We start from the raw sequence: 57,671 nt of genomic DNA, 5'->3' as shown, positions 1-57,671 counted from the left end.
CGGAGGAGACGACCTCGGTGTTGGCCGCCGCGAGGGCCGGGTAGTAGGTGTTGCTGAGCAGGATGCGCTTGCAGCCGATCCGGTAGTCCGGGGTGAGCCTGGCGCGCAGCTCCGGGTCGCGGACGCCTTGGGCGATGTGGCGCTCGGCGAGCCGCTGGACCAGGCGCAGCAGTCCGGGCCGGCGCACGAAGGCGTCGACCTGGATCTCCCGGAGGGCGAAGAGCGTGCCGCGGCGGATCTTCGTGGTGACCGGCAGGCGGCCGTGCAGCCACTTCTCCAGCTGGGTGATCTCGCGGTCGCGACGGGGCAGCACCCAGGCCGGGGTGCGCTGGAAGACCGTCAGCTTGCCGACTCCGGGCTGGATCGACGGGATGATCTGGGCGGCGGAGGCGCCGGTGCCGACCATCGCCACGCGCTTGCCGGTCAGGTCGAAGTCGTGGTCCCAGCGGGAGGAGTGGAAGACCTTGCCGGGGAAGCCGCTCAGTCCGGGCAGGTCGGGGATCTGCGGGTCGGCGAGCGGTCCGGCGGCGGAGACGACGGCGTCGGCGGTCCACTGGCCGACCGAGGTGGTGATCCGCCAGCGGGTCTGCTCGCTCTCCCAGCGGGCTTCCAGTACTTCGGTGTTGAAGCGCAGGTGGGGGCGGAGGCCGAAGACGGTCGCGACCTTTTCCAGGTAGGAGCGGATGTCCGGCTGGCCGGAGAAGCTGCGCGGCCAGTCGGGGTTGGGCGCGAAGGAGAAGGAGTAGAGGTGCGAGGGAACGTCGCAGGCGCAGCCGGGGTAGCTGTTGTCCCGCCAGGTGCCGCCGACGGAGTCCGCCCGTTCCAGCACCACGAAGTCGGTGATCCCGGCGCGACGCAGTCGGACCGCGGCGCCGAGGCCGCCGAAGCCGGAGCCGATCACCGCCACCCGGACGTGCGGGACGGGCTCCTGCGCAGCGGCGGTGTCGGTCGCTGCGGACGCGCCGGAGCGGGGGCGCTTGCTGCTGGGTGCCATGCGGCAAACCTCCTGAGGGTGGGACGGTGATCGTCGCGCTCTCCCGGGGTCGCGGCCCCGGAACCTCCCGGGGGCTCGCCTCCGGGACCCTGCCAATCGCGCCAGTAATCACTGGCATGGTTGGCAGGGTAGCCCTTGCTGACACCGGATGGAAGAAGCATGACGGCTCCGGTTCGGGGAACCTTCCGGGCCGGCGGTCCTATGCTGATCGCCGTGGACAAGGTCAGAGCTGCTGCGGGCGACAGAAAACGCGAGTACCGGGTGGAGGAACTGGCCGAGGCCGCCGGCATCACCACCCGCACCCTGCGCTTCTACCGCGAGCGCAAACTGCTTCAGCCACCCCGCAGGGAGGGCCGCATCGCCTGGTACAGCGAGGAGCACCTGGCCCGGCTGCGGATGATCGGTGAACTGCTCGAACGCGGCCACACCCTGGGCGGCATCGCCGAGCTGATCGGCGCCGGCGAGAGCGGGCGGGACGTCGCCGAGCTGATCGGACTGGAGGCGGCGATCGTCGCGCCGTGGTCCGACGAGACCCCGGTTCGCCTGGACTGGGACGAACTGAAGACCGCGTTCGGCGACCAGCTCACCGAGGAGAACACCGCCGAATCGATCGCCCAGGGCTACATCACCGTCGAGGAGGACGGCATCACCCACGTCAGCCGCCGGCTGATGGACGCCACCACCGAGCTGGTGGCGGAGGGGGTGCCGCTCTCGGCCGTACTGGAGGCCAGCCGACGCACCCAGGAGCACGTGGACGCCATCGCCGAGATCTTCATCGAGGTGGTCAGCGAGCACCTGCTCAGCGCGCTGGCCGCCGACACCCCGTTGCCGCCCGGCGCGGCGGCCCGGCTCACTGAGCGCATCCTGCGGGTCCGGCCGCTGGCGCGTACGGTCGCGGACGCCCAGTTCGCCCTCGCGATGGACCGACGGGTGCACGTCGAGTACACCGAACTCCTGCGCCAGCGACGGGAGAACGGCTCCGAGGCGTAACCGGGCCGCTGTCCGGGCAGGGATCCCCGCGTCCCGCCCGCACGTTGGAGGTACCGCCGATGCCCCGACCGCTCAGCCGCCGCGCCGCCCTCGGCCTCGCCGCCGGGCTCGCCCCCGGGGTCGTGCTCACCGCCTGCGGGTCCGGCTCCCCGGCGCCGGGTGCCGGCTCGGCAGGCTCGACCGGCGGCGGCTCGACCGGCTCGACCGGCGGCGGCTCGGCAGGCGGAACGCGGACGGTCCGGCACGCGCGCGGCGAGAGCACCGTGCCCGCGCGGGCGAGCCGGGTGGTGGTCCTGGACACCGACGCGCTGGACTCGGTGGTCACCCTCGGCCTCAGCCCGGTCGGCGCCACCACCGTCACCGCGGGCGCCCCCTTCCCCGCCTACCTGCCGGCGGAGCGACTGTCCGGGACGAAGCCCGTCGGGGCGATCGGCCAGCCCGGCCTGGAGACGATCGCGGCACTGCGGCCGGACCTCATCCTGAGCAACCAGGTCCGCGACGACAAGCGCTACGACGAGCTCTCGAAGATCGCGCCGACGGTGCTCTCCAGGACCACCGGCCCGACCTGGAAGGAGAACGTCCGGCTGCACGCCGAGGCACTGGGCCGCCAGCCCGAGGCCGAGGCCGCGGACGCGGCGTACCGGACCAGGCTGCGGGACCTCGTGACCGCACTCGGCGGGCCTGCCAGGGCGGCGGCCACCCGGGTCGAGATGGCCCGCTTCCTGGCGGGCGCGCCGACCAGGCTCTACCTCAACGACACCTTCGTCGGCTCGCTGTTCAAGGACCTCGGGCTCGGCCGGCCCGCCAATCAGGACAAGCCCGGCTTCTCGATGGAGATCAGCCCCGAGCAGGTGGACCAGGCGGCGGCCGACGTCATCTTCTACTCCGTGTACGGGGACGCGGCCAAGTCGGACCGGGGAAGGATCACCGAGGGCGCGCTCTGGAAGAACCTGGACGCCGTACGCAGCGGGCGGGTGTTCGGCGTGGACGACAGCCTGTGGATGCTCGGCATCGGCTACACCGGCGCCGGGCTGATCCTGGACGAGATCCGCAGGGACCTGGCGCCGGCGGGCGGGTGACGGACGACAGATATCTGAGGACGGATAACAGATAACAGATGATGAAATCTGTCATTCGTCATCCGTCGCCCGTCATTCGCCACCCGTCATCCACCCGCCGCCCGGGCGGTCACCACTGCCCGTACCGCTCCGGCCGCAGCCGCCCGGTGCAGGCGAGGAAGGCCACGAACCCGCCGAGGACGATCCAGCCGGGCCAGCCGGCCAGCGACATGGTGAGCGGATCCAGCTCGGCGCCCGGGGCGGCGAACTCCCGCACCATCGACACGCTCATGCTGCTCGCGAAGGCGTGCGCCAGCACCGCCGGGACCACCGACCCCGAGCGCAGCCGCAGCCAGGTGAAGACCGGCAGGACGAGCACACAGCTCACCGTCAGCGCGGGCACCGCCAGGTACCAGGGCCGCCCCGGGTACTGGCCGCCCATCAGCAGCGTCGGCAGGTGCCAGAGCGCGAAGGCCGTTCCGGTGAGCACGTACGCCCGGACCAACGCCGCTGTACCGCCACCGCCACCGCCTCCGCTTCCGCCCTCGCCCCGGCCGTCGCCCTGCCCCTCGCCCCGGCCGAGTCGCAGCAACCGGGGGAAGAGGAAGCCCTGCCAGCCGATCTCCTCACCGAAGAACAGCGGCAGCGACAGCACCATCCCGATCGAGCCCTGGAGCGCCCACGATCCGATCCGCCCCGCGTCCAGCGATCCGAAGCCGGCGAACGGGTAGCCGCCCGCCACCGCACCGAGCACCAGCGTCCCGGCCGTCAGTGCGCCGAGCACCCCGATCGGCAGCAGACAGGCCCGGACCGCGCGGGCCCGCGGCCGGGGCCACCGCAGCGCGAGCGCCTCCCGCACCCCGCCGCCGCGCTCGACGAAGCGGACCACGAGCAGGGCCGCCAGCGCCGGGGCCAGCATGGCGGCCCCGATGCAGAGTTGTTCCAGGACGCCGACCTCCTCGCGGGCGTCGGCGCGCCGGTAGCCGTCGGCGAGCAGTGGTGTCATGGCCGCCCACATCCCGGCGTAGGCGAGCACCAGGTAGACCAGCAGGCCGCGCCATCGGACGGCGCTCGACGGGTTTTGCTTCAGTAGCGTCATGCCGGGGACGCTACGGACCCGGGGGCTCGCCCCGGAACCAAGTGCACTGCCGCTCCCGAGGGTTGTCCACTACCACCGCGATGGTCGAGTTTTCTGGGTGTACGGAGGCCCGGTGGAGGTGCTACTTCGCGCCCCGCGCTCCGCCGCCCGCCACCGGCTGTTCCGCGAACCTCTTCCAAAGCTGCACGAGAAGGAAAATTGACGTATCGTCAGGCGCCATACAGCGGGAGCGACGGTGGTCCGCTCACCGTCGCTCCCGCCGTACTCCCCCGCCGGCCGGCACCCACGGCCCGGCGGGGCCTCGACTCCTTCCCGGGCCCGGGCCTGATCGGCCCTGGCCCGGGCCGGCCCGGTTCCGACCCGGTTCCGGGCTCGGCTCACGCCCGAGGTCTCACCGGAACCGGCACCGGACTCGGCTCAGCTCAGCTCAGCTCAGTTGACGTTGACGGCCGTCCAGGTGGCGGCGACGGCGTTGTACTCCGCGCTGCCCGATCCGTACAGGTCCGCCGCCGCGCTGAGGGTGCCCGCCCGGGCGCCCGAGTAGTCGGTGGTGGAGGTGAAGTAGGTGGTCAGCGCGCGGTACCAGATCTGCGCGGCCTTGTCCCGCCCGATGCCCGCGAGCGTGGAGTTGTCGTACGTCGGGCTGTTGTAGCTGAACCCGTTGATCGTCTTCGCGCCGCTGCCCTCGGACAGCAGGTAGAAGAAGTGGTTCGCCACCCCGGACGAGTAGTGCACGTCCAGGTTGCCGACGTTCGCGTCCCAGTAGTCCGCCGAGGCACCGTCCTTGCTCGGCTGGTCCATGTAGCGCAGCGGGCTGCCGTCGCCGCGCAGGTTGATCAGCTCGCCGATCCAGTAGTTCGGCGGGTTGGAGGGCAGGTTGGCGTACCACTCGACCATCGTGCCCATGATGTCCGAGGTGGCCTCGTTGAGGCCGCCGGACTCACCGGAGTAGTTGAGGTTGGCGGTCGCGGCGGTGACGCCGTGGCTCATCTCGTGCCCGGCCACGTCGATCTCGGTGAGCGGCGCGGTGTCGTTGTTTCCGTCGCCGTACGACATGCAGAAGCAGCTGTCGTCCCAGAAGGCGTTGACGTAGTTGGAGCCGTAGTGCACCCGGCTCAGGGCACCGACGCCGTCGTTGCGGATGCCGCTGCGGCCGAAGGTGTTCTTGTAGAAGTCCCAGGTGGTGGCGGCGCCGAACTGGGCGTCCACGGCCGCGGATTCGCGGCTGTTGACGGTTCCGTCGCCGAAGTTGTTGCTGGTGTTGGCGAACAGCGAGCCGGTTCCGTCGGTGCCGCCGTTGAGGTCGCTGGTGGACTGGTCGCCGCGGCTCGCGTCCTTGAGCGAGTAGCTCGAACCGCTCTGGGTGGTGGTCAGCGGGACCTGACCGACGAAGACGCCGTTGCCGGTGCCGGCCGCGGTCTCGATCGTCTCGTGCGTGGCGAGGACCCGGCCGTCGGCGGCGTCGGTGACGAGGATCTGGCGGCTCGGGGTGCCGTCGGCGCGCAGGCCCTCGACCGTGGTGCGGTACGCCAGGCGCGGGGTTCCGTCGGTGGCCCAGACCACCAGCTCGGCCCGACCGGCCCGGTGGACCTCGGTGAGCGGCGACTCGTCGGCGTCGGCGCTCACCCCGACGGTGGCCTTGACTCCCGCGGTGACCTGGGTGACGGCCTGGTCGGCGGCGATCTTCGGGGTCAGGCTCGGCAGCGCGATCCGTGCGGCGACCGCCTTGTCGACCGACTTCACCGAGCCGTCGGCCTTCTGGTGGACGACCAGGTCTCCACCGATCACCGGCAGGCCGGCGTAGATGCGCTCGAAGCGCAGGTGGCGGGTGCCGTCCTTGTCCACCACGGCGTCCTTGGCGACCAGTTGCTCCTTGTCGCCGAGCTTGAGCGCCTTGGCCAGCGGGCCGGCCTGACCGGCCGCCAACTTGAGCGCGGTCGCGTGCTGCTGGGCGGCCTGCGCCTGCAGCGAGGGGGCGGGAGCGGCCTGGGCGGCGGTGCTCACCTGGATCACACCGGTCAACAGGGCCGTGGCCGAGAGCACGGCGACGGCTGCGAGCTTACGCTTCACGAACGAGTCCTTCCGGGAAACCGCGTCAGGGCGCGGTCGCACCGCGTCCCGGGGGCCGGGTCGGCCCTGTGGGGCGGGACGGGTGCTGACGTGCGGGAACCCCGTGCAGTCGAGCGGCTCGCCACCAAGGGGTGGGGGTGGGGCTACCGCCAGGGGGTGACCAGAAGCATGACAATCCAGCAGATGAATTGACAGGTCTGCTTCACTGATTGGCCAGGTCCCGCCATTGGGTAAAGAGCGTCCAATCGGCAGACGAATCGGGGCAATTCACCGCATCCCGCCAAGGGTTTCGAGCAGAGCGACGGCCGATCGCCTGCACCTACGGGCACTCGCCCGCCGAACGCGGGCCCGGAGCACCGGACAGGCCGACCGTCGATCGACTTTTACATGTGTGTAGAAGATTCCATACGGTCCCTTGACACCCGGGTGGCGAGGTTCCGCCACCCGATCCCCCTTGCCCACCGGAAGGACGGCTGCTAGCAGCCGGGGGTTGTCACTGGAGCCGCCACTCCTGGGCGGCGTTGCCGGCGGTGCAGGCGACCATGGTGACCGCGTTGCCGGGGCCGTTGTTGGTCATGCAGCTCTGGTTCTGGTAGTCGCCGAGCGTGTACGAGCCGGCCGAACTTCCGCTGCGGACAGTCCAGTTGGTGAGGAAGCTGAACCCGTTGCTCAGCACGACCTTCCCGTCCATCGTCTGGACCAGCTGCGGGCCGCCGTTGTTGCAGGCGTTGAAGAGGATCCACGCGCCGGGATTGGTCGAGCGCACCCAGCCGTACTGCGAGTGACCGCCGACCAGGATCGGGTTGTCCCCGCTCAGGTTGTCGTCGCGCATCCCGATCGTGCGGCCGTCCTTCACGCTGACGATGGTGCTCCAGCTGTTGCCGCCGCAGGACGGCGGCCTGTTCGCACCTGACGAGGTGTTGCCGGTGCCGCTCGTGGTCTGGGCCGGGGGCTGCGGGTTCTGGTCGGCGGGCGGGTTGGGCGGGTTGCCACCGCCGGGCTTGTTCACCTGATCGGCCGGTGATCCGCCCGCAGCCGTACCCGTACCCGCGCCCGTACCACCGGTCCGGCCGCCGCTCGAACCGCCCGCACCACTCGAACCGCCCGCACCGCCGCTGCCGCCCTGTCCGGCGGCCGGCACCGGGGCCTGCGGCTGGCCCTGGCCGGCGGCGGGTGCCGACTGGTCGGGGCCCGGGGTGGCCGCCGGAGTGTCGGTCGGCGCCGGGGTGACCGGCGCGGTGGTGGTCGCGGGCGCCGCGGTGGCGGTGCCCGGGTTCGCCGGCACGGTGACCACCACGGTCGGCTGGGCGCCGGGCGGCAGGACCGCGTCGGAGCCGCCCGCCCCACGGTCGACCAGCAGCACGGTCGCCGTGCCCATCGAGATGACGACGGGGATGACGATGGGCACCAGCAGGGCGCGCCGCGACCGCTTGCGGCCGGGCTCGGTGGGAGCCTGCGGTTCCACCTTCGCGACCTCGTCCGCCGCCGGGGCACCGCCCGCAGCGGGGACCACCAAGGCCCCCGCCCCGGCCGGGTCCGCCCCGGCGCCGCCCTTGATCAGTTCGACAGCACCGCCCTTGGCCCCCGCACCGCCCTTGGCCGCCGCACCGCCCTTGGCCGCCGCACCGTTCGTGTCCGCCGCACCGTTCTTGTCCGCCGCACCGTTCTTGTCCGCCGCACCGTTCTTGTCCGCCGAGCCCGCGCCGACCCCGAGCGGAATGGTCCCGCTGCCCTCGGGGCCTGCCTTCCCGGGTGCCTGCGCGCCGCCCGCGCCGCCGTCCCTCGCGAGTGCCGCACGGGCCGCTCGGGCCGCCGCCGCCATCGCGGCGGCGTCCGCGTACCGTTCCTCGGGCTTCTTGGCGAGCGCCCTGGCCACCAGCGCCCGCACCGACACCGGAAAGGTGTCCGGCAGTTCCGGCACCGGCTGGTTGACGTGCTTGAGCGCGATCTGGAGCGGCCCGTCACCGGAGTACGGCGGCACGCCGACCAGCAGCTCGTAGCAGACCACGCCGATCGAGTAGAGGTCGGTGGCCGGTCCGAGGTTCACGCCCTCGGCCTGCTCCGGGGACATGTAGAGCGCGGTGCCGATGATCGCGAACGGGGCGGTCAGCTTGGTGCTGGCGAGCGCCCGGGCGATGCCGAAGTCGGTGATGGCCACCCGCCCGTCGACGCGCACCATCAGGTTGGACGGCTTGATGTCCCGGTGCACGATCTCCCGCCGGTGCGCGGCGTGCAGCGCGTCCAGGGCGCCGGCCACCAGGTCGAGGGTGCGCTCGACGCTCATCGGGCCGGTGTCCTTGAGCACCCTGTCCAGCGGACGGCCGTCGATCAGCTCCATGACGATGTAGGCGCAGCGTTCCTCGCCGTCCCCGCCGCTCTCGCCGTAGTCGTGGACGCCCACCACGCCGGGGTGGTCGACCGCGGCGACGAGCTGGGCCTCGCGGCGGAAGCGCTGGGCGGAGGTGTCGTCCTCCAGCAGCTCCGAGCGCAGGATCTTGACCGCGACCCGGCGTGCCAGCACGGTGTCCTCGGCCCTCCAGACCGAACCCATCGCGCCGCCGCCGATCTTCTCGACCAGCTCGTACCGCCCGCCGAGCACGGTGCCCGCCCCGCTCATACCCCTGCTCCCCCCGTGTTCCGTGCCCCGCCCCGACGGGTCATCGGCACACAGTGTGCCAGAGCGGGTTGCGGGCTCAGTTGATCAGGTCCGGACAGGAATTGAGCACGAATCATCAGTCCATGAGGAAGTATCGGGCGTGATCCGAAACCTCTCGGACGGCCGCGACGACCGCCCGGGGCCGGTCGGCCTGAATGGCGTGACCGGCACCGTGGACCGTGCTGTGGGTTCCCCGGACGGCGTTCCTCGCGATGCCCGCCTGCAGGGCGGTCCAGCGGACGCGCATCGCACCGGGCAGTCCCCGGGTCGCGCTCAGGACCGTCACCGGCATCTCGAACGGTCGCGCGGTGGAGCGGCGTCGCCGGATCTCCGGAACGGCGACGGAGGTCAGCCGCTGCTCGGCGAGGACGGCCCGCCGCTGGTGCCGGTGCGCGATCACGGCCGCCTCGGCCCGGTCGAGCGGCGTCACCGGATCGAGCGGCGTCGCCCGATCGAGCGGCACCTCCGCATCGAGGGACGCCGGTGCCGACGCCGTCGGCGCCGATCCAGCCCGGTACAGCCACAGCCGGTTCAGCACCGCCTCGGCGACCCGGATGGACCGTGGCTGGAACTCCTCGTGCGCCGGGTCCACCAGGACCAGCCCGGCCACCAGCTCCGGCCGCTGCCAGGCGAGGAGTTGGGCCAGCTGGCCGCCCCAGCTGTGCCCGATCAGGAGCGCCGGTCCAGCTTCCAGGTGCTGAACGAGGGCGGCCAGGTCGGCGATCTGGCCGCCCAGCGTCGGGGCGGCGGCCCGACCGGGCTCGCTGGCGCCCAACCCCGCCCGGTCGTACGCCACGACCCGCCCGTACCGGGCGAGTTCGGGCAGGACGGCCGACCAGCCGAGCGCCGTGGTGCCGCAACCCGCGATCAGGACCATCGGTGCGACACCGCCCCGCCCGGCCTCCACCCAGCGCAACGCCCTTCCGTCGCGGTCCAGTTCACCGCTGCGCACGCCGCCGGGCAGGTGCTCGCCGAGCGCCCGCGCGACGGCCTGCTGGACGCTCCGCAGATCCGGCCCGGCGGGCTTCGCCCGCTCGTCCTGGCTGGCGTTCATGTGCCGTCCCCCTGGATCGTGGTCCGGCCCCTCCCCCGGGGCCGGTTCCGATGACCGCGCGGACCCGCGCGGACCTGTGTGGACTCGCACGGACCTGTGTGGACTCCCGCGGACCCGCGCGGACCCGCGCGGACCGGTGCGGACTCGCGCGGACCGGTGCGTGGCCGAACGGGCGCCCGGTCAACAGGTACGACCTCAGGCCGGCAGGACCCGCTTCAGCAGGCCGAGCAGCGCCTCCCAGTGCCGCTCGGCGGCCGCGGCGTCGTAGCGGCTGGTGTCGGCCTGGGTGTAGCCGTGCGGGGCTCCGGCGTAGACCTCGGCCCGGTACCGGACGCCGGCGGCGGTGAGGGCCGCGGCGAGCCGGTCGATCTGCTCGGGCGGCAGCGCGGGGTCGTCGTCCGCGTGGCCGAAGTACAGCTCTGCGGTGATCCGGTCGGCGCCCAGGTGCGGGCTGTCCGGGCTGTCGGTGGCGAGGCTGCCGCCGTGGAATCCGGCCGCGACGGCGATCCGGTCCGGGTGACTGGCGGCCGTGCGCAGCGCCAGCAGGGCCCCGCGGCAGTAGCCGGTCAGGCCGACCGGGCCGTCCTGGACCAGCGGGGACTCGCCGAGCCAGCGCAGATACGCGTCCGCGTCGCGCGCGGTCGCCTCCGGGGTGAGCGTGTCGAGCAGCGGGACGATCCGGGCGAACAGTTCGTCGGCCTGCTCCAGGTCGATGAGCTCCGGCAGTTCGACGACCGGCGCGCGCCCCGCCCGGTAGAAGGCGTTGGGGACGAGCACGGTGTACCCGGCCGCGGCCAGCCGGTCGGCCATGCGCTCAAGGTGCGGTCGGAGCCCGAAGGCGTCCATGTAGAGGATGACACCCGGGTGGGCCCGGCCGTCGTCGGGGTGGGCGAGGTAGGCGTCGGCGGTGCCGTCCGCCGTCGGAATGTCCACGAGGGTTCCGCGCACGGGCATGGTCAGGGCGCTCCTTCCGGTTCGTCCGGCAGCGTATCCGGTGGGCCCGTCGCCCGCCCATGCGGTTTTCGCCACACTGCGCCCGCACTGCGCCCACGGCGCGCCGGCGTCCTGGGCCCGGCCCGGCCCGGCCCGGCCCGGCTCAGCCCGGTCCAGCCCGGCCCAACTCCTCCCGGCCCTGCCCCGGGAACGCGACGGCCCCGCGGCCGCGTTGAGCGGGCATGGGGTGGATCGTGGGTGTGGCGGCGGCGGTGGTGGCGGTGCTGGGGATGGTGCTGCTGGCGGCGTGGCAGGTTCAGGACGAGTCCTCGTCGCGCCCGCGGCGCCGCGGGCCCGGGGCCGGGATGGGCGCCGGTGGGCTGGACGAGCTGCACGCCCTGTTCAGCCCGGGCAAGCAGGTGCAGATCGAGCAGAAGCGGGAGCAGCTCGTGCTGCGGGACGACGCGCAGGCCGGCGGGCCGCCGCACCTGGGCGTGGACCTGGACCGGGGCGTGGCGGTGATGCCGGTCGGGGCCGCGGGACGGACGCCCCGTCCCGCACCGCGCGAGGAGGGCCCGACGGCTACGGCCGACCCGGTGCCCCTGGCGCCGGACGCTCAGGCGCCCCAGGTGCGGGAGCAGAGCACCAGCCGGTAGCCGTCCGGGTCGGCCACCGTCACGCCGTACTCGTCCCAGTACGGGTTGTGGGACTCGACCCGGGTGCCGCCGGCCTCCTCCAGCCGGGCGACCAGGGCCTCGTCCACCGGGGCGCCGAGGTAGACGACGAACAGGTCGTCCACCGTCGGGGTGGGCTCCAGCGGCCGCTCCGGGTCGTGCGTCAGCTCGAAGTGCCAGCTGCCGCCGGACGGGCCGACCATCAGCAGGTCGTGCTCGCCGGACACCCGCTCGGTGCTGCGCCACAGCACGGCGAGGCCGAGGCCGCCGACGTAGAACCGCTCGGCCGCCGCGAGGTCGCGCGAGGGGCGGGCGATCCGGACCCGCACGGTGGAATCGATCATGCCGGCGACCATAGCCCATGCCACTGACAGCGAACCCCGCGGTGCGGCGGGTTCGCGGACGGGCCGTCAGAGCCGCCGCAGGCGTTCCTCGTCGGAGGTCCGGGGGCAGGTCAGGCAGGCGGTCGCCGCGGGCCCGACCGCGTAGTAGAGGCAGCAGCCGAGCCGGGTGCGGGTGTGGTGGGCGCGCCCGTCGGGGGTGTGCAGGCGGCGGAAGTCGGCGCCGCCGGGGAGCGGCAGGGTGCCACCGGGCAGGACGGCCTCGGCGGCGGCGACGGAGGCGTCCTCCTCGCCGAGCATCCGGCCGAGGTACCAGAGGGCGGAGGCCAGGTCGTCCGTCACCATGCCCCAGAGGGCGCGGTCGCGGCGCCGGGTGGGCCCGGCGAACGCGGCGAGCACCGGCCCGAGGTGCGCGACCACGGCGGCCCGCAGTTCGGCGCGCAGTTCGTCGTCGCCGGGCAGGGTGACGTGGCCAGGCATGGTGACATCGCCGGGCAGGGTGACGTGGCCGCGCGGGCGCAGGGCGAGCGCACCGGTGGGGGCGTGCAGCCAGAGGTCGGCGGGGTCGACGGCCGGCACTCGGCGGGAGAGGTGCCAGGGGCCGGCGATCAGCAGGCAGGCCGACCAGGCGTAGTGGTGGAGCAGCCGGGAGGCGGTGACGTGCGGTCGCGGGGCACTGCCGTGCTCGTCGGCGATGCGGGCCTCCGCACCGGCCAGGACGGCGGCCAGCGCGCTTTCGTCGGCGGCGAGTCGGGCTCCGGAGTGCCAGCCGTCGGCGGCGCGCGGGTCGGGCTCGCCGCTGTCCAGGAGGCGCAGCTCCAGCACTGGGCAGAGCTCCACCAGTCGCCGGTAGTCGGCGACGAGCGCCGGGGCCCCGGCACGCACCGAGGGCGCGACGGGCATGGGTGTTCCGGGAACCATTGGCACTCCCGAGATCGATTCTGCATGATCGATTAAGGTGAGGCTCACCTTACAACGCCTCACGGCGCCCGGCGACCACGGCCCGGCCCGCCGGTCGACCCGTCGACCCCATCGGCCGAGCCCGTCGGGGTTTGACGAACTTAGGCGAACCTAACCTAAGATCTCGCTTCGTGCTGAGAACCGACCCGCCGGCCCCCACAGCCCCGGCGACGCCTCGTTCTCCGGCGGTCCTGCAGCCCCTGCTGCTGTTCGCCGGCGTGTGTGCGCTCGTGCTGTGTGCCGCCCTGAGCCTTGCGCTGGGCTCCCGTTCCATTCCGCTCTCCACCGTGCTCGACGCCCTCACCGGTGCCGCCCACGGCGGTGACGCCGACGTGGTGACGGGCCTTCGGGTCCCGCGCACGCTCATCGGACTGGCGGTCGGGGCCGCGCTCGGCGTCGCCGGGGCGGTCGCCCAGGGCGTGACCCGCAACCCGCTGGCCTCCCCGGTCACCCTCGGCATCAACGCCGGGGCGAGCCTCTTCGTGGTCGCCGCGATCTACACGCTGAACCTCGCCCGCCCGGTCGAGTACGTCTGGTTCGCCTTCGCCGGGGCGGCCGTCGCCGCCGTCGCCGCGTACGCGATGTCCCGGCGAGGCGGGGACCTCGACCCGGTCCGGCTCGCGCTCGGCGGCACCGTGCTCACCGTGGTGCTCACCTCCTGGACCTCCGCGCTGATGCTGGCCAGTCACCGCACCCTGGACGAGGCCCGGTTCTGGCTGGCCGGCTCGATCGCCGGGCGGCACCTGGACACCCTCACCCCCGTCCTGCCGTTCCTCGTGCTCGGCCTGGTCGGCGCCCTCGCCGTGGCACCCGCCCTCAACGCGCTGGCGCTCGGCGACGAGACCGCGCAGGCGCTGGGCGTGCCGGTGGCCCGGATCCGGGTGGTCGGCGGCCTGGCCGTGGTGCTGCTCGCGGGCAGCGCGGTCGCCGTGGCCGGACCGCTGGCGTTCATCGGACTGGCTGCCCCGCACCTGGTCCGTCCACTGCTCGGCAACGACCACCGCTGGCTGCTGCCCGGCTGCCTGGTCACGGGTCCGCTGCTGCTGCTCACCGCCGACGTGCTCGGCCGGCTGGTGGTCCGCCCGTCCGAGATCGAGGTCGGCATCGTGACCGCGTTCCTCGGTGCGCCGCTGCTCGCGGTGCTGGCCCGGAAGGTGGCCAGGTGACCGCGATCCCCCTGCCCGTCCGGGCCCTCGGCCGCCGCCGCGCCCGTACCGCCGTCTGGTCGCTGGTGGCCGCCGCGCTGCTGGTGCTGCTGACCGGGATCGCACTCGGCACCGGGCGGGTCGGCATCTCCGCCTGGGACGCGTTGCGCGCGCTGGTCGGACAGGGCGAGCCCGGAAACGTCCTGGTGGTGCGGCAGTTCCGCGCGCCCCGGGTGGTCTCGGCACTGATCGCGGGTGCCGGGCTGGCGATGGCCGGATCGACGCTCCAGCGGCTGTTCCGCAATCCGCTCGCCGCCCCCGACACCATCGGCATCACCGGCGGCGCCTCCTTCGGTGCGGTGCTGATGCTCGCCACCGGCGCCTCCCAGCAGCTGATCCCGCTGGCCGCGGTCGGCGGCGGGCTGCTCGCGGCGCTGCTGCTCGGCGGCTTCGCCTGGCGCTCCAGGATGGCCGTCACCCGGCTGGTGCTGGTCGGTCTGGCGGTCCAGCAGGGCCTGGCCGCCGCCGTGAATCTGATGATCGTACGGTTCCCGGCCGAGCTGGCCTCCTCCGCGCTCCAGTGGACCACCGGCTCGCTCTACGGCCGCAACTGGACCGAGGTGTCGATCGGCGGCACCGCCATCGCGCTGACCGCGGTCGCCCTGCTGCTCTGCCAGCGGCGGATCGCCGTGCTCGACCTCGGCGACGACTCGGCCGGCGGCCTCGGTCTCAGCCCGGCCCGGGACCGGCTCGGACTGCTGCTGCTCACCATCACCCTGGCCTCGCTGGCCGCCGCGCTCACCGGGCCGGTCGCCTTCGTCGCCCTCGCCGTCCCGCACCTGGTCCGGCTGCTCGCCGGACCGCCCACCCTCGGCACGCTCGGCCTCACCGCGCTCACCGGCGCCGTACTGCTGCTCTCCGCCGACCTCCTCGTGCTGCACGTGATCCCCGTCCACGGCCTGCCGGTCGGTGCCGTCACCGCCACCCTCGGCGCGCCCTGGCTCCTGGTGCTGATGATCCGCCAGGGCCGGCTTCCCCAGAGGAGCAGCTGATGACCTCCGTCGAGACGACCGCCGGGACGGCCGGCGCCGCCGGGGCCACCGGGGCTGCTGGGACCACTGGGGCCGAACGGGCTGACAGGGTTGACAGGGTTGACAGGGCCGCCGAAGCCTCGGGTGCGACTGCCGGGAGTCCCGCCGTTGTGGCCGCCGGTGCCGGTGCCAACCGGCTCGCCGCCCGGGGCCTCGGCCTGCGCTACGGCGACCGGACCATCGTGGACGGGCTCGACCTCGAACTGCCCGGCGACGCCGTCACCGCGATCGTCGGGCCGAACGCCTGCGGAAAGTCCACGCTGCTGCGCGGGCTGGTCCGGCTGCTCGACCCGGCCGCCGGGACGGTCACCCTGGACGGCGCCGACATCCACCAGATGCCCGCCCGGGCGCTCGCCAAGCGGATGGGGCTGCTCCCCCAGCAGCCCGTCACCCCCGAAGCCGTCACCGTCGAGGCGCTGGTGCGGCTCGGGCGCTACCCGCACCAGCGGATGCTCAGCCCGTGGTCCAAGGCGGACCAGACGGCGGTCGAGGAGGCGCTGGAGCGCACCGGCACCGCCGAGCTACGCGACCGCCAGGTGGACCGGCTCTCGGGCGGGCAGCGCCAGCGGGTCTGGATCGCGCTCGCCCTCGCCCAGGAGACCGACCTGCTGCTGCTCGACGAGCCGACCACCTTCCTGGATCTGCGCCACCAGCTGGACGTCCTCGACCTGGTCGCCGACCTGCACGCCGAGGCCGGGCGGACCGTCGTGATGGTGCTGCACGACCTCGGGCAGGCCGCCCGGTACGCGGACCACCTGGTGGTGCTCAAGGACGGGCGGCTCGCGGCCGCCGGTCCGCCGTCGGAGGTGCTGACGGCGGAACTGGTGGAAGCCGTGTTCCAGGTGCCGTGCCGGGTCGTGCCCGACCCGGAGACCGGCACGCCGCTGGTCGTGCCGCGAGCACGGACGCGGCGCGGTGACGCCCCGCCGTCCCCCTGACCTCCCCCCTGATCTCCCCCCTGATCTCCCCCTGACCTCCTGTTGATGAACTCCCCCTCCCCACACCCCTGTTCGGGCAGCCGACTCGAACCGACCCAAGGAACCCCGATGAACCGCCGACTCCCTGTCGCCGTCCTCGCCGTCGCCCTCTCCACCACCCTGCTCGCCGCCTGCGGCAGCACCGGGGACGGCGCCGAGTCGGGCGGCGACTCCGCGTCGTCCGCGTCCTCCGGCTCGGCCGCCACCGCCGCCGGATTCCCGCGCAGCGTCAAGCACGCCGCCGGAACGGCCCAGATCAAGAGCCGGCCCAAGCGCGTCGTGGTGCTGGACAGCGGCGAGCTGGACGACGTCACCCTGCTCGGCATCACGCCGGTCGGCGCCGTGTCCCCGCACATGAAGACCGAGGGCGGGTTCCCGAACTACCTCAAGGACAAGATCAAGGACACCAAGGACGTCGGCCCGATGAACGAGCCGAACCTGGAGCTGATCGCCTCCCTCAAGCCCGACCTGATCCTCTCCTCCAAGGTCCGCCACGCCAAGGTGTACGACCAGCTGAACGCGATCGCCCCGACCGTACTGGCCGAGACCACGGGCTTCCCGTGGAAGGAGAACCTCGCGCTGTACGCCCAGGCGCTCGGCAAGGAGGACGACGCCAAGAAGGCGCTGGCCGACTACGAGGCGCGGGCGAAGAAGCTCGGTGAGGCGATCAAGGCGAAGAACGACGGGACCATGCCGACGGCGTCGGTGGTCCGCTTCGTGGCCGGCCCGACCCGCCTGTACGCCAAGGCCTCCTACAGCGGCGTGGTGCTCAAGGACGTCGGCCTGGCCCGTCCGGCCCCGCAGGACGTGGAGCAGAACATCGTCGAGGTCAGCGCCGAACAGATCAACCAGGCCGACGCGGACCTGGTGTTCGTCACCACCGCCGACGACCCGACCAAGACCAAGGAGAGCGAGGTCCAGCAGACCCCGGTCTGGCAGGGCCTGAACGCCGTCAAGAACAACAAGGTGTTCAACGTCCCGGACGAGACCTGGATGTCCGGCATCGGAGTCCAGGCCGCCGACGCGATGCTCGGCGACATCGCCAAGGCGGCGGGCGTGGACGCGCCGAAGTAACCGTCGACAGCCGAGGCGAACAGATGACGTCCGTCATCCGTCGGACGGCCGATGACAGACGACGGAATTCAACTGACAGATTTCGAAAGTTGTCAGCTGTCATCTGTTTGCCCTCCTTCCTCCGCCACCCTCCGAGGACCCTCCATGCGCCTCTACCTGCTCGCGCTCAACCCCACCGACTCGGTCACCTCCGGCTTCCTGCCCGCCGCCGCCCGGCTCGGGCTCGACGTCACCGTCCTGACCGACGGCGCCGAAGCCCACCGGCGGGCCTACGCCGAGCTGTCCTTCCCCGCACCCGAGGTCCTGGAGTGCGACGTCCGCGACTTCCGCGCCGTCATCAGCCTCATCTCCCGCCGCACCGCGGCCGCCCCCGGCCACGCGCCCGAAGCGGTGTTCAGCAACAGCGACCACCTCCAGACCCAGACCGCGCTGGCCGCCGAGTACTTCGGCCTCCCGGCCAAGGACTGGAAGGCCGCGCTGCGCGCCAAGGACAAGGGCCAACTGCGCCGCCGCCTCGCACTGACCGGCCTGGACACCGTCCGGTCCGCCGAGCTGGACCCCGGCCAGGACCCGGCCGAGCTGGACGTGCCGTTCCCCTGTGTGGTCAAGCCCCGCGAGGGGGTCGCCAGCGAGGACGTCACCCTGGTCGCCGACGCCGACGAACTCGCCCGGCGCTGCCGGGAGATCCAGCACCGCAGGGCCGGCGCCACCCTGGTCGTCGAGGAGTTCCTGACCGGGCAGCTGTGCACCCTGGAGACCCTCGGCGACGCCCGGCGACGACACGTCCTCGGCGGCTTCCGCACCCGGGTCTCCCCGCCGCCCGACTTCATCGAGGAGGTGCTCACCTTCGTCCCGGCCCACCCGCAGCCGGTGGTCGACCAGGTGCTCGCCCAACTCGACGCGCTGGGCGTCGGTTTCGGCTCCTGCCACACCGAGTTCGTCGTCCAGCCGGACGGCCGCGCCCGCATCATCGAGGTCAACTACCGCGCCATCGGCGACCAGTGCGACCTGATGCTGGCCGAGGTCCTCGGCATACCCCTGTTCGAGCTGATCCTCGGTGTCCACCTGGGCCGCGACCTGCCCGCCGACCTCGCCGAGCAGTGCGCCGCCACGCCCCGCCGGGCCCGCAACGAGGTGGTCTGCGCCGACCGCGCCGGCGTCCTCGCCGCCGCCCCCGGTCCGTACGACGAGGAGCGCGACGGCGTCCGGCTCGCCTATCGCCCGCTGCGCCCGGTCGGCGAGCGCCACGAGCACTACCGCACCAACCGCGACTACCTGGGCGTCGTCTGGACGGTCGGCACCGACCAGGCAGCGGTCGACGCCGCCGCCGCCCGCTTCCTCGCCGCCAACCGCTGGGAGATCACCCCGTGACCGCCGGAGACCGACCCGCCACGGCCCGCGGACACCGGACCGCGGCCGGGGCCCACCCCGCGACTCCCGCCGGACAGCCGTCGACCGCGGCCGGCGAGAAGCCGTGGACCGCGGCCGAGCAGCTCACCCTGCGCGTGCTCTCCGCCCTGCTGCGCGAGGACGTCCTCGGCCTGCGCTCCCACGGCACCGTCGAGGACCGCGCCGACGGCCCCTGGCTGACCGTTCCCGGGCTGCAACTCGCCCTGCCCGTACGCCCGGAGGGCTTCCAGTGCGAGTACGCGGCCCGACTGCCGCTGCTGGAGCTGGCCGGCCGGCGGCTCACCGGTCCGGACGCCGTCGTGGCGGGACTCGCCGAGTCCGCCGAGGCCGAGGACCGGCCCGGCTGGGCGGCCTTCGCCGAGGAGTGCCGCCAGACCCTCGCCACCATGGAGCTGCACGAGCGCGTCCGCCCCGAGGTGCACGACCGGCTCGCCGACCTGTACGGCGCGGACCCGGCCGACTGGACCGGCCTCGCCGCCGCCCTCGGCCACGACACCCTGGCCGCCTACCTCGACCACCCGGTCTACCCCACCGCACGCGGCCGCTCCGGCCTCAGCGAATCCCAACTCCAGTCCTACGCACCCGAGTTCCACGCCCCCTTCGAACTGCGCTGGCTGGCCGTCCCGGCCGGCGCGCTGACCGTCCACGGCGACCGGCCGCTGCCGAGCTGGTGGCCCACCCCGGCCTGGCTCGGCCTCGCCGGCCGGTGCCCCGGCGAGGGCTGGGCCACTCTTCCGGTCCACCCCCTCACCGTCGGCGCGCCGCTGGACGAGGCACTGGCCGCCACCGGCCTGGCCGGCCGCGCGGTGCTCGCCGAACGGTCGTACCTGACCGTCGTCCCGACGCTGTCCATGCGCACCGTCGCCGTCGCCGACGACCCCGCCTGCCACCTCAAGCTCCCGCTGGCCACCGCCACTCTGGGCCGCCTCAACCGCCGCACCATCAAGCCCGGCACGCTGCTCGACGGCGCCGCCGGCCAACGGCTGATCGAGGCCGTCCTGGCGCGCGAGCCGCGCTTCGCCGGCCGCGTCCTGCACGCCGACGAGCAGTCCTGGGCACACGGCGGGCACGAGCTGCTGGCCGTACTGCTGCGCCGCTACCCGGCAGGGCTGGAGCAGGCGTCGACCGTCCCGCTGGCCGCCCTGCTGGCCCCCGCGCCCGGCGGGCGGCTCGTCGTCGACCACCTCGCGGACCGCTACTACGGCGGCGACGTCCTCGCCTGCTACGACGCCCTGCTGGAGCTGCTGCTCGACTGGCAGGCCGCACTGTTCGGCCACGGCGTGGCCCTGGAGTCGCACCAGCAGAACACCTCCCTGGTGCTCGACCGGAACGGCCTGCGGCTGCTCTACAAGGACGACGACGGACCGCGCGTGCACACCGCCCGGATGACCGCCTCGCTCGGCGAACTCGCACCCGACCAGGAGGAGTTCGACGACGCGCGGATCTTCGGCGAGGACGACCGGCCGCTCGTCGACCTGTTCGCCACCATCACCGGCCACCTGTGCACCGGCGCCCTCGCCTTCGGCCTCGCCGACCACGGAAGGGCCGAACTCACGGACACCCTGGCCCTGTTGAGGAAGCACACGGCGGAGTCCGTGGCGCGGATCGGGCCGGTCGGCGAACCCCTGCGGGCCGCCCTGCTGGACGCCGAGCGGCTGCCGGTCAAGGCCATGGTCACCGCCGGAACACTGCTCAGCAAGCAGCGCTCGGGGGCCGCCGACATCAACAAGCACTACACCAGCGGGCCCAACTACCTGCGCGAACAGGCCTGCGAACCACCGCAGGACCATCTGAACGAGCACGCGCGGAACCATCCGGACGCTCCTCAGGACACCCGTCCGTACAGTCACCCGGGCAGCCACCTGGACAGTCACCCGGACAACCGACCGTACGGCGGTCCGCACGGCCACCGGCACCCGGACGGGACCCACCGGTGAGCGTGGAGACCCTGCCGCAGCGGTCGCAGCCATCGGCCGACCCCTCCGGCGGGCTCGCCCGGCGCCAGGTGCACACCGTCGCGGCCTGCTACTTCGTCGCCTCCTTCGCCGCTCTCGGCCTGCCGCCCTTTCTGACCGCGATCCTGCCCGCCCTCGGCGACCCCCAGGCCCGCTGGGCCGGTGTGCTGTACATCGTCCCGACGGTGTTCAGCGCGCTCGGCGCACCGCTGTGGGGCCGGCTGGCCGACCGCTTCGGGCGCAAGCGACTGCTGCTGCGCGCCCAACTCGGCCTCGCCGTCTCCTTCCTGCTGGCCGGGGCGGCCGACAGCCTGACCGCGTTCACCCTCGCGCTGGTCCTCCAGGGCTTCCTCGGCGGCACCTTCGCCGCCACCAACGGCTATCTGGCCGCCGCGCTCGACGGCTCCCGGCTCTCCCGCGCCCTCACCCTGATGCAGGGCAGCGCGCGGGCGGCGCTGGTGGCGGCGCCGATCCTGGTCGGGGCGCTCTCCCCGTGGATCGATCCGCACCGCCAGTACCTCGTGATGGCCGTACTCCCGCTCGCGGCAGCGGTGTTCCTCTCCCTGCTGCCCGAACCGGAGCTCGCCGAGGCCGCGGCGGCCACCGCCGGCCGGCCGGCCGAGCGGGTCGCCACGGTGTCGCTGCTGCCGCTCTACGCCTTCGAGTTCGCCTTCGTCTTCGCGACGGTGATCTCCCTCCCCTACCTGATCGCCCTCGCCGAGCAGCGCCTGCCCGGCGTGGACGGCACCACGACCGGCGTGCTGTTCGCCCTGCCGCACCTGTGCTACCTGGTGTTCGCCTCCCGCACCCACACCGTGTTCCACGCCCGCCCGCACACCGGCATCGCGCTCGGCTTCGGCTTCGTCGCGCTCGGCCTGGCCGGACACACGGTGGCATACTCGCTGCCCGTGTTCGTCGCCGTCCGGTTGCTGCTCGGCGCCGGGCTCACACTCGGGCTGGTCTGCCTCGCCGTACTCGCCGCCGGTGCCGCCCGGGGGCGCCCGCCCGGGCGGATGTTCGGCACCCTCGAACTCGTCTCCAAGGGCGGCGCCGTCGCCGCCGGCGCCGTCGCCGCGCTGGCCAACGGGTGGTTCGGCGCCGCCGCCCCCGTGGTGGCCGGAACCGCCGCCGCCCTGCTGGCCGCCGTCGCGGCCGCCACCCTCACCCTCCCGTCCCTCCGCCAGCGCTGGAGTCGCCGATGACCCCCGAGCAGTCCGCCCACTCGCCCAGGACCGACGAACCCCGCGACCCCACCGGCCGGCCCCTCGACACCACCGGCCGGCTCGGCGGCGACGAACTGCCCACCGCCGACGAGGCGGTGGTCCACACCCTGCTGAACTGCCTGCTGCGGGAGGTCTCCGCGCCCGAGCACCAGACCGCCGCCGACGGCGGCCGCCTGCTGCTGCGGCTGCCGCGCCGAGGCGCCCTGCTGCGGGTCGCCCTGCGCCGCACCTCGCTGCTCGGCGCGCACCGCTTCACCGGGCCGGTCGAGGTCGAACGGGGCGGCGACTGGGTCGAGTTGGGCTGGCAGGAGCTGGCCGAGTACGTCCAGCACGAACTGGAGCTGCGCACCGGCACGGTGAACGAGGAGTTCCTCGACCAGGTCGCGTCCAGCCACCAGGGCGTCCGCCAGGGCCTGGACGACCGGCCGGCCCCCGGCGCCGACCGCTACCTGGAGTCCGAGCAGGCACTGCTGTTCGGCCACCGCTTCCACCCGGCCCCCAAGGCCCGATCCGCCGCCCGCGGCGACTGGCGCGGCTACGCCCCCGAGTCCCGCGCCGCCTTCCCCCTGCGCCACCTCGCCGTCCGCGCGGACCTGCTGGCCGAGGAGTCACTGGACGGGAGCGCGACCGCACTGCTGGACGGCCTCGGCGAGGTGCCGGACGGCTACCGGCTGCTGCCAGCGCACCCCTGGCAGTACCAACTCATCGGCGACCACCCCCTGTTGCGCGCCGCCCTGGCCCGGGGCGACGTCCTCGACCTGGGCCCCCGCGGCGAGCGTTTCACCGCCACCGCCTCGGTGCGCACCCTGCACGGCGCCGACGCCTTCCTCAAGTTCAGCCTGAACGTCCGCATCACCAACTGCCTGCGCAAGAACGCCGCGTACGAGCTCACCGGCGCCGTCGCGCTCACCCGGCTGCTCGCCCCGGCCCTGGCCGACCTCGCCCGGCGCTTCCCGGCCTCGGGCGTGCTGCGCGAACCGGCCTTCCGCACCCTCGCGCTGCCCGGCGCCGACGGCCGGCCCGACCGGGCACTGTACGAGGGCTTCGGCCTGATCGTCCGGGAGGGCTTCGGCGGTGTGCTGCGGCCCGGCGCCACCCCGCTGCTCGCGGCCGCCGTCGCCGACGAGCACCCGACCAGTTCCGCGCACATCTCCCGCCTGCTGGGCGCGAGTCCGGACGGCGCGGCGGCGCTCGACTGGTGGCGCGACTACCTGCGACTGCTCCTCCCGCCGGTCCTGTCCGCCTACTTCGACCACGGTGTGGTGCTCGAACCGCACCTGCAGAACGTGCTGATCGGCGTGGACCCCTCCGGGCACCCCGTCCAGGTGCTCTTCCGCGACCTGGAGGGCACCAAGCTCGTCCCCGAGCAGAACGCCGACATCCTCGCCGCGCTCGCGCCCGAGGTGGCCGGCCCGATGACCTACGACGCGGAACGCGGCTGGGACCGGGTGGTGTACTGCCTGCTGGTCAACCACGTCGCCGAACTGCTCGCCGCGCTCGCCGACCGCCACCCCGAGCTGGAGTGCGCGCTCTGGCAGGCCGTCCGGGACACCCTGGAGGAGTATGCCGCCGCGCACGGCTGCCCGCCCCGGCTGCGCGCTCTGCTCGCCGGTGTGCCACTGCCCGCCAAGGCCAACCTGTTGACCCGCTGGGAGCGCAAGGCCGACCGCGAGGCCGGCTACGTCCGGCTGCCCTCCCCGCTGGCCGGCTCCGTCCTCGCCGGGGCCGCCCGCATGCCCGCCCGCACACCGGACCACGCGTCCGCCCGCCCGCCGGCGCACACGCCCGTCCGCCTACCCGCCGGGAGCACCGCCCGATGACGACCGAGACCGCCCGGCCCGCCGAGGCCGTCCGACCCACCGAGGCCGTCCGCAGCTTCACCGCCGGCCTCACCCCCGACGAACTTCCCTCCTACGTCTACGACTTGGCAGCCCTTCGGGAGCACGCCGCCGCCGTCCGGGCCGCGCTGCCCGAGCGGGTCGAGCTGTACTACGCCGCCAAGGCCAACCCGGAGGCGCCACTGCTGACCGCGCTGCGCCCGGTGGTGGACGGCTACGAGGTCTCCAGCGGAGGGGAGTTGGCCCACGTCCGGGCCGTCGTGCCGGACGCTCCTCTGGCCTTCGGCGGGCCGGGCAAGACTCCGGCCGAGATCACCGCGGCGGTGGACGCCGGGGTGCACCGCTGGCACGTCGAGAGCGAGCAGGAGCTGCACCGGCTGGCCGCCGTCCTCGCGGACCGGCCCGGCGCGGTCGTGGACGTGCTGCTGCGGGTCAACCTCGCGGTCGAGACGGCAGCGCTCGACGCGGTGCCGCTCGCGATGGGCGGCCGTCCGACGCCGTTCGGGCTGGACCCGGACCGGGCCGAGGAGTGCGTCCGGCTGCTCACCGGCGGCGGTCCGTCGGCGCGCCGGCTGCGGCTGCGCGGCGTGCACGCCCACCTGGCCAGCGGGCTCCCGGCGGCGGAGCAGCTGTCGGTCGCGGCACGGATCGTCGCCTGGTCGGCCGCACTGGCCGAGCGGCACGGCTTCCCCCTGGCGGAGGTCAACATCGGCGGCGGAATGGCCGTCGACTACGCGGACCCCTCCTCCCGCTTCGACTGGACGGCCTTCGGCGAGGGCCTGGCCGAGCTGCTCGACGCCCACCCCGGGCTGACCCTGCGGATCGAGCCCGGCCGGGCGCTGACCGCCTACTGCGGCTGGTACGCGACCGAGGTGCTGGACGTGAAGGCGAGCCACGGCGAGGACTTCGCGGTGGTCCGCGGCGGCACCCACCACCTGCGCACGCCCGCGACCCGGGGGCACTCCCAGCCCTTCGCGGTGCTCCCGGTGGACGCCTGGCCGCACCCCTGGCCGCGCCCGGCCGTCACCGGCGGCCGCGCCACCCTGGCCGGACAGCTCTGCACCCCGAAGGACGTCCTCGCCCACGCGGCCGAGGGCGCGGACGGCCTGCGGACGGGCGACCGCGTGCTGTTCGCGATGGCGGGCGCGTACGCGTGGAACATCTCGCACCACGAGTTCCTGATGCACCCTCGCCCGGGCTTCCACTACCTGGGCGGCGATGGACCGAGCCCGGCGGAGGGGCGACGGAGGACGAAGGACGGGCGACGGGTGACGGCGGCCGACGGGTGACAGCCGACGGGTGACAGCTGACAGATTTCGAAAGCTGTCAGCTGTCAGTTGTCAGTCGTGAGCTGTCGCCCGTCGCCTCCCGGCCGGCGGCTGTCCCACCGCCCCCGGTCCGCCGCCGCCCCGTTCCTCCACTCGTGGGAGAGTGGTATGCAGCGAAGGGAGCGCGAACGTGCTGATGGACAAGGTGGCGGAGATACTCGCCGAGGCGTCGGCCGAGGCGGTGGAGCCGCGCTTCCGGGCGCTGGCCGCCGGCGAGGTGATGGAGAAGGCCCCCGGCGAGGTCGTGACGGTCGCCGACCGCGAGGCCGAGGCGATCATCGCCCGCCGACTGCACGAGCTGCTGCCCGTCCCCGTGGTCGGCGAGGAGGCGGTCTCCGCCGACCCGTCGCTCGCCCTGGCCCTTCGCGACGAACCCGCCGTCTGGCTGGTCGACCCGGTGGACGGCACCGCCAACTTCGTCGCCGGTAGACCCGAGTACGCCGTGATGTGCTCCCTGGTCCGCTCCGGCCGGACCGTCGCCTCCTGGATCTGGCAGCCCGCCACCGCCACCGCCTACTGCGCCGAACTGGGCTCCGGCGCCTGGCGCGACGGCGAGCGCCTGACCCGTCCACCGGCACCCCGGGACGTCGCGAAGCTGCGCGGCTCGGTGAAGAGCCGCTACCTCGACGCCGAGCACCGCCGCCGGCTCCAGGACAACATCGCGTCCTTCGGCGAGATCTCCCCCGGCCGGCACGCCGCCGGGATCGAGTACCCGGACGTCGTCGAGGGCCGCTTCGACTTCATCCTCTACTGGCGCACCCTTCCCTGGGACCACGCCCCCGGCTCGCTCCTGGTCACCGAGGCCGGCGGCGTCTCCGCCCGCCCGGACGGCACCCCGTACCGCCCGGAGGCCCCCGGCTGCGAGGACGGCCTCCTGGTCGCCGCCGACCCCGACACCTGGGAGCTCACCCGGTCGATCCTCCTGGGCGGCTGATCCCGAGGCCCAGCCCGCCCGGAACCCCGGGGCCTGCCCGCCCGGAAGCCCGGTCCGACCGAAGGGCCGACCCGCCCGGGAGCGCCCGGCCCGCCCAGAGCCGTCCGCCCTGCCCCGCCCGTCCGCCCTACCCCGCCCGCTCGCCCGCCACCTTGCGCCCGGCGCCCACCACCTCCCGCAGCAGCGCGCCGACCTCCCCCACCGTGGCGTGGGGGTTCAGCAGCGTGAGCTTCAGCCGGACCCGGCCCGGGCCGTCGCCCGGGAGTTCGGTGCGGCCGACCACCGCCCGGCCGGTGCGCAGCAGCAGGCGCCGCAGCCGGCCGTTCACCTCGTCCAACGCCGCCTCGTCCGTCACCCCGGGCGGCCGGTAGCGGAAGAGGATGACGGTGAGCACGGGCTCGGCGTGGAGTTCGAGCGCCGGGTCGGCGCGCACGGCGTCGGCGGCGGTGCGGGCGAGGTCGTGGCAGGCGTCGACCAGCCGGCCCAGTCCGTCGCGGCCGAGGGTGCGCAGGGTGACGGCGAGCTTGAAGGCGTCGGCCCGGCGGGTGGTGCGCAGCGAGCGGCCGAGCAGACTGGGGTACCCGGCCTGCTCGTCGTCGACCGGGTTGAGGTACTCGGCGCGGCGGGCGAGCGAGACGTAGGTCTCCGCGCGGCGGACCAGGAAGACCCCGGCCGCGGCCGGCTGCCAGCCGAGCTTGTGCCAGTCGAGCGAGACCGAGTCGGCGCGGGCGATGCCGTCGAGCAGCGGGGCGAGCCGGTCGGAGAGCAGCGCGCCGCCGCCGTACGCGGCGTCCACGTGCAGCCAGGCGCCGTAGCGGCCGGCGAGGTCGGCGGCGGCGGACAACGGGTCGACGGCCCCGGTGTCGGTGGTGCCGGCGGTGGCGACCACGGCGATCGGGGTCCGGCCGGCCCAACTGGCCTCGGCCATCGCCCGTTCCAGTTCGTCCTCCCGCATCCGCAGCCCGCGGTCGACCGGGACGGGGATGACGGCCCGCTCGCCGAGGCCGAGCAGGGCGGCGGCGCGCTGGACGGAGAAGTGCGCGGCCTCGGAGGCGAGGATGCACGGCCGGACTCCGGCCGGGATGCCGTCCAGCTCCACGATGCCGTCGAGCTTCTGGTCGCGCGCCAGCATGAGCCCCATGAGGTTGGACTCGGTGCCGCCGGAGGTGAAGACGCCGGCGGCGCGCGCCGGGTCGTAGCCGACCAGTCCGGCGATCTCGGCGAGCAGTGCGCTCTCCAGGGCGGTGGCGGCGGGGGCCTGGTCCCAGGAGTCCTGGGAGGGGTTGAGGGCGCTGACCGCGAGGTCCGCCGCGGCGGCGACGGCGAGCGGCGGGCAGTGCAGGTGCGCGGCGCAGGCCGGGTCGGCGGGGTCGGCGGCGCCGTAGGCGAGCAGTTCGGTGAGCCGGGCGAGCGCGCCCGGTCCGTCGTCGCTGGCCAGCGCGTCGTCGACGAGTGCGGCGATCTCGGCCGGACTGCCGGCCGGCAGCGGTCCGGAGCGCATGGCGGTGCCCGTCTCCAGGGAGTCGAGGACGGTGGCCAGCAGCGGTCCGAGCGCGCCCGGCCCGGCGGCGCCGCCCGCCAGGGCGTCCGTCGCGACGCCGTCCGCGGGGAGCCCGACGGGGTCGGTGCCGGGGTCGGTTCCTGGGTCGGTTCCGGGGTCCGGTCCGGGGCCGCTCACCGCCGGCCCCGAGCCGCCGGCGCGCCCGCGGACGCACCTGCCACCGCCTGCCCCGGCCCGCCCGCCGACCCGCTCGGTGATCCGCCCGCCGACCCGTTCGCCGATCCACCCGGCCGCCCGGTCGTGGAGGCCGCCGCGATCGCCTCCGCCAGCCGCTCCAGGACCGCCGCCACCTGCTCGTCCGTGATGGTGAGCGGCGGAAGCAGCCGCAGCACCGCGTCGTGGCGTCCGCCGAGCTCGACGATCAGGCCCCGCGCCAGGCAGGCCTCCCGGACCCGCACCGCGAGCGCCGGGTCGGCCGGCCGGGCGCCGCAGGCGTCGGGCTCGGCCGCCGGGTCGACCAGTTCGACGCCGAGCATCAGCCCCCGGCCGCGCACGTCGCCGATCACCGGTAGTTCGACGGCGAGTTCGCGCAGCCGGGCCGTCATCCGCTCGCCGACGGCGGCGGCCCGCTCGGCCAGCCCGTTCGCCGCGACGTGGCGCAGCGTCGCGGCCCCGGCGGCCATGGCGAGGGTGTTGCCGCGGAAGGTGCCGGTGTGGGCGCCGGGCCGCCAGCCGTCGTAGTCCTCGCGGTAGACGACGACGGCGAGCGGCAGGCTGCCGCCGATGGCCTTGGAGAGGACCATGGCGTCCGGGACGATGCCGCTGTGCTCGATCGCCCACATCGCGCCGGTGCGGCCGACTCCGGTCTGCACCTCGTCGACGATCAGCGGGATGCCGCGCTCGGCGGTGATCCGGCGCATCTCGCGCAGCCAGCCGTCGGGCGCGGGGACGACCCCGCCCTCACCCTGGACGGCCTCCAGGATCATCGCGGCCGGCGGGACCACGCCGCCCGAGGGGTCGTCCAGCAGCCGCTCCACGTAGGTCGCGGCGAGGCCGGCGCCCGCGTCGCCGCCGACCCCGAACGGGCAGCGGTAGCCGTAGGGGAAGGGCAGCCGGGCGACTTCGCCACCGCTCGGCAGCGGCTCCTTGACGGCGACGTTGCCGGTGAGCGCGAGGGCGCCGGCGGTCATGCCGTGGTACGCGCCGGTGAAGGCGAGCGCGCCGGAGCGGCCGGTGGCGGTCTGCATCAGCTTGAGGGCGGCCTCGACGGCGTCCGTCCCGGCCGGTCCGCAGAAGTGCACCCGGGCACGGGCGGCGAACTCCGCGGGCAGGCTCTCGAACAGCGCGCTGGTGAAGTCGTCCTTCTCCGCGGTGGCGAGGTCGAGCAGGTGCAGCGGGGCACCGCTGTCGAGGGTGCGGCGGATCGCCTCCAGCACCACCGGGTGGTTGTGCCCGAGGGCGAGCGTGCCGGCGCCGGAGAGGCAGTCGAGGTAGCGCCTCCCGTCGGCGCCCTCGACGGTCATGCCGTGGGCGCGGACCGGGACGATCGGGAAGGAGCGGGCGTACGTTCTGGCGGCGGACTCGCGGACGCGCTGACGGCGCAGGATGGCTTCACCGGCGGCCGGGGCTCCGGAGGCGGCCTGGACGGGTACGGCAGCGAGTGACACGAGAAACCCCCAGGGGAAGTTAGGTTAGCCTAACTTTACTGCCCTTGACCTGGAGGAACACCCCGGGGCCTCCGGAACCACCCGAGTGAGTGAACCTCCCCCGGTTCATCCAACGAGCATCGCGCGGAAGGGTCACGGCCCGGGGCCGGGCCCTCGCCAACCCATTCCGACCCATCCCGACCGCCGACCCATGCCGCCTCACCCCCGGCGGCCGTCAGGCCCGCCCCCTCCAGCGGTAGCAGAGCTCCGGCCGCCCGACACTCCCGTACTGGGGCTCCCGCACCGCGCACCCGGTCTCCACCAGGTGCTCCAGGTAGCGCCGCGCGGTGATCCGCGAGACCCCGGCGGCGGCGCCCGCGGCCGCGGCCGACAGCCCGGCGGCCGCCTCGCGCAACACCGAGGCGACGGTGTCCAGGGTGGGCGCGCTCAGCCCCTTGGGCAGGGTGCTGCGCTCCGGCGTGCGGAGCAGCGCGAACGCCTGGTCGACCTCCTCCTGCCCGGTCGCCTCGCCGGTGCGCCCGAGGCTGTCGCGGTACCGGGCGTAGCGCTCCAGGCGGTCGTGCAGGGCGGCCGCGCTGAACGGTTTCAGCAGGTACTGCACGACGCCCGCGGAGACCGCCTGCCGGACCATGGCGAGGTCGCGGGCCGAGGTCACCGCGATGACGTCGGTGCTGTGACCGGCCGCGCGCAGCGTGCGGCAGAGCTGGAGCCCGTGGCCGTCCGGGAGGTAGAGGTCGAGCAGGGTGAGGTCGACGGGCGTGCCGGCGGCGCGGGCCCGGTCCAGGAAGCGCAGCGCGTCGGCGCAGCTGTGGACGGTCCCCGCGGCGTGGAAGCCGGGCTCGCGCCGGACGTACAGGGTGTGCGCGGCAGCGGCCACCGGGTCGTCCTCGACCACCAGGACCGAGATGCCCGTCGCGGCGGGGGTGTCGGCGGTACCGGTCACACCAGCGCCCCTTCCTGCTCCCGGCCGGGGGACTCCCCCGGCCGCCGGATGGACTCCCCCTGGTCGCCGACGGCCTCTCCCGGCCGTCCGGCCAGCGGCAGTCGCACCGTGAGCACGGCGCCTCGCTCCCGCCCGACCTCGACGGTGCCGCCGTTGCGCCGGGCGGCCTGGGCGACCAGCGCCAGCCCGAGCCCGTGCCCGTGGCCGTCCTGCTTGGTGCTCCAGCCACGCCGGAAGACGTCCTCGACCGCGCCCGGGTCGATGCCCGCACCGGTGTCGGCGACCCGCAGCAGCAGGAAGTCACCGGCCACCGCCGCCGCGCCACCGCCGCTGACGCCGTTGCCGTCCCCGCCCCCGTCCCCGTCCCCGTCCCCGTCCCCGTTCTCGTCGCCGTGGGCGCTGCGGCCCGGCCCTCCGCAGTCCCGGCCGCGGGCGACCCGTGCCGTGACGGTGACCTCCGGCGGGACGGGGCTCTCGGCCGCACCGGCGATGGCGGCGTCCACGGCGTTGTCGATCAGGTTGCCGAGCACGGTGATCAGGTCCCGTGCGGGGAGCCCGGGCGGCAGCACCCCGTCGTCGATCCGGCTGTCCTCGGTGAGGGTCAACTCCACTCCTCGTTCGGCGGCCTGCGCCGCCTTGCCGAGCAGCAGGGCGGCCAGGACCGGCTCGCTCACCGCCGCGACCACCCGGTCGGTGAGCTGTTGGGCGAGTTCGAGCTCAGCGGTGGCGAACTCCACCGCCTGTTCGTGGCGGCCGAGTTCGATCAGCGAGACCACCGCGTGCAGGCGGTTGGCGGCCTCGTGCGCCTGCGCGCCGAGCGCCTCGGTGAAATCGCGAACCGAGTCCAACTCGCCGCTGAGCGCCTGGAGTTCGGTGTGGTCCCGAAGGGTGACCACCCGGCCGAGACCGGTGCCGGTGCCGATGGTGGAGGTGTTCAGCACCACGACCCGCTCGGCGGTCAGGTGCACCTCGTCCCGGACCGGCTCCTCCCCCAGTACGGCCGCCACCAATGCCTCCGGAAGCCCCAGCTCAGCCACCGGACGGCCGTCCAATTCGCCTGCCAGGCCGAGCAGTTCCCGGGCCGCGTCGTTGCACAGCACCACCCGGTGCGAGCGGTCCAGCAGCACCAGTCCCTCGCGCACCGCGTGCAGGGTGGCCTGGTGGTACTCGTAGAGGTGGCTCAGCTCGTCCGGCCCCATCCCGTGGGTGTGCCGCCGCAGTCGGGAGTTGGCGAGGTAGGTGCCGACGCCACCGACCGCGAGCGCGGCCACCGCCACGCCGACCAGGGCAAGCAGCGGGCCGCTCAGCTGTGCGGAGATCGACTCCACCGTGAGACCCGCGCTGACCAGCGCGACCACCCGGTGCCGGTCGTCCCACACCGGGGCGACCACCCGCACGGACGGGCCGAGCGTGCCGGTGTACGTCTCACTGCGGGTCTGCCCGGCGAGCGCCCAGTCGATGTGCCCGAGGTAGGTCCGCCCGATCTGCTCGGGCAGCGGGTGGGTCCAGCGCACACCGTCGGTGTCCATGACGGTGATGAAGGAGACCCCGGTGTCCGCCCGCACCTGCTCCACGTACGGCTGGAGCACCGAGGTCGGGTCCGGACCGGCGACCGCGGCCCGGACGGACGGCGAGTCCGCGACGGCATGCGCGACCGCGGTGACCTGGCGGCGGGCGGCGTCCTCGGCGCGATCGGCGGTGAAGAGGTACGCGAGCACCGCGCCACCGGCGACCACGGCGGCGACGATCACCACCTGGACGACGAAGAGCTGCCCGGCCAGACTGCGGACCAGGCGCCGGGGCAGGCATCGGACCAGGCATCGGACCAGGCTCCGGGACAGCCCGCGGGGCAGCCGGCGGGCCGGATGCCGGGGCGGACCCGGAGGCAGCCGCCGGGCTCCGCGGCCCGTCGGCCGGTGCGAGCGGCGGCGCGGGGCGGTGGGGGCGGTGCGCTCGGACATGCCTGCCAGTGTGCACCACGCCCCCGGACACCCCGGGGGCCCGCCCGGCCCGCACCCTTCGCGGGCCCGCCGTCCGGGCGGCCCCGGCCGTCCGCCGCGTTCGTGAACTCTATGAACGCAAACGTGACCTCCGTCACTTCGGGGCCCATAGTCGGAGCGGCCCATCCCCCGGGGCCACCAGGACTGCACGGCAAGGGAGCCGCAGATGTCGATCGCTGGAGCCGCCCCGGCGGCGGGACCCAGACGCAAGGACCGGACCCACTACCTCTACATCGCGGTGATCGCCGCGGTGGTCGCGGGCGTCGTGGTCGGTCTGGCCGCCCCAGGGTTCGCCGTGGAGCTGAAGCCGGTCGGCACGGGCTTCGTCAACCTGATCAAGATGATGATCAGCCCGGTGATCTTCTGCACCATCGTCCTGGGCATCGGCTCGGTGACCAAGGCCGCGAAGGTCGGCAAGGTCGGCGGCCTCGCCATCGGCTACTTCCTCGCCATGTCGACCGTCGCGCTGGCCATCGGCATGGTCGTCGGCAACCTCCTGGAGCCCGGCGGCGGCCTGCACCTGACCGCCGCGCTCGCCAAGTCCGGCCACGCCCAGGCGGCCGCCGGCGGTGCCCAGTCGACCACCGACTTCCTGCTCGGGATGATCCCCGAGACCCTGTTCTCCGCCCTCACCCAGGGCAAGGTCCTCCAGACCCTGCTGGTCGCCCTGTTCACCGGCTTCGCGCTGCAGGCGATGGGCGCGGCCGGCGCGCCGGTGCTGCGCGGGATCGAGCACGTGCAGCGCCTGGTCTTCCGGGTCATGTCGATGATCATGTGGGTCGCGCCGATCGGCGCCTTCGGGGCGATGGCCGCCGTCGTCGGCGCCACCGGCACCGCCGCGCTGAAGAGCCTGGCCGTCATCATGATCGGCTTCTACGTCACCTGCGTGCTGTTCGTCGTCGTGGTGCTGGGCACGCTGCTGCGCCTGGTCGCCGGGGTCAACGTCTTCGCGCTGCTGAAGTACCTCGGCCGCGAGTTCCTGCTGATCCTCTCCACCTCCTCGTCCGAGAGCGCGCTGCCCCGCCTGATCGCCAAGATGGAGCACCTGGGCGTCAGCCGCCCCGTCGTCGGCATCACCGTGCCGACCGGCTACAGCTTCAACCTCGACGGCACCGCCATCTACCTGACCATGGCCTCGATCTTCATCTCCGAGGCGATGGACAAGCCGATGTCGCTCGGCGAGCAGCTCTCACTGCTGGTCTTCATGGTGATCGCGAGCAAGGGCGCGGCCGGGGTCACCGGCGCCGGACTGGCCACCCTCGCGGGCGGACTCCAGTCGCACAAGCCCGCACTGGTGGACGGCGTGGGACTGATCGTCGGCATCGACCGCTTCATGTCGGAGGCCCGCGCGCTCACCAACTTCGCGGGCAACGCCGTCGCGACCGTGCTCATCGGGCACTGGACCGGCGAGCTCGACGCCGCACGGGCCCGGCAGGTGCTGGCCGGCGAGCTGCCGTTCGACGAACTGACGCTGGTCGACGCCCACGGTGCGCCCGCCGGGCCCGCCGGCGCGGCGGACGGCTCCACGACCGACGCCCCGGAGGACGTCCCCGCCCAGGGAACCGGCCACGGAACCCCGCAGGGAACCCCTCAGGGGACCTCCCCCGTCGGCGTCTGAGCCCGGCGGCACCCCCTCACTCCCTGGTCCGGCGCCTCCCACCAACCCCCGGAATCGGCGCCGGACCAGGGTTTCGTCTTTCCGCCCGGCTTCCGTCCGGCTTTCGGTCCGGCGGCAGTCCGGCCGGCACGTCACAACTCCTGCGAGCCGCTGACCACCCAGGCCACCCCACTGGCCGGGTCCTCCAGCGCGATGTGCAGATGGTGCAGTCCGGCCGACGGTTCCTGCCAGGTGAAGCAGCGCATCCGGGCCACCAGCGCGTTCACCTCGCCCCGGTCCGTCCCGCTCGCACGATCCGCGCCGTCCGTCCCGCCCGCACCGTCCGTACTGCTCGCACCGCCCTGACCGTCCGCCCCGGCCACCGCCGCCAGCGCCCGCCACAGCCCCAGCCTCCCGTGCGCACAGCCCCGCGACCGTCCCACGGCGGCGGCCCGCACCAGCGCCGGGTAGGCGAGCGCGAACGGCAGATAGCCTCCGACCACCCGCCGGTCGCGGGCCAGCAGGGCGGCCGCCGCCGGGGCCTGGCCGCGGACGCAGGCCGTCTGCGCCCACGGCGCGAGCGCGCCCAGCCCGGCCAGCGCCCGGGCGACCCGCGGTCCGGCCGGCCGGCCACCCGGCTGCGCCGCCGGGGGCAGTTCCACCTCGCCCAGGCCCTCCCGGCTGGCCGGCAGGGTCAGCAGCGCACTGCGCGCGCCCCCGCCGGGCAGGTACTCCCGCACCCGGGCCGTCTCGCCCCAGCCCGCCACCTCCCATGGCTCCAGACGCAGTGGCACGCCCTCCGGATCGGGCTCGGCCGTGTGCGAGAGGTCCTCGCCGAGCAGCGCCCTGGTGTGTGCGACCAGCCGTCGCACCGGGGCCGGACCGAGCAGCGGGGCCAGCCGCAGCCAGGAGTGCCTGGTCGCCAGCACCTCCCAGAGCGGACCGGCGTCATGGTCGGCCACCCCGGCGGCCGTCCCCGCGCCACCCTCCCGGTCGAACAGCCGGACGGCCAGCTCGGGCGGCGCCGCGTAGGCGATCAGGTGGCCGAGCGGAGCCGTCAGCGCCGCCGCGGCCTCCTCCCCCGCCTCCGCCACGGCAGCCGCGCGGCCCTGCCGGTAGGCGGCGAGCAGCTCGGGCCAGCGGCCGTCCTCGGCCAGTGCGCGCAGGCCGCCGTCCTCGTACGTGATCACGATTCGCAGGGTACGGGCCGGGGCAGCGCCCGAGCCGACTTGCCGACGGTTCGGTGCGTCGGGGTGGCGCGGCGGTCGCCCGCCCGCCACCGCGCCCTCAGCTCCGCTCCCGCTCCCGCGCGTGTTCCCGATCGCGCTCCCGACCGCGCTCCCGACCGCACTCCCCGTCACGCTCGCGCTCCCGCTGGACGACGGCGCGCAGCCGACCGTGGGCGCGGCGCCGGGTGACCGCCAGCGTGCTGCGGTGCAGCCCGAGCAGCTCGGCGGCCTCGTCGACGCTGTAGCCGTCGAGGTCGACCAGCACCACCGCACGGGCCTGCTTGACGGTCAGGAAGCCGAGCAGCCGCATCACCTCCCACCGCGCCTGCAACTCGGCCATCCCACCGGCCCGGAGGTCGGGCAGCCCCCGGTCCCGCTCGCCGATGTCGCCCGTCTCCGGTACCTCGGGCATCGACACCCGCCGGCGCTCCCGGCGCCACTGGTCGCGCAGGATGTTCACCATCGTGGTGAACGCGTAGGCGTACGGCTGCGGATGGCCGAGGAAGCGCTCCGGCCGACGGGCGATCCTGAGGTACGCGTCGTGGACGACGTCCCCCGCACCGGCCGGACCGCCGGCGAGCGAGGCCGCCGCCTGCTGGAGTCTGGGCAGCAGATCCGTGAACACCTGGTTGAATTCGGCCGATTGACCGCCGCTCCCGTTGGGACCGAAGTCCCTTTCCCGTCCGCCGCCGCCCTCATTCCGAGCGCTGCAATCCGCCATGCCGCTCTCCCCGGAAATCGGCACTCCGAGAACCCGGTCAGTCCTGGCCGCAGGAACCATGAGCCAACCGGATTACTTGTGACACAGGTCACATCATAGTTCGTCGTCTCACTGTGCGCAGTCATTCGTGTGCAACACGTCACCAGTCGTACGGGGGGCGGGAATTCACCTCCGCTCGGACCGCGCGATCCGCGTTCGGACCGCGCGGACATCCCGACGTCCGGGACACCCGCCCGACGAGAACCCCTCAGCAAGGAGAACCACCGTGCGAGGCTGCATCGCCAGGAAGATCGCCACGTTCGGGCTGGCCGCCACGGCCGCCCTCGGCGCACTCGGGGCCACCGCCCTGCCGGCCGCCGCGGCGACGGCCGGGACCCGCTCCGTCACCCCCGGGGCCGCCGAGGCCTGGAACACCATCACGTCCGAGGCCTACCACTGCGTCATCACCGGCAACTACGGCTGGCGCTGGGAGGGCTACTGCAACGTCTACTCCGGGCGACTGCGCACCATCACCTACTGTGCCGACGGCTCGCACACCACCGGCCTGTGGATCGGCGCGCGACCGGAGGCCTGGGCGGTCTGGGGCAAGTGTCCCGGGTCCACCTGGACGCGGATCGTGTTCCAGTGGCACAGCTGAGGCACTGCTGAACCGCTGACAGAACCGGCGGTCGACGGCCGACAGATGACGGCTGACAGATTTCGAAAGCTGTCATCTGTCATCTGTCAGCCGTCATTTGTCCGCCGCCCGCCCGCTGCACCTCCGCCGCCACCGTCTCAGCCCACCGGCGAGACGTCCGCGAGCAGCCGGGCGGCGTGCACCCGGCCCGCGTGCTCGACCAGGTTGATCAGCACCTCCTTGCCCGAGGCCCGGCGGCGCGCGTCACACAGCAGCACGGGCGTCCCGGCATCCAGGTCCAACGCGCGGGCGACGTCCTCCGGGCCGAACTCCCGCGTCCCGGCGAAACGATTCACCGCGACCACGAACGGGATGCCCCGGTGCTCGAAGAAGTCGACGGCCGGGAAGCAGTCGGTCAGCCGGCGGGTGTCGGCGAGCACCACCGCACCGAGCGCCCCCTGGGCCAACTCGTCCCAGAGGAACCAGAACCGGTCCTGCCCGGGGGTGCCGAACAGGTAGACCGCCAGCCCCTCGCGGATGGTGATCCGCCCGAAGTCCATCGCCACCGTGGTGGTGGTCTTCCGCTCCACACCGTCCAGATCGTCCACCTCGCGCCCGGCCTCGCTCAGCCGCTCCTCGGTGCGCAGCGGCCGGATCTCGCTGACCGCGCCGACCAGCGTCGTCTTGCCGACCCCGAAGCCGCCCGCCACCAGGATCTTGAGCGCGAGCACGGTGCCGTCGGGATCCTCGGCGTCGAACGGATCCGGCCCGCCGTACGGATCCGGCCCGCCGTACGGATCGGACAGGCCGAGGGGGTCGGACGGTACGCGCGGTCCGGACGGTACGAGCGGTGCGGACGGTACGCGCGGGGCGGACGATGCGGACGGGTGGTCAGAGTGCGCGGAGTCCACGGATGACCTCCTGGAGGATGCGCTCGTCGGGGAGCAGGGCGGGCGGGACGGGACGGCGGACCCGGATGAGCCCGGCCGTCAGCAGATCGCCGAGCAGCACCCGCACGACACCCACCGGCAGGTCGAGGTCGGCGGCCAGCTCGGCCACGGACAGCGGGGTGCCCCGGCACAGCGCCAGGATGTGCGCCTGTTCCGGGCCGACCGGCGGCTCGGGCACGCCGGGCAGGAGCGTCGGGTCGGGCGGCTCGGTGACCACCACGGCGATCAGGTCGAACTGCTGCTCCCCGGCCCCGGTGCGCCCCCGGGTCATCGCGTACGGGCGGACCATCGGCCCGGCCTCGTCGTCGTACCAGCGCGCCCGGTGGGCCGCGGCGAGCGGGTTGCGGGGCTGCCCGTCGGGGTCGGCCCCCGGGTGCTCCGGATGTCGCCCCCGGTACGGGCGGGGCACCGGATTCACCGGCCGCCCACCGCCCGCGGCGGGGCGCCCAGATGCTCCCCGACCCGGCGGACCAGCCTGGCCATCTCGTAGGCGATCAGGCCGAGGTCGGCCCGGGAGGTGGCGAACACGGCTAGGCAGGTGCCCTCTCCGGCCGCCGCGACGAGCAGGTAGCCGCCCTCCAACTCGACCATGGTCTGGCGGACTTCGCCCGCACCGAAGTGCCGGCCCGCTCCCTTGGCAAGGCTGTGGAATCCGGAGGCGACGGCCGCCAGGTGCTCTCCGTCCTCCCGCGCCAGTCCGGCCGAGGTGCCCATGGCCAGGCCGTCGGCGGAGAGCATCACGGCGAAGCGCAGCTCGGGGGCGCGCTGGACCAGCTCGTCCAGGAGCCAGTTCAGCGCTCCCGCGCGGTGGGTGGTGGCGATCACGGACGCTCTCCTTCGGATCGGGACGGGGATTGGGGGTGGTGCGCCCGCGGCGGCTGCGGAGGGTCGGCGGGCTGCCCGTCCCGCCGGCCTTCCGGGTGCAGACCGCGCGCCCATCCGTTCTGGAACGCGGACATCGCCGCCCGCGCCTCCTCGGGGCTGCGGCCCGCCGCACCGAAGCCGTCGCCGGAACCGCCCCCGGAACCCGGCCCGGCGGAGGCGAGGACGGAGGAGGAGGCAGCCGTACGGCCCCTGTGCGCAGGCGGACGGGCCGGGGCCTCGCGCAGCTGCGGTGCGAGGCTCGCCTGGCGGGTCCGGCGCGGCAACTCCTCAGGCCCCTGGCCGAGTTGGTGGCCACCCGAGCGGGGACCGTCCGAGCCGGGGCCACACGATCCGACGCCGTCCGAGCCGGAACCGTCCGTGGCCGGTCCGGGTACCGGCTCCGCGAGGGAGCCCTGACCGTACGGCTCCGCGCCGTACGGCTGCGGCGGCCCGGACTGCGGACGGGCGGCCGCACCCGCGCGCCCGTCCGCAGCCGGACCGGCCTCCCGGGCACCGGAGGCCCGGAAGGGGGTGCGGCGCACCGGCCCGGGGGCACTGCCCCGGACACCGAACGGCAGCAGCGCCCCACCTTCCGGCGGCGGCCCACCCGCCGCCGGAAGCCCGTCACTCGTCCCGCCCTGCGGGTGCTCCCGGTGCCCCGGTTCATCCCGGCGCCCGGGGTGCCCCGGGTGTCCCGGGTGTCCCGAGACGCCGGTCGGGAGACCCGGCGAGCCACCGTTCGGGCCACCGCCCGGACCGCCCGCCGGCCGCTCCGCGCGGCCGTGCTCCGGGGTGAACTCCCGCTCCGGGACAGCGCGGTGATCCGCCCGATCGGCGAGCACCGGCTCCACCGGCCCTGCTCCGACCGCCGCGGCACCCGACGCCAGCGTGCCACCCGACGCCGTGCCGCCCGCCGCCGCCGAGGGCAGCGGAGGCGCGACCGGCTCGAAGCCGTACCGCACGTCCTCGGCCCCCACCGCCGCCGCCTCGTCGGCCAGCAGCGCGGTCGACAGCAGGACCACCGCCGTGGTGCCGCCGTACGCGGAGGTGACCAGCGAGACCTTGACGTCCTGCCGCCGGGCGAGCCGGCTGACCACGAACAGGCCGAGCCGGTCGCTGTCGAAGAGGTCGGTCTGCTCGGCGGCGGCGATCCGGCGGTTGGCCGCCGCCAGCACCTCCGGGCCCATGCCGAGGCCGCGGTCCTCGATCTCCAGCGCGAAGCCGTTGCCGACCCGTTCGCCCCGGATGTGCACCCGGGTGTGCGGCGGCGAGAACCCGGTGGCGTTCTCGACCAGTTCGGCCACCAGGTGGGTGAGGTCGGCGACGGCGTGGCCGACCACCGCGGCGCGCGGCAGCGGGTGGACCTCGACCCGGGCGTACTCCTCGACCTCCGAGACGGCCGCGCGCACCACGTCCACCAGGGGGACGGGACGGCGCCAGCCCCGACCGGGGGCCGCCCCGGAGAGGATGATCAGGCCCTCGGCGTGGCGGCGCATCCGGGTGGTGAGGTGGTCCAGCCGGAACAGGTCGGCGAGCTCGGACGGATCCTCCGTACGGCGCTCCATCGCGTCCAGCAGGGTGAGTTGGCGGTGCACCAGGACCTGGCTGCGGCGCGCGAGGTTGACGAACACCCCGGACACTCCGGAGAGCACCTCGGCCCGTTCGACCGCCGCCGTGACCGCCGCCCGCTGGACGGTCCCCAGCGCCCGGTGCACCTGGCCGATCTCGTCGCCCCGCCCCACCGGCCGGGGCGCCTCGGCCTCGATGTCCACCTCCTCGCCCGCACGCAACTTCCGCATGGTCGCGGGCAGTTTGCGCCCGGCCAGCTCAAGTGCCGAGTTGCGCAGGCCGATCAGCTCGGTGACCAGCCCGCGCCCGATCTGCACCGAGATCACCAGCGAGGCCACCACGCCGACCAGACCGAGCAACACGGCCATCCCGACCGGGGTGAACAGGCCCAGTGCGTACGGGTCCTGGCGCTCGGCGGCAAGCCTTCCGGCCCGGTCCTCGACGCCCCGCAGGGCACCGGCCACGTTGCCCGCGACCATCGCCCAGCGGTCGGCCGGCACCGCCGCGACCGCCGCCCGGCCGTCGGCGGCCGTCCGCACCCTGTCCTCGTACCCGGCCAGCTCGCGGTGGTCCTGGCCCCCGGTGACGGCGAGCAGCTCCGCCCGGTCGACGGAGCGCAGGTCGGCGGCGGCGCCCCGCTCGAACTCGCGCCGGGCGAAGGCCGCGCCGGAGAACTCCCGCAGCTGGTCGTCGCCGAGCCCGCCCGACAGCTGGGCAGCGCGCAGCAACGCGTCCTCGCGGGAGAGCAGTTCGCGGGACCGGGCCAGCTCCAGCAGCACCCGCGCGTCGGCGGCCGCCTGGCGCTCCTGGAAGGGAGCGACGGCGCCGGCGGCGGCGAGCGCCCGGTCCACCGCCTCGCCGTACGCCGCGTACGCCTCGGGCCAGCCGACGCTCCTGGCCAGGACCCGGTCGCGCAGTGCGGGCAGGGTCGCGAGCGAACCGCCGAGGGCGTCCAGCCGGGCGGCCGCCTCACCGCCCAGGCCCTGGGCGTCGGCGCGGTTGTAGCCCCGGTCGGGTCGGCGGGGGTCCGGGAAGAGCGGGGCGAGCGCCCGGTCGGTGGCCGCCGCCGCCTCGCGCAGGGCGCTCTCCCGGGCGGCGCTGGGGGCGGTCGCCGGGATCGCCGGGATCGCCGCCGGGGCTGCTGGGGCTGCCGGAGCCGCTGGGGCCGCTGGGGCCGCTGGGGCCGCTGGGGCCGCTGGGGCCGCCAACAGCTGACCGACGGCGGTGCGTTCGGCCTGCAGCCCGGCGACCGTCTCCGCGACCGGCGTGAGCAGCGTGCGCTGGGCGTCGCGCTGGCGCATCAGGCCCCAGACGCCCTGGGCGGTGGTGACGGTGGCGAACCCCCACAGGGCGATGACGGAGACGACCGGGACCATCAGCAGGGCGATGATCCGGGCGCGGACGGTCCGGGGGCGCAGCCCGCGCAACCACGGGCCGGGGCGCGGCGAACGGGCGGGCGGCCCGGCATGGGCACCCCGGCGGGTACCGGGGGCGGTACCGCGGTCTTCTCGCATGGGTGAGGAGCCTTTCGGGCGGGGAGGGCGGAGGCCGGGTGGGCGGAGGCTGCGGGGCCGGACCGGGAGCGGGCGGGCGGGGAGCGAGCGGGCGGGCGGTGCGAGGGCGCGAAGGTGCGGCTCAGGCTGCGCGGTCGTGCCGCTCGGCGTCGCGCCGCCCGCCGGCCGCCGGGGTGGGCTCGTGCCACGCGCGTTCGGGGTGCGGGGGCGCGGCGGGGGACTCCTCCACGGCCAGTTCGCCCGCCTCCCGGTAGCCGGCCCGTTCCTGGGCGGTCGGCGAGAGTGCCACGAAGGCCGAGGCGAGGAAGAGGAACGAGCCGAGGCCGACGGCGAGCGGGAAGACGAACTCCATCGGGCTGACCCCGCCGAGAACGGTCCGGGTCGGCTCCAGCCGGACGTGGACGGCGGCCATGCCGGTGTAGTGCATGCAGCTGACGGCGAGGCCCATGGCCATCGCGGCGGCCGCGGCCGTGTACACGTTGCGGATGGTGACGGCGGCCCAGAGCGCGGCGGTCGCGGCGCCGACCGCGATCAGCACGGACAGCGCGACCGTCCCGGCGTCGTAGTGCAGTCCCCCGTGCATCCGCAGGGCGGCCATGCCCAGGTAGTGCATCGCGGCGACGCCGAGACCGGTGGTGACGCCGCCGGAGAGCAGGGAGAGGCCGCGGTGCCGGCCGTAGCAGACCACGGTCAGGCCGAGGCCGGTGACCAGCACCGCGACCACGAGGCTGAGGACGGTCAGCGGCACGTTGTAGCGCAGCTCGGTGCCGTCGACGGTGAAGCCGAACATGGCGACGAAGTGCATGGTCCAGATGCCGGAGCCGATCGCGGCGGCAGCCGTGATCAGCCAGTTCCGCCGGGCCGGACCGCTCGCGGCCAGTCCCCGCAGCGTGCAGCGCAGGCCGAGGGCGGCGCCGGTGCAGGCCATCAGGTACGAGAGGGCGGGGGTCAGCCAGCCGAGGCTGAGATGGTTGAGAGTGCCCATGGGACCTCCGGTCGACCGGTCGGGCCCGGGGGCGGTACGCGGTGCGCCCGGGCGCCCCGGGCCGGGCGGACTGCACACGAATGGCATATGCCAACCGCATGTGCGCTTCCGGCTTGGGGTGCGTGGGACGCTACCGAGGGGCCGGAATCGGTCAGACAAAGATCTGAAAAGCTGCCCGCAGGAAGCGGGTGATGTGTTCCGATGGCCCTGTCGTCTACCCAGAGGGCGTCCAGCGCGGCGGACGGCGTGCGGGGAGCTGCGCACAAACGACAGCGGACAGATGACAGAGTTTGAAATCTGTCATCTGTCCGCTGAACTCTGTCGGCTGTCGGCTGTCACCCGCTGGCCGTCAGCGGCTCGCCGTCACCCGGATCCGCATCGGGCTCGCCGCCCGCAGCGTGATCCCCTGGGCGAGCGCCACCCGCCGGTCCACCGCCTCCACCTCGAAGTCCCGCAGCAGCACCCCCAACGCCAGCACCGCCTCCAGCATCGAGAAGTGCTGCCCGATGCAGGCCCGCGGTCCGCCACCGAACGGGAACCAGGCGTAGCGGTGCCGGGCCCGTTCCGCCTCCGGGAGGAAGCGGTCCGGGTCGAAGCGCTCCGGGTCCACCCAGTGGTCCGGGTGCCGGTGGGTGACCAGCGGCGCGACCACGACCTGCGCCCCGGCCGGGATCACGTACCCGTCGATGACGGTCTCCGCGACCGCCCGCCGCCCGCCCAGGGCCGCCGACGGGTAGAGCCGCATCGCCTCCTTCAGCACCCGGGTGATGTAGGGCAGCGCCTCCAGGTCCGCCGCCGTCGGTGCCCGCCCCGCCAGGACGGTCCGCGCCTCCTCCCGGGCGAGCCGCCGCTGCTCGGGGTGCATCGCCAGCAGGTGCAGCGCGAAGGCCAGCGCGGTGGCCGTGGTCTCGTGCCCGGCGAGCAGGAACACCAGGACCTGGTCGCGGAGTTCGGCCGGGTCCAGCCGCCCGCCGTCCTCGTCGCGGGCCCGTCCGAGCAGGGTGAGCAGGTCGTCCGCGTCCTCGTCGCCGCCGCCTCGCGCGGCCCGTTCGGCGATGATCCGGTCGCAGACCCCGTACAGCGCCCGCTGTGCCTCGGCACCGCGCCGGTTGGCCGGGGTCGGCCAGGTGCGCGGGAGGCGGACCGGGGCGTAGCCGCGCTCCTTCACGTACTCGCCGAGCACCGGGAAGCTGCGGTGCACCACCGCTATCGCCTCCTCCACGTCGGCACCGAAGAGGATCCGCGCGACCGCCCGCAGGGCGAACCGGGACGTCTCCTCCGCCGCGTCCACCACCCCGCCGGGCACCGCCCGCCAGCGCTCGGCGAGCGACTGCGCCTCCTGCGCGAGCGCGTCCGCGTAGCCGTCCACCCGGCGCCGGGTGAACAGCGGCTGCACCATGCGGCGTTGGCGCTGGTATTCGGCGTCCTGGCTGGTCAGCAGCCCGTTGCCGACACTGGTCCGCAACTCGTCGTAGAAGGGGTCCTCCTTGCGGAAGTTGGCCGCCTCGACGGCCAGCACCTGCCGGACGCCCTCCGGCGAGAACACGCCGTAGAAGTCGGCGCGCAGCCCGGGCGGCCCGGCCTGGAAGCGCACCACGTCGCCGTGGTCGCGGCGGGCCGCGAGGTAGCTGCGCAGCGGGCGGCGGGTGAGGTCGAACAGCGAGCCGACCAGGCGGTTCCCCGCCGGGACGGGTATCGCGGAGGTGGGGGCGGGCGCGAGCCCGGGGGCCCGAACGGGGACGAGTTCGATGGTCATCGGCACTCCTTCTGTACAGGGGTGTGCCCGCCGCCGCTTCCGACGGGCGGTCAGCACCGAAAGGAGCCGCGCCCGGACCGACCGACGGGCCGACCTGCCCGGCCGGATCCGGACCCGTCTCACTCGTATTCGGTGCCCCCCTTGCGGGTCAGGTAAGCGTCGCTGACCACCTTGGCGATCGCCCGCCCGCCGAGCACCGGGCTCCAGCGCTCGGTGACCGGCCGCACCACCACGCCCTCGCGCAGGTGCAGTTCACGCCCGGAGACGCTCTCCTTGCCCCGGGCGAACCCCAGGACGGTCTCCGGGTCGAACGGCCCGCGCCACAGCTCCGGCACCAACGGCAGCTCGCCGTCCAGCAGTTCGGCCGCCGAGAACCAGTTCAGCTGCCCGTCCACCACGGCCGAGACGTCGAAGGCCGCGTAGCCGGGCCGCTCGGTGCGCGCCGAGGAGCCGTAGCCCAGGTCCTGCACGCCCTCGCCGAAGACCTCGCCGAAGACGCCGACCCGCTCCGCCCCGAGGCGCTCCGCCAGCCGGGCGGCGGCGGCCGGGATGCCGTAGGCGCGCACCGCCCGCCAGTAGAGGTTGCGCTCGTCCTCGACCAGCGCCAGCCCCTGCGCGCCGATGCCCTTGGACGACACCTGCACCTCGCCGGTGGCGGCGACGTACGTGACCAGGCAGCAGCTGCCGTGCAGCTTCTCGGTCAGCACCACCGGCTCGCCCGGCTCGAAGGCGTCGGGGTAGCGCTTGAGGTTCTCGATGTCCACCCAGGGCAGCAGGTCGGGCGCGCTGACCACGTCGCCGCTCATCGACGTGGGCACCGGTGGCTGCCACTTGACGACCCCGAGCAGTTCGGCGAAGTCCTCGCCGCGCTCGGCCGCGGCGGCCAGGTCGGTGCCGGCGAGTGCGGCGGGCCGGCAGACGATGCCCTGGGACAGCTCGCCGCGCAGCCGTACCGCCTTCACCCGGTTCGCCCGGGCGCCGGCCAGCTTGCCGGTCAGGCCGAGCTCCTCGATCAACTCATCGGGCAGGACGGACTGTTCGGGGATGTAGACGGCGTGGTCCCCGGTCCGGTACATGCCCTTGGCGACCACCGCCCGGTAGAGGCCGACCTGCGCGAGCTCCAGGGCATCGGCGTTCGGGTGCTCCAGGACGGTCAGCTTCTCCGCGGTGACGCGCAGCGTGGACATGGAAGGACTCCTCCCCTCGGTTCGGCCGCGGCGGTGCTTGCGACCAACCCGGCCGCGTGTACGGACGGCCACCACTCTGTCCGTTCGACCACCGACGGCGCGACGCAATTTCCGCGCGCCCCCTCCGGCCCCGCCGGCATGGCCCGCGCGACCCGCGCGACCCGCCACGCCCTGCCCCGCCCCGCCCCGCCCCGCCCCACCGGCACGACCCGCCTCACACCCGCACGACCCACCCCGCCGAGCGCCCCCGCCATGTGCCCCCGCACCCGTTTGAGCCATCCCACAGCAGTCCGGAGGCCCACGCCGGATCCCGCCTGTGCAAACCGACAGGGGATTTATCGCTCGCATATGCGGCACTATGATCGCCGTAATGGCCGCAGCTGCGGCCAGTCCCTCGCGCCCCTTCCGGCGCGCACCCTGGAGGGGAACCACCGATGAGCACCCGCACGCCCACCACCCGCAGGCTCGCCGTCGCCGCCGCCGCGGCCCTCGCGCTCACCCTCGGAGTCACCGCCTGCGGCAGCGACGGCGGCAAGTCCTCCGGTTCCACGGCCTCCTCGGCCACCTCCCCGGACTCCTCCGCCGCCGGCAGCGGCGTCCCGAAGGCCTCCGGCACCGTCACCGTCTTCGCCGCCGCCTCGCTCAAGGAGACCTTCACCGAGCTCGGCAAGAAGTTCGAGGCCGCCAACCCGGGCGCCAAGGTCACCTTCAACTTCGGCGGCAGCTCCGGCCTCGCCACCAGCATCAACTCCGGCGCCCCGGCCGACGTGTTCGCCGCCGCCAGCCCGGCCACCATGAAGACCGTGACGGACGCGGGCGGCGCGAGCGGACAGCCGACGACCTTCGTCAAGAACACGCTCGCCATCGCCGTCCCCAAGGGCAACCCCAAGCACATCGCGGGCCTCAAGGACCTCACCGCCTCCGGCGTGAAGGTCGCCCTGTGCGCAAAGGAGGTGCCCTGCGGCGCCGCCGCCCAGACCGCGCTCAAGGCCGCCGGCCTCGACCTCACCCCGGTCACCCTGGAGCAGGACGTCAAGGGTGCGCTCACCAAGGTCGAACTGGGCGAGGTCGACGCGTCCCTGGTGTACCGGACCGATGTCCAGGCCGATGCTGCGAAGATCGAGGGCGTGGACTTCCCCGAGGCCGCCAAGGCCGTGAACGACTACCCGATCGCCGCCCTCGCCAAGGCCCCGAACAAGGACGGCGCCGCCGCCTTCGTCGCGTACATCCAGTCGCCCGAGGCCAAGCAGGTGCTGACCGCGGCGGGCTTCCAGGCACCGTGAGCGACCGCACCACCGGCTCCGGGCCGAACCGCCCGGACCAGGACCGCCTGGAGCGGGACCGCCCGGACCAGGGTCACCCGACCCGTACCGCCGACGGCGACCCGGCGGAGCCCGCACAAGCAGGCCCCGCGCAGGCAGGACCCGCGCAGGCCCTGCCGCGGCGGCGCCCGCGAAGCCGCCGCCCGCGCACGCACCGCGTCCCGGTCACCCTGCTGCTCCCGGCGCTGCTCGGACTGGCCTTCCTGATCCTGCCGCTGGTCGGTCTGCTGATCCGGGCCCCCTGGAGCGGCCTGTCCGAGCAGCTCACCAGCCCCGCCGTCTGGGACGCGCTGCGCCTGTCGCTGATCAGCGCGACCGCGGCCACCGCGGTGTCGCTGGTCCTCGGCGTCCCGCTGGCCTGGCTGCTCGCCCGCACCGAGCTGCCGGGCCGCCGGATCATCCGGGCGCTGGTCACCCTGCCACTGGTGCTGCCGCCGGTGGTCGGCGGTGTGGCGCTGCTGCTGGTGCTCGGGCGGCGCGGCATCGTCGGCTCCTGGCTGGACTCGGCCTTCGGCATCACGCTGCCGTTCACCACCACCGGGGTCGTGATCGCCGAGGCGTTCGTGGCGATGCCGTTCCTGGTGATCAGTGTCGAGGGCGCGCTGCGGGCCGCCGACCCCCGCTACGAGGAGGCGGCCGCGACCCTGGGCGCCTTCCGGCTGACCGCGTTCCGGCGGGTCACCCTGCCACTGATCGCCCCGGGGATCGCCGCCGGCGCCGTCCTGGCCTGGGCCCGGGCGCTCGGCGAGTTCGGCGCGACGATCACCTTCGCGGGCAACTTCCCGGGCCGCACCCAGACCATGCCGCTGGCCGTCTACCTGGCCATGGAGTCCGACCCGCAGGCGGCGATCGCGCTGTCGCTGGTGCTGCTGGTGGTCTCCGTCGCCGTCCTGGTCGGCCTGCGCGACCGCTGGCTGTCGACGCCGTGACCCGGCCCGCGCGCACGGCCTCGGACACCGTTGCGGACGCTCCCCCGCACATCTCCCGCGACACTCCCCCGGCCCCAGCGGACCCAGCGGACCCAGCGAACCCAGCGGGCGCATTGGACCCGAGGGACCCGATGGACCCGCTCGACCTCCCGGGCACTCTGGACACCTGGACGCCATCCCGATGAAGACCGACAGCCGCCCCGGCCCCGCTCTGGACGCCCGCCTGCGGGTCGAGCGCGCCGCGTTCTCCCTCGACCTCGCGCTCACCGCCGCCCGCGGCGAGGTGGTCGCGCTGCTCGGCCCCAACGGCGCCGGCAAGTCCACCGCCCTGCGCGCCCTCGCCGGACTGCTCCCGCTCACCGGCGGCCATCTGAGCCTGGACGGCCGCCTCCTGGAGGACCCGGCGCAGCGTGTGCACACCCCGGCCGAGGAGCGTCCGGTGGGGGTGGTGTTCCAGGACTACCTGCTGTTCCCGCACCTCAGCGCGCTCGACAACGTCGCGTTCGGCCCGCGCTGCCAGGGCCGCCCCAAGCGTGAGGCGCGCGCGGAGGCGGCCGGCTGGCTGGAGCGGATGGGCCTGGCCGACCACGCCTCGGCCCGTCCCGGCCGGCTCTCGGGCGGCCAGGCCCAGCGGGTGGCGCTCGCCCGCGCTCTCGCCGTGCGCCCCCGGCTGCTCCTGCTGGACGAGCCGCTGGCCGCCCTGGACGCCCGCACCCGGCTCGACGTACGGTCCCAACTGCGGCGCCATCTGGCCGAGTTCGAGGCGGTGGCGGTGCTGGTGACGCACGACCCGCTGGACGCCATGGTGCTGGCCGACCGGCTGGTGGTGATCGAGGACGGCCGGCAGGTGCAGTCCGGCAGCCCGGCGGAGGTCGCCCGGCACCCGCGCACCGACTACATCGCCCGGCTGGTCGGGCTGAACCTGTACCAGGGCCGGGCCGAGGGCACCCGCGTCACACTCCCGGACGGGGCGGTCCTGGCCACCGCCGAGGAGCTGGACGGCCCGGCCTTCGTCGCCTTCCCGCCCTCCGCCGTGACGCTGTACCGGGAGCGTCCGCAGACCAGCGCGCGCAACCTGTGGAAGGCCGAGGTCACCGGGCTGGAGCTGCACGGCGACCGGGTCCGCGCCGAGCTCGCCGGCGACCTGCCGATGGCCGCCGACCTCACCCCGGCCGCCGTCGCCGAGCTGGAGCTGACGCCCGGCGCCGCGGTCTGGGCCTCGGTCAAGGCCACCCAGACGCACGCCTACCCGGCCTGACGCCCCACGGCGGTCTCACTCCGGCGCCCCCGGCGCGGTCACTACGGCGCGGTCATTTCGGCGCGGTCTCGCCCCCCGACGCGATCACTCCGCCGGCTCGACGAACCCCGACTCGTACGCCGCGATCACCGCCTGGGTGCGGTCCCGCGCGCCCAGCTTCGCCAGCACGCTGCTGACGTGCGTCTTCACGGTCTGCACGCCGAGGAACAGCCGCTCGGCGATCTCCCCGTTGCTGAGGCCGCGCGCGACCAGCCGCAGCACCTCCACCTCGCGCTCGGTCAGCGCCGCCCGCTCCATCGCCGCACGGGCGGTCGGGTTGCCGTGCCCGGCCGCCAGGCGGCGGATCGCGGCCGGGAACAGCAGCGACTCGCCCGCCGCCACCAGCCGTACCGCCTGGGCGATCTCGGCCGGGCGGGTGCGCTTGAGCAGGAAGCCGTCCGCACCCGCGCGCAGCGCCTGGTAGACGTAGTCGTCGTTCTCGAAGGTGGTCACGACCAGGATCCGCGGCGGGCGCTCACCCGGTGCGCCGGGGCGCAGCAGCTCACGGGTGGCGGCCAGGCCGTCCAGCACCGGCATCCGGACGTCCATCAGCACGACGTGCGGACGCAACGCGCGGGCCAGGGCGACGGCTTCCGCTCCGTCGGACGCCTCGCCGACCACCCGCAGGTCCCCCTGCGCCTCCAGGACGGCCCGCAGACCGGCCCGGACCAGTTCCTCGTCGTCGGCGAGCAGGATGTCCGTCATCCCGGCGGCTCCTCCGGCCGGACCTGCCATCGCAAGATCGTTCGTCACGAGCCCAAGCGTAGGGGCAGGCGCACGGCAAGCACCCACTCCCCGCTCCCCTCCTCGAACGGCCCGGCCACCCCCGCCGCGGCCCCTGCCACGGCCCCTGCCGCCGTGCCCGCCGCTACCGTGCCTACCGCCGCCGTGCCCGCCGCCGAAAGCCCCGCCTCCGCCTCCCCGCCGAGCAGCGTGGCGCGTTCGCGGATTCCGCGCAGTCCCTTTCCGCCCTTGCGCGTCGCATACCTGCCCGCCCCGCCCGCTCCGCCCGCCGGAGGCCGCGTCGCTCCGTTCGCTGAACGTCCGGCGCCGGGCAGCCGGTTGGCGCAGCGCAGCTCCAACCGGCCGTCCCGCACGGCGATCCGGATGTCGATCGGCTCGCCCGGTGCGTACTTGAGCGCGTTGGTGACGCCCTCCTGGACGATCCGGTACGACTCGCGGGAGAGCACTCCGGGCAGGGTGCCGGGCTTCACGTCGACCCGCGCCTCCACCGGGCTGCCAGCCGCCCTGGCGGTGTCGAACAGCGTGGGCAACTGGTCGATCCCGGGCTGTTCGGTGGCCACGCCGTTCGCCCCGGCCGGGGTCTCGCGCAGCAGCACGAGGGTGCGTTCGAGGTCCTCCATGGCCTGTCGGCCGGTCTCCTCGATGACTTCGAGCGCCTTGGCGACGAAGTCCCGGTCCCCGACCTCGCGCGCCGCGCCCGCCTGAAGGACGGTCACCGTCAGGGCGTGGCCGATCGAGTCGTGCAGCTCGCGGGCCAGGCGGTTGCGTTCCAGGAGCCGTTCGGCCCGCAGCTCCGCCTCGGCCAGCCGCTCGGCCGGGGAGGGGCCCAGCAGCCGTATCGCCATGGCGAGTTGGAGGCGGCCCGCGCACACCAGGAACCAGCCGAAGCCGAGGACCGCCAACGGTACGAGCGGGAGGTACCAGAGAGCGTCCGGGCCGGTCAGCCGGTCGAAGGCCCCGGTGATCCCGAAGACCAGCGGGAACCCGACCGCCGAACCCAGCGCGACCCGCCCGATCAGCCAGCCGGCCGTCCGCCGCCGGTCGGCCCAGGTGAGGGAGGGCTCGGTGGCGATGTCCTCCTCGCGGTCGGGCACCAGCAGCAGCCGCGCCTGCACCCCCTCGGCCCGGCGGGCGGCCGGTATGAGCGCGGCCAGCGCGAGCAGCACGACGTCCACCGAGACGCCCGCCATCAGGATCTCGCCGAGGCCCTTGTGGTACGTCCCCGGATAGACCATCAGCACGATGCCCGCGAAGAACCACCCCACCAGCAGGTGCAGCATCCGTGCGTAGGTGGTGCCGGCCACCAGCGGCGCGAAGAGCCCGGACACCGCGCTCAGCGGCGCCGCGGTCACGGACACCGCGCTCTTCAGCACTGCGATCTTGGACATCGGGCCATCCTGCCAGTCCGCCCCCGGCTCCCGACTCCCGCTCCGGTCGCCCGCGATCTCCCTCCCGGGAGGGAGGCGGCTCCCCGCCCCGGCGGGATCCGCCGCACCGGCCCGCTCCGGTCGAATGGAACCACCGCCCGGGGCCGACCACAGCGAGCACCGGCGAAGACCGCCAAGACGACGAGACGAGGGGAGCGGGCCGTGATCGAGATCCAGGGCCTGACCAAGGAGTACGACGGCCGGCGCGTCGTCGACGACCTGACCTTCGAGGTGCGACCCGGCGTGGTGACCGGCTTCCTCGGCCCGAACGGCGCCGGCAAGAGCACCACCATGCGCCTGGTCCTCGGCCTCGACCGGCCGACCGCCGGGCACGCCCTGGTCGACGGCCGCCCCTACGTCGAACTGCCCGACCCGCTGCGGACGGTCGGAGCGCTGCTGGACGCCCAGGCACTGCACGGCGGCCGGACCGCGCACGGCCACCTGCGCTGGCTCGCCGCGAGCAACGGGCTGCCGGCCCGCCGGGTGGACGAGGTGCTCGGCCAGGTCGGCCTGGCGGACGCGGCCGGACGGCGGATCCGGGGCTTCTCGCTCGGCATGCGCCAGCGTCTCGGGGTGGCCGCCGCACTGCTCGGCGACCCGCCGGTGCTGTTGCTGGACGAGCCCGTGAACGGCCTGGACCCGGAGGGCATCCGCTGGATCCGCACCCTGCTCCGCGATCTGGCCGCCGAGGGCCGGGCGGTGCTGGTCTCCTCCCACCTGATGACCGAAATGGCGCTCACCGCCGACCACTTGGTGGTGATCGGGCGCGGCCGGCTGCTGGCCGACGCCGCCGCCTCCGAGTTCATCGACCGCCACGGCCGGACCCGGATCAGGGTCCGCGCCGTCGACCCGACCAAGCTCGCCGCCCTGCTCCGCGACCCCGGACACGGCCTCGACGCCACCGAAGTCGCCGGCGGCGCCTGGGAGGTGAGCGGCACCGAACCCGAGCGGATCGCCGCGCTCGCCGCCGCCGACGGCGTGGTGCTGTACGAGATCGCCGTGCAACAGGACTCCCTGGAGGAAGCGTTCATGCGGATGACGGCCGACAGCGTCGAGTACCGTGCGGAGGCCGCCGCGTGAACGCCTCGACCCCTGCCGTGACGTCCGCCGCGACATCCGCGGTGGCATCCGCCGCGACATCCGTCGTGACGTCTTCCGGGTCCCCTGCCGTCAACGCCCTGCGCGCCGAGTGGATCAAGCTCACCACGCTCCGCTCGCTCTGGATCACCCCGCTGCTCGCCCTGGTGCTCACCGCGGGCGTCACCGCCGCCGTCGGCGCGGCCCTGGGCGGCAAGGACCACAACATCACCGACGACCCCGGTGTCGGCGTCTTCTACGGCCTCAACTTCGGCCAGGCGGCGCTGACCTGCTTCGGCATCCTGCTGATCGGGCAGGAGTTCAACACCCGCATGATCGGCACCTCGCTCACCGCCGTCCCGCGACGCGGCCGGCTCTACGGCGCCAAGCTCACGCTCGGCGCACTGGTCGGCCTGGCGGTCGGCGCCGTCGGCACGGCGGGCGCCTTCGCCGGGTACGCGGCCTCCGTCCCCGCCGACTGGGACGGGCCCGCCTTCGTCCGCACCGCCGTCGCCGGGGTGCTGTACCAGACGCTGGTGGTGGTGCTCTGCCTCGGAACGACCGCCGTGCTGGGCAACCTCACCGCCGCCATGGGGCTGCTGGTCCCGACCCTCTTCCTGCTCTCACCACTGCTCGGCGGAGTCCCGGGGGTGCGCCGGGTGGTGCAGTTCCTGCCCGACCGGGCCGGCCAGTACGCCCTGCGGTACGTCGACGACCCGCAGATCGCCTACGGCCACTGGACCGGGCTGCTGATCATGGCGCTCTGGACCGCCCTGGCGGCGTACGGCGGACTGCGGGCGATGCGGCGCGCCAAGTGACCACGGGCGAACAGGACATGGGAGACGGGACATGGGAGCGACGATGAGCACGATGGCCGACGCGGTTCGCGCCGAACGGGTCAAGTTCACCACCCTGCCCTCGCAGTGGGCGGCCCCGCTGGTCGCCCTGGCGCTGACGGTCGGCGTCACGGCGGCCGTCAACGCCGCCTACGGGGCGAAGGACCACACGGCCGGCGAGGACCCGGCCGGGGGGATCTTCTACGGACTGCTCTTCGGGCACGTCGCGGTGGCCTGCCTCGGCATCCTGCTGGTGGGGCAGGAGTTCAACACCCGCATGATCGGCACCTCGCTCACCGCCGTCCCCCGGCGCGGCCGACTGTACGGCGCCAAGCTCGCGCTCGGCACCGGGCTGGGCCTGCTGCTCGGGCTGGCCTCGACGGCGGGTTCGTTCCTGGTCGTCGGCGCCACCGTCGGCCTGGACCTCTCCACCCCTGGCCTGACCCGCAGCTTCCTGGCCGGCGTGCTGTACCACCCGATGATGGTGCTGATCTGCCTCGGACTGACCGCGATGCTGGGCAACTTCAGCGCCGCGCTCGGCCTGCTGACCCCGATGGTGTTCCTGGGCACCACCTGGCTGGCCGCCATCCCCGGTGTCCGCGAACTCGGCCAGTTCCTGCCCGACCGGGCCGGCCTGTACGCGATGCGCACCCAGCCCGAGCCGGGCGTCCACTACGGCCACTGGACCGGGCTGCTGATCATGGCGCTCTGGACCGCCCTGGCGGCGTACGGCGGACTGCGGGCGATGCGGCGGTACGAGCCGAGCTGACGGGCGACGGGGGGAACAGTGGACGGATGACAGATGACGGATGACAGATTTCAAAATCTGTCATCCGTTCGCTGTTATCTGTTGGCCGTCATCTGTTCGCCGCCGTTCGTCGCCGCCACCCGTCGCCCGCCCGACACCCGCCACCCGACACCCGAGAGCCGCCCGACACCCGCCCGGCCCCGCCGTCACCGCAGCGCCGGGTGCTCCGCGATCACCGTGCAGCTGCCCAGCGCGATCTCCCTGCGCCCGGGTCCTACACCCGGATGCAGGACCCGGACCGACACCGAGAACGAGGCATGGTTCCTGGCCCCGCTCGCGGACGCAGTCGTGGACGGTCGAAGTACGCGTCAGCTGCCCCGAAGACCCACCGCCATGGTCAGTTCAAGGACGCGGTCCGGCGAGGCGAGATCCGGAAACAGCTCCCGCAGCTGCGACATCCGGTACCGGACTGTCTGTGGATGGACGAACAACGCCGCCGCCACCTCGTCCCGCCTGCCCTGGTGCAGCAGCCACGCCCGCAACGTCTCCTCCAGTCGCCCCGCGGTCGCGACGGGCAAGGCCCGCAACGGCGCGAGGGCTCGGGCACGCAGGTCTGCGAACGCGTCCACGTCCGCGCTCAGCACCAGCTCGGGCAGGTGGTCCTCGGTGTCGCGAATCTCAGCGGAAAGGGAGCGCGCGCGTACGGCCCGGGCGTACGAGGCGGACGCACGAGTCCATGGCCGTGCCGGGCCGACCACGGCGGTGCGGCCGGTCAGCTGCCGCAGGAGGTGCGGTCGGTCGGCATCGGGGACGAGCAGCACACCGGTGGCGTCCGGCAGGTCGTCGAGGACGAGAGTGCCCGGGTCGAGCACGCGGTAGGCAGGCCGGGCCTGGGCGGCGGGCAGCAGGACCACGGTCAGCGAAACCGGGGGCTGCCACCCGGCCCGTTGAACAGCGGCCAGCAGCACGTCCGGACTCGCGCCGGCGAGGAGGTCGCGGGCCAGGTGTTCCAGGTGGCGCTCGTGGGCCCTGCCCCGGGCGGCCAGTTCGTCGGCATGGCCCGCGGCGCTCGCGGCGGAGAGCTCGTCGATGTAGGCGAAGGTCAGCTCGGCGAACTTGGCGACCTCGGCGGCGGGCAGACCCGCGGGTACGGCACCCGCTGCCAGGCATCGCCAGGCCACGCGGGCGCCGACGCGGTAGGCGCTGAGCAGGGCGTCCATCGAGCGGCCGTCGCGCACCTCGCCGCGGCCGAGCTCGTAGGCCGCGTCGCCGGCGTCGCCACTCGTGGCGTTCCCGCTCGCGAGGTCCAGGTAGTGACCCAGGGTGGTGCGGACGGCCCGGCGGATGGTGCCGCCCATGCGGCCCGAAAGCGCGTTGGCATAGGGCGGGACCTCGTCAATGATCGCCTGGACGACCTCGTCGGCGGTGGCCGTCAGCGCGGCCCGAAGAGCGGTGACCGTCGTCTCATCCAGGACCAGTTCGGCGGCCCTCCTGATTGCATGGCTCACGTTTTTGTTCCCTACGAACAATTCAGCCGACCAGATTCACATCCTACGGTCAGGACTTTACGCCCTGAGGCGCAGCAAGCTGGGGTCATGACGAGTGCAGCCCTCCGCAGCAGGGCATGGAAGCTGCTGGAGATGGTCACGACGCCGCTGCTGCCGTCGGACTACCTCGACCTGGTCAGCCCGCTGCGTGCGGGCGCCGACCTGCGTGGGCGCATCGAGGCCGTGCACCCCGAGACGGCTGACGCAGCGACCATCGTGATCAGGCCGGGACGGGGCTGGCGCGGCCACACAGCCGGTCAGTACGTGCGGATCGGGGTCGACGTCGACGGGAGGCGCCTGTGGCGTGGCTACTCCATCACCTCACCGACAGACCGCCGGGACGGCCGCATCACGATCACCGTGAAGGCGATCCCGGACGGCAAGGTCAGCAACCACCTCGTCCACAGGGCGACACCGGGCACGCTGATCCAGCTCGACCAGCCGACCGGTGACTTCGTGCTGCCGCGTGCCAAGCCCGCCAAGGTGCTCTACCTGACGGCCGGCAGCGGCATCACGCCCGTGATGGGCATGCTGCGCGACACCGAGGTCGACGACGTCGTCCTGGTCCACTGCGCACCACAGCCGCAAGACGTGATCTTCCGCGACGAACTGCACGGCCTGGTCGCGGACAAGAAGCTGCGCCTCACCGAGGTGCACACCGACACAGACGGCAGGCTCGACATCGCCCGTCTCGGCGAACTCGTGCCCGACTGGGCCGAGCGCGAGACCTGGGCCTGCGGGCCTGCGGGCCTGCTCGACGCCGCAGAGGAGCACTGGACCGAGAACGGCGTCCGAGAGCGCCTGCACACCGAACGCTTCCGCCCCCGCATCGCCGGCGACGGCGACGGCGACGGCGGCGGCGGCGGCAGCGACGGCGGCGAGGTCACGTTCAGCGCCAGCGGCAAGACCGTCGACGCGGACGGCGCCACGCCCTTGCTGGACATCGGCGAGGAGGCCGGCGTGCTCATGCCCTCCGGGTGCCGCATGGGCATCTGCTTCGGCTGCGTCACGCCGCTCAAGGCGGGCGCCGTCCGCGACCTGCGCACCGGCGAGATCACCGAGGCCGAGCCGGGTGTCCTCATCCAGACCTGCGTGTCCGCCGCGGCGGGCCCCTGCGACATCGAACGGTAGGCACCTTGACCGCCATCGACCCCACCGCCCACCTGACCGCCGAGCAGATCGAGGAGCTCGGCCGCGAGCTGGACGCGATCCGCGACGAGGTGCTCGCCGACCGGGGCGAGAAGGACGCCGCGTACATCCGCAAGGTCATCTCGGCGCAGCGCAAGCTCGAACTGGCCAGCAGGGGCGTGCTGCTGTTCTCGATCTTCCCGCCCGCATGGCTGATCGGCACCGCCGGCCTGTCCGTGGCGAAGATCATGGAGAACATGGAGATCGGCCACAACGTCCTGCACGGCCAGTGGGACTGGATGCGGGACCCGAAGATCCACTCCACCACCTGGGAGTGGGACCACGTCTCGCCGGCCGAGCAGTGGAAGCACTCGCACAACGAGCTGCACCACACGTACACCAACGTGATCGGCAAGGACAACGACCTCGGCTACGGCATCATGCGCGTCGACGAGGACCAGAAGTGGCACCCGCTCCACCTCGGTCAGCCGCTGTGGAACTTCGTCAACGCCTGCTTCTTCGAGTACGGCATCGCAGCGTACGACCTCGAACTCGGCAAGAACCTGCACAAGCGCCGCCGCAGGAACCCGGAGTTCCGCGCGCGGGCCAAGGCCGTGGGCCGCAAGATCCGCAAGCAGGTGCTCAAGGACTACGTGATCCACCCGCTGCTGTCGGGCCCGTCGTTCCTCACCACGCTCGCCGCCACGTTCACCGCGAACCTGGTCCGCAACATCTGGTCCCACTCGGTGATCATGTGCGGGCACTTCCCCGAGGGCGTACAGGTCTTCGAGCGCCAGTCGGTCGAGGGCGAGACGCGCGGCCAGTGGTACCTGCGCCAGATGATGGGCTCGGCGAACATCAGCGGCAGCAGGGCCATGCACTTCATGACGGGCAACCTGTCTCACCAGATCGAGCACCACCTGTTCCCGGACCTGCCGAGCAACCGGTACGCCGAAGTCGCGGTGAAGGTGCGCGCGCTGTTCGAAAAGTACGAGCTGGAGTACGTCACCGGGCCGCTGCCCAAGCAGGTGTTCTCCGCGTGGCACAAGGTCTTCCGGCTCTCGCTGCCGAACAAGAAGCCCAAGGTCAAGACACCGGCCCGCGAGAAGGAGCTCGTCGCGGCCTGATTCCCGGTATTGGTTCTCCGGGCGGCGATTGCCGAAAGCCGCCCGCCGAGCCCCTGGTGACCACCGCCCACCGGCGCCCGTCCGACGGACAGGTCGGGGCGGGGTCACACCGTTGCGGGGACACCTACCCGCCTTGCCCGGCAGAGGGAGTGCCGCCCCCACCCCCTCCAGGAAGACCCGCCGGAAGCATGCGACTGCCGGGAACGCGCGCCTCGCGGTTGACCGGCAGGTCGCGGAAGCATCCGGGATCCGCATCAACCCGGTCTGCGGCGGCCGGGCAGTCGTCGTGCAGCAGTCGGCGTGCATCTGTGGACGACGAGGGCCCGTTCCCGCGGGTGCTGTTCCTCGGCGACGGCCCCGACACCGTGGAACGACGGCTGCGCGCGGCGACCCGGGCCAGGTGGGCGGTCCGCGCCGGCTCGAACGGCGGCGGCACGGCGAGGGGTCCCACCGACCGGTGGGACCCCTGCGCGCGGGTGGGTCAGCCCGTTGCCCCCGCCGTCGGCCGGACGGCGACCGCGTCGATCTCGAAGAGCATCCCCGGCAGGGCGAGCGAGGCGACCCCGCTGAGCGTCTGCGCGGGCAG

Annotated in this window: 47 protein-coding genes and 1 pseudogene (1 of these 48 running past the window's edge); 23 read left to right on the top strand and 25 right to left on the bottom strand. The window is 74.1% G+C overall.

All coding sequences use genetic code 11. The features are described from left to right. A protein-coding gene (locus ACGFSC_RS21420; RefSeq protein ID WP_359898589.1) for an NAD(P)/FAD-dependent oxidoreductase crosses the window boundary here: on the bottom strand, positions 1-994 show its 5' portion. 581 nt of this gene lie to the left of the window's left edge; 994 of the gene's 1,575 nt are visible here — the first part of the coding sequence; the start codon lies at positions 992-994; its stop codon lies off the left edge, out of view. Positions 995-1,207: 213 nt separating this feature from the next. On the opposite strand from ACGFSC_RS21420, the gene ACGFSC_RS21415 reads away from it, so the two are divergent. Together ACGFSC_RS21415 and ACGFSC_RS21410 are read left to right on the top strand one after the other, a co-directional pair. After that, on the top strand, positions 1,208-1,984 hold the full coding sequence (locus tag ACGFSC_RS21415) for a MerR family transcriptional regulator (protein WP_359898590.1): 777 nt from the start codon (positions 1,208-1,210) through the stop codon (positions 1,982-1,984). Positions 1,985-2,043: 59 nt separating this feature from the next. Next, complete coding sequence (locus ACGFSC_RS21410; RefSeq protein WP_359898591.1) at positions 2,044-3,063, top strand: iron-siderophore ABC transporter substrate-binding protein; 1,020 nt, start codon at positions 2,044-2,046, stop codon at positions 3,061-3,063. Positions 3,064-3,172: 109 nt separating this feature from the next. Here ACGFSC_RS21410 and ACGFSC_RS21405 read toward each other — a convergent pair whose 3' ends face one another. The 5 genes from ACGFSC_RS21405 to ACGFSC_RS21385 form a co-directional block, all read right to left on the bottom strand. Continuing rightward, the gene (locus ACGFSC_RS21405; RefSeq protein WP_359898592.1) at positions 3,173-4,141 is read right to left on the bottom strand and encodes a CPBP family intramembrane glutamic endopeptidase; all 969 of its coding nucleotides are present in this window, start codon (positions 4,139-4,141) and stop codon (positions 3,173-3,175) included. A gap of 432 nt (positions 4,142-4,573) precedes the next feature. After that, positions 4,574-6,211 (bottom strand): M4 family metallopeptidase, encoded by a 1,638-nt coding sequence (locus ACGFSC_RS21400; RefSeq protein ID WP_359898593.1) that lies wholly within the window; start codon positions 6,209-6,211, stop codon positions 4,574-4,576. A 493-nt stretch (positions 6,212-6,704) separates the two neighbouring features. Further along, positions 6,705-8,828: a serine/threonine-protein kinase gene (locus ACGFSC_RS21395; protein WP_359898594.1), complete on the bottom strand. Its 2,124-nt coding sequence runs from the start codon at positions 8,826-8,828 to the stop codon at positions 6,705-6,707. Positions 8,829-8,943: 115 nt separating this feature from the next. Then, positions 8,944-9,921, bottom strand: coding sequence for an alpha/beta hydrolase (locus ACGFSC_RS21390; RefSeq protein ID WP_359898595.1), 978 nt, complete (start codon positions 9,919-9,921; stop codon positions 8,944-8,946). A 195-nt stretch (positions 9,922-10,116) separates the two neighbouring features. Then, the gene (locus ACGFSC_RS21385; protein WP_359898596.1) at positions 10,117-10,875 is read right to left on the bottom strand and encodes a dienelactone hydrolase family protein; all 759 of its coding nucleotides are present in this window, start codon (positions 10,873-10,875) and stop codon (positions 10,117-10,119) included. A 221-nt stretch (positions 10,876-11,096) separates the two neighbouring features. Here ACGFSC_RS21385 and ACGFSC_RS21380 point away from each other — a divergent pair, with 221 nt between their 5' ends. After that, a complete protein-coding gene (locus ACGFSC_RS21380; RefSeq protein ID WP_359898597.1) occupies positions 11,097-11,510 on the top strand; it encodes a DUF6191 domain-containing protein in 414 nt (137 codons plus the stop codon). On the opposite strand, the gene ACGFSC_RS21375 is transcribed toward ACGFSC_RS21380, so the two are convergent. After that, positions 11,471-11,872 (bottom strand): VOC family protein, encoded by a 402-nt coding sequence (locus tag ACGFSC_RS21375; RefSeq protein ID WP_359898598.1) that lies wholly within the window; start codon positions 11,870-11,872, stop codon positions 11,471-11,473. The genes ACGFSC_RS21380 and ACGFSC_RS21375 overlap by 40 nt on opposite strands. 66 nt (positions 11,873-11,938) lie before the next feature. After that, positions 11,939-12,772 carry a (2Fe-2S)-binding protein gene (locus ACGFSC_RS21370; RefSeq protein WP_359898599.1) on the bottom strand — a complete coding sequence of 278 codons (834 nt, stop codon included), beginning with the start codon at positions 12,770-12,772 and terminating at the stop codon, positions 11,939-11,941. Between the two features lie 248 nt (positions 12,773-13,020). Here ACGFSC_RS21370 and ACGFSC_RS21365 point away from each other — a divergent pair, with 248 nt between their 5' ends. From ACGFSC_RS21365 to ACGFSC_RS21320, 10 genes are all read left to right on the top strand, one after another. Continuing rightward, positions 13,021-13,995, top strand: coding sequence for an iron ABC transporter permease (locus ACGFSC_RS21365; RefSeq protein ID WP_359898649.1), 975 nt, complete (start codon positions 13,021-13,023; stop codon positions 13,993-13,995). After that, entirely contained in the window at positions 13,992-15,026 is a 1,035-nt protein-coding gene (locus ACGFSC_RS21360; protein ID WP_380349179.1) for a FecCD family ABC transporter permease, read from the top strand. The genes ACGFSC_RS21365 and ACGFSC_RS21360 overlap by 4 nt, the downstream gene beginning before the upstream one ends. 149 nt (positions 15,027-15,175) lie before the next feature. Then, entirely contained in the window at positions 15,176-16,003 is an 828-nt protein-coding gene (locus ACGFSC_RS21355; RefSeq protein WP_359898600.1) for an ABC transporter ATP-binding protein, read from the top strand. Between the two features lie 108 nt (positions 16,004-16,111). Next, positions 16,112-17,116, top strand: coding sequence for an iron-siderophore ABC transporter substrate-binding protein (locus ACGFSC_RS21350; protein WP_359898601.1), 1,005 nt, complete (start codon positions 16,112-16,114; stop codon positions 17,114-17,116). Positions 17,117-17,260: 144 nt separating this feature from the next. Further along, the gene (locus ACGFSC_RS21345; protein ID WP_359898602.1) at positions 17,261-18,487 is read left to right on the top strand and encodes an ATP-grasp domain-containing protein; all 1,227 of its coding nucleotides are present in this window, start codon (positions 17,261-17,263) and stop codon (positions 18,485-18,487) included. After that, positions 18,484-20,463, top strand: a complete 1,980-nt coding sequence (locus ACGFSC_RS21340) for an IucA/IucC family protein (RefSeq protein ID WP_392863734.1) — start codon at positions 18,484-18,486, stop codon at positions 20,461-20,463. The genes ACGFSC_RS21345 and ACGFSC_RS21340 overlap by 4 nt, the downstream gene beginning before the upstream one ends. 2 nt (positions 20,464-20,465) lie before the next feature. Further along, positions 20,466-21,683, top strand: coding sequence for an MFS transporter (locus ACGFSC_RS21335; RefSeq protein WP_359898654.1), 1,218 nt, complete (start codon positions 20,466-20,468; stop codon positions 21,681-21,683). Then, complete coding sequence (locus ACGFSC_RS21330; protein WP_359898603.1) at positions 21,680-23,524, top strand: IucA/IucC family protein; 1,845 nt, start codon at positions 21,680-21,682, stop codon at positions 23,522-23,524. The genes ACGFSC_RS21335 and ACGFSC_RS21330 overlap by 4 nt, the downstream gene beginning before the upstream one ends. Continuing rightward, positions 23,521-24,831, top strand: a complete 1,311-nt coding sequence (locus tag ACGFSC_RS21325) for a type III PLP-dependent enzyme (protein ID WP_359898604.1) — start codon at positions 23,521-23,523, stop codon at positions 24,829-24,831. Before ACGFSC_RS21330 ends, ACGFSC_RS21325 begins: the two co-directional genes overlap by 4 nt. Before the next feature lie 175 nt (positions 24,832-25,006). Then, complete coding sequence (locus tag ACGFSC_RS21320) at positions 25,007-25,804, top strand: inositol monophosphatase family protein (protein ID WP_359898656.1); 798 nt, start codon at positions 25,007-25,009, stop codon at positions 25,802-25,804. Positions 25,805-25,931: 127 nt separating this feature from the next. Here the strand turns inward: ACGFSC_RS21320 and ACGFSC_RS21315 are convergent, their stop codons facing one another. From ACGFSC_RS21315 to ACGFSC_RS21300, 4 genes are all read right to left on the bottom strand, one after another. Then, the gene (locus ACGFSC_RS21315) at positions 25,932-27,386 is read right to left on the bottom strand and encodes a pyridoxal-dependent decarboxylase (protein ID WP_359898658.1); all 1,455 of its coding nucleotides are present in this window, start codon (positions 27,384-27,386) and stop codon (positions 25,932-25,934) included. Between the two features lie 92 nt (positions 27,387-27,478). Next, complete coding sequence (locus tag ACGFSC_RS21310; protein ID WP_359898605.1) at positions 27,479-28,972, bottom strand: diaminobutyrate--2-oxoglutarate transaminase; 1,494 nt, start codon at positions 28,970-28,972, stop codon at positions 27,479-27,481. A 214-nt stretch (positions 28,973-29,186) separates the two neighbouring features. Next, positions 29,187-29,915 carry a response regulator gene (locus ACGFSC_RS21305; protein WP_359898606.1) on the bottom strand — a complete coding sequence of 243 codons (729 nt, stop codon included), beginning with the start codon at positions 29,913-29,915 and terminating at the stop codon, positions 29,187-29,189. Further along, positions 29,912-31,876 (bottom strand): ATP-binding protein, encoded by a 1,965-nt coding sequence (locus ACGFSC_RS21300; protein ID WP_359898607.1) that lies wholly within the window; start codon positions 31,874-31,876, stop codon positions 29,912-29,914. The genes ACGFSC_RS21305 and ACGFSC_RS21300 overlap by 4 nt, the downstream gene beginning before the upstream one ends. A 205-nt stretch (positions 31,877-32,081) precedes the next feature. On the opposite strand from ACGFSC_RS21300, the gene ACGFSC_RS21295 reads away from it, so the two are divergent. Continuing rightward, positions 32,082-33,533, top strand: coding sequence for a cation:dicarboxylate symporter family transporter (locus ACGFSC_RS21295; protein ID WP_359898608.1), 1,452 nt, complete (start codon positions 32,082-32,084; stop codon positions 33,531-33,533). 131 nt (positions 33,534-33,664) lie between these two features. Here ACGFSC_RS21295 and ACGFSC_RS21290 read toward each other — a convergent pair whose 3' ends face one another. Beyond that, positions 33,665-34,702, bottom strand: coding sequence for a hypothetical protein (locus tag ACGFSC_RS21290; RefSeq protein ID WP_359898609.1), 1,038 nt, complete (start codon positions 34,700-34,702; stop codon positions 33,665-33,667). 97 nt (positions 34,703-34,799) lie between these two features. Beyond that, positions 34,800-35,366, bottom strand: a complete 567-nt coding sequence (locus ACGFSC_RS21285; protein ID WP_359898611.1) for an RNA polymerase sigma factor — start codon at positions 35,364-35,366, stop codon at positions 34,800-34,802. A 361-nt stretch (positions 35,367-35,727) separates the two neighbouring features. Between ACGFSC_RS21285 and ACGFSC_RS21280 the strand changes: the two genes are divergently transcribed. Further along, positions 35,728-36,099, top strand: coding sequence for a hypothetical protein (locus ACGFSC_RS21280; protein ID WP_359898613.1), 372 nt, complete (start codon positions 35,728-35,730; stop codon positions 36,097-36,099). A gap of 137 nt (positions 36,100-36,236) precedes the next feature. Here ACGFSC_RS21280 and ACGFSC_RS21275 read toward each other — a convergent pair whose 3' ends face one another. The 7 genes from ACGFSC_RS21275 to ACGFSC_RS21245 form a co-directional block, all read right to left on the bottom strand. Then, entirely contained in the window at positions 36,237-36,809 is a 573-nt protein-coding gene (locus ACGFSC_RS21275) for an ATP/GTP-binding protein (protein ID WP_359898660.1), read from the bottom strand. 160 nt (positions 36,810-36,969) lie between these two features. After that, positions 36,970-37,317 (bottom strand): DUF742 domain-containing protein, encoded by a 348-nt coding sequence (locus tag ACGFSC_RS21270; RefSeq protein ID WP_359898661.1) that lies wholly within the window; start codon positions 37,315-37,317, stop codon positions 36,970-36,972. Between the two features lie 125 nt (positions 37,318-37,442). Continuing rightward, complete coding sequence (locus tag ACGFSC_RS21265; RefSeq protein ID WP_359898615.1) at positions 37,443-37,853, bottom strand: roadblock/LC7 domain-containing protein; 411 nt, start codon at positions 37,851-37,853, stop codon at positions 37,443-37,445. Beyond that, positions 37,850-40,975: a nitrate- and nitrite sensing domain-containing protein gene (locus ACGFSC_RS21260; protein ID WP_359898617.1), complete on the bottom strand. Its 3,126-nt coding sequence runs from the start codon at positions 40,973-40,975 to the stop codon at positions 37,850-37,852. The genes ACGFSC_RS21265 and ACGFSC_RS21260 overlap by 4 nt, the downstream gene beginning before the upstream one ends. A gap of 121 nt (positions 40,976-41,096) precedes the next feature. Continuing rightward, a complete protein-coding gene (locus tag ACGFSC_RS21255; RefSeq protein WP_359898619.1) occupies positions 41,097-41,960 on the bottom strand; it encodes an MHYT domain-containing protein in 864 nt (287 codons plus the stop codon). 349 nt (positions 41,961-42,309) lie between these two features. Continuing rightward, a complete protein-coding gene (locus ACGFSC_RS21250; RefSeq protein WP_359898621.1) occupies positions 42,310-43,716 on the bottom strand; it encodes a cytochrome P450 in 1,407 nt (468 codons plus the stop codon). 119 nt (positions 43,717-43,835) lie between these two features. Next, the gene (locus tag ACGFSC_RS21245) at positions 43,836-44,903 is read right to left on the bottom strand and encodes an RNA ligase (ATP) (protein ID WP_359898623.1); all 1,068 of its coding nucleotides are present in this window, start codon (positions 44,901-44,903) and stop codon (positions 43,836-43,838) included. 434 nt (positions 44,904-45,337) lie between these two features. Here ACGFSC_RS21245 and modA point away from each other — a divergent pair, with 434 nt between their 5' ends. From modA to ACGFSC_RS21230, 3 genes are all read left to right on the top strand, one after another. Further along, entirely contained in the window at positions 45,338-46,186 is an 849-nt protein-coding gene (gene modA / locus ACGFSC_RS21240) for a molybdate ABC transporter substrate-binding protein (protein ID WP_359898625.1), read from the top strand. Positions 46,187-46,338: 152 nt separating this feature from the next. Beyond that, complete coding sequence (locus ACGFSC_RS21235; protein ID WP_359898663.1) at positions 46,339-47,154, top strand: ABC transporter permease; 816 nt, start codon at positions 46,339-46,341, stop codon at positions 47,152-47,154. A gap of 181 nt (positions 47,155-47,335) precedes the next feature. After that, on the top strand, positions 47,336-48,412 hold the full coding sequence (locus ACGFSC_RS21230; RefSeq protein ID WP_359898627.1) for an ABC transporter ATP-binding protein: 1,077 nt from the start codon (positions 47,336-47,338) through the stop codon (positions 48,410-48,412). An 84-nt stretch (positions 48,413-48,496) separates the two neighbouring features. Here the strand turns inward: ACGFSC_RS21230 and ACGFSC_RS21225 are convergent, their stop codons facing one another. Together ACGFSC_RS21225 and ACGFSC_RS21220 are read right to left on the bottom strand one after the other, a co-directional pair. Next, entirely contained in the window at positions 48,497-49,156 is a 660-nt protein-coding gene (locus ACGFSC_RS21225) for a response regulator transcription factor (RefSeq protein WP_359898665.1), read from the bottom strand. A gap of 44 nt (positions 49,157-49,200) precedes the next feature. Further along, complete coding sequence (locus ACGFSC_RS21220; protein WP_359898629.1) at positions 49,201-50,583, bottom strand: histidine kinase; 1,383 nt, start codon at positions 50,581-50,583, stop codon at positions 49,201-49,203. Positions 50,584-50,784: 201 nt separating this feature from the next. On the opposite strand from ACGFSC_RS21220, the gene ACGFSC_RS21215 reads away from it, so the two are divergent. The 3 genes from ACGFSC_RS21215 to ACGFSC_RS21205 all read left to right on the top strand — a co-directional run bounded on the left by ACGFSC_RS21215 (position 50,785) and on the right by ACGFSC_RS21205 (position 53,304). Further along, on the top strand, positions 50,785-51,702 hold the full coding sequence (locus ACGFSC_RS21215) for an ABC transporter ATP-binding protein (RefSeq protein ID WP_359898630.1): 918 nt from the start codon (positions 50,785-50,787) through the stop codon (positions 51,700-51,702). Between the two features lie 65 nt (positions 51,703-51,767). After that, entirely contained in the window at positions 51,768-52,517 is a 750-nt protein-coding gene (locus ACGFSC_RS21210) for an ABC transporter permease (protein ID WP_359898632.1), read from the top strand. 43 nt (positions 52,518-52,560) lie between these two features. Beyond that, positions 52,561-53,304 (top strand): hypothetical protein, encoded by a 744-nt coding sequence (locus ACGFSC_RS21205; RefSeq protein WP_359898633.1) that lies wholly within the window; start codon positions 52,561-52,563, stop codon positions 53,302-53,304. 347 nt (positions 53,305-53,651) lie between these two features. On the opposite strand, the gene ACGFSC_RS21200 is transcribed toward ACGFSC_RS21205, so the two are convergent. After that, a complete protein-coding gene (locus ACGFSC_RS21200) occupies positions 53,652-54,791 on the bottom strand; it encodes a helix-turn-helix domain-containing protein (protein ID WP_359898635.1) in 1,140 nt (379 codons plus the stop codon). Between the two features lie 87 nt (positions 54,792-54,878). Here ACGFSC_RS21200 and ACGFSC_RS21195 point away from each other — a divergent pair, with 87 nt between their 5' ends. Further along, entirely contained in the window at positions 54,879-55,961 is a 1,083-nt protein-coding gene (locus tag ACGFSC_RS21195) for a ferredoxin reductase (protein WP_359898636.1), read from the top strand. 5 nt (positions 55,962-55,966) lie between these two features. Further along, positions 55,967-57,085 carry an acyl-CoA desaturase gene (locus tag ACGFSC_RS21190; protein ID WP_359898638.1) on the top strand — a complete coding sequence of 373 codons (1,119 nt, stop codon included), beginning with the start codon at positions 55,967-55,969 and terminating at the stop codon, positions 57,083-57,085. A gap of 481 nt (positions 57,086-57,566) precedes the next feature. Here the strand turns inward: ACGFSC_RS21190 and ACGFSC_RS21185 are convergent. Then, positions 57,567-57,671, bottom strand: a pseudogene (locus ACGFSC_RS21185) (RidA family protein); the annotation flags it as partial.

Source organism: Kitasatospora sp. NPDC048715, assembly GCF_043198905.1.
Taxonomy (GTDB): domain Bacteria; phylum Actinomycetota; class Actinomycetes; order Streptomycetales; family Streptomycetaceae; genus Kitasatospora; species Kitasatospora lactacystinica.
The sequence above is the reverse complement of the archived record's forward strand: the minus strand, read 5'-3'. Positions and strand labels throughout refer to the sequence as shown.

Coding starts and splice junctions, on each gene's coding strand:
- ACGFSC_RS21410 (WP_359898591.1), top strand. CDS start 2,044: ATGCCCCGACCGCTCAGCCGCCGCGCCGCCCTCGGCCTCGCCGCCGGG.
- ACGFSC_RS21405 (WP_359898592.1), bottom strand. CDS start 4,141: ATGACGCTACTGAAGCAAAACCCGTCGAGCGCCGTCCGATGGCGCGGC.
- ACGFSC_RS21395 (WP_359898594.1), bottom strand. CDS start 8,828: ATGAGCGGGGCGGGCACCGTGCTCGGCGGGCGGTACGAGCTGGTCGAG.
- ACGFSC_RS21390 (WP_359898595.1), bottom strand. CDS start 9,921: ATGAACGCCAGCCAGGACGAGCGGGCGAAGCCCGCCGGGCCGGATCTG.
- ACGFSC_RS21385 (WP_359898596.1), bottom strand. CDS start 10,875: ATGCCCGTGCGCGGAACCCTCGTGGACATTCCGACGGCGGACGGCACC.
- ACGFSC_RS21380 (WP_359898597.1), top strand. CDS start 11,097: ATGGGGTGGATCGTGGGTGTGGCGGCGGCGGTGGTGGCGGTGCTGGGG.
- ACGFSC_RS21375 (WP_359898598.1), bottom strand. CDS start 11,872: ATGATCGATTCCACCGTGCGGGTCCGGATCGCCCGCCCCTCGCGCGAC.
- ACGFSC_RS21370 (WP_359898599.1), bottom strand. CDS start 12,772: ATGCCCGTCGCGCCCTCGGTGCGTGCCGGGGCCCCGGCGCTCGTCGCC.
- ACGFSC_RS21350 (WP_359898601.1), top strand. CDS start 16,112: ATGAACCGCCGACTCCCTGTCGCCGTCCTCGCCGTCGCCCTCTCCACC.
- ACGFSC_RS21345 (WP_359898602.1), top strand. CDS start 17,261: ATGCGCCTCTACCTGCTCGCGCTCAACCCCACCGACTCGGTCACCTCC.
- ACGFSC_RS21330 (WP_359898603.1), top strand. CDS start 21,680: ATGACCCCCGAGCAGTCCGCCCACTCGCCCAGGACCGACGAACCCCGC.
- ACGFSC_RS21325 (WP_359898604.1), top strand. CDS start 23,521: ATGACGACCGAGACCGCCCGGCCCGCCGAGGCCGTCCGACCCACCGAG.
- ACGFSC_RS21320 (WP_359898656.1), top strand. CDS start 25,007: ATGGACAAGGTGGCGGAGATACTCGCCGAGGCGTCGGCCGAGGCGGTG.
- ACGFSC_RS21300 (WP_359898607.1), bottom strand. CDS start 31,876: ATGTCCGAGCGCACCGCCCCCACCGCCCCGCGCCGCCGCTCGCACCGG.
- ACGFSC_RS21295 (WP_359898608.1), top strand. CDS start 32,082: ATGTCGATCGCTGGAGCCGCCCCGGCGGCGGGACCCAGACGCAAGGAC.
- ACGFSC_RS21270 (WP_359898661.1), bottom strand. CDS start 37,317: ATGGTCCGCCCGTACGCGATGACCCGGGGGCGCACCGGGGCCGGGGAG.
- ACGFSC_RS21260 (WP_359898617.1), bottom strand. CDS start 40,975: ATGCGAGAAGACCGCGGTACCGCCCCCGGTACCCGCCGGGGTGCCCAT.
- ACGFSC_RS21255 (WP_359898619.1), bottom strand. CDS start 41,960: ATGGGCACTCTCAACCATCTCAGCCTCGGCTGGCTGACCCCCGCCCTC.
- ACGFSC_RS21250 (WP_359898621.1), bottom strand. CDS start 43,716: ATGACCATCGAACTCGTCCCCGTTCGGGCCCCCGGGCTCGCGCCCGCC.
- ACGFSC_RS21245 (WP_359898623.1), bottom strand. CDS start 44,903: ATGTCCACGCTGCGCGTCACCGCGGAGAAGCTGACCGTCCTGGAGCAC.
- modA (WP_359898625.1), top strand. CDS start 45,338: ATGAGCACCCGCACGCCCACCACCCGCAGGCTCGCCGTCGCCGCCGCC.
- ACGFSC_RS21230 (WP_359898627.1), top strand. CDS start 47,336: ATGAAGACCGACAGCCGCCCCGGCCCCGCTCTGGACGCCCGCCTGCGG.
- ACGFSC_RS21225 (WP_359898665.1), bottom strand. CDS start 49,156: ATGACGGACATCCTGCTCGCCGACGACGAGGAACTGGTCCGGGCCGGT.
- ACGFSC_RS21220 (WP_359898629.1), bottom strand. CDS start 50,583: ATGTCCAAGATCGCAGTGCTGAAGAGCGCGGTGTCCGTGACCGCGGCG.
- ACGFSC_RS21205 (WP_359898633.1), top strand. CDS start 52,561: ATGAGCACGATGGCCGACGCGGTTCGCGCCGAACGGGTCAAGTTCACC.
- ACGFSC_RS21195 (WP_359898636.1), top strand. CDS start 54,879: ATGACGAGTGCAGCCCTCCGCAGCAGGGCATGGAAGCTGCTGGAGATG.